This is a genomic window from Methanobrevibacter sp. UBA212, assembly GCF_905233225.1.
Taxonomy (GTDB): domain Archaea; phylum Methanobacteriota; class Methanobacteria; order Methanobacteriales; family Methanobacteriaceae; genus Methanocatella.
Genome location: NZ_CAJODJ010000007.1, coordinates 1 through 52,392, shown reverse-complemented (window position 1 = coordinate 52,392; position 52,392 = coordinate 1). Strand labels below are relative to the sequence as shown.

The window sequence follows — 52,392 nt, the reverse complement described above, 5'->3', positions numbered from 1 at the left end:
AAAATTTTGATTCTCTGTCCAACAGAAGTATAACAATGTTATTAAAATCATTGAAAATTTAAAATTCTGGAAAAAACTACTTAAGTTTCGGTGCATGTCAAAAAAACGAAACCTTTATATATGATATTATACATAAATGTTACTGCACTACAAATTATAGAAATAATTTAACCACATCATTAAAATTGAATTTGAATCCGGACTCTGTACGAACTCTTTAACATTGGAGGCTGATAAAAATGACACCACAGGTAAAAACAACTACTGCATGGAGCGTAGTATTCTTTTAGACCATACGGTTGCTTAATCTATGATATTTCAACCCCCGATTAGGCAACATCTTGAATTGATTTGCATTTCCCAGACTATCTTATCGACTATTTACACCGCTAGATATTCTCGATTTGTAACCTACACAGACCGTCAGGTTCTTAAAATTTAAACTATCATCATTTAGAGGAAATAAAATGGAAATAAAGAGAAATATTAATTTGAACATTAAAAAGACTGTCGAAAACTCCGTATGCGGAAATGAAGAGTTTCATTTCTATGTGGATGAACTAACATCCAATAATTACATGCCGACTTATGCGGGCATGGCCGATGAAAAATACGCATTTGATGAAATGGGCGATGAATTCTTTGAATTTTTAGCTCAAAAAGCCGATGAGGATGGAATCTACATCCGCCTTGTATATGCAACTGCCAGTGAAACGGATGGCGAAGCTGTATTCCAGCTGGAATATGGTGAGGCCAAAGAGGAATACAGGACCGAAGACATTGATGATGTCCTGGTGTTTGAATTTGCAGACTATGGAATCAAAGTGAAGGGAAACGAGGTGACCTTTGGCGCAACAATCGAAGGAGGTTGCGGACATACTCCCTACTTTGCCGAATTCGGATCAAAGAAAGCCAGTGAAGATTTTATTTCACTTGAAAATCCTTTGAACAGAAGGATAATATCGATTATGGAGGGGATGATATATGATTAACAGTTTCATATCAGTTTTACAGCTGGTCCTGATATTGATTTTGGCCTGTGTACTGCTGTACATATTGCTGATTAAGGGGGACAACAACAGGAGTTCCTATTTCATGTTTATAATAGATTTGTGCATGTTGTGGATGGTATTGATTTAAAGAGGTTCTATGCTGATTGATTGGGTTAGATATTCACAAGAGGTCGTTGAATTTTTAAATGTTGAAACGCTGAAGAAGATTGACTATGGAATTTTGGACTTATCCAAAATCAGGAATCATGAGCTCAGGGAAGTTCTTGTCTTCCTTGAAGAGCTTTTAACCATGGAGCTGAAGGTAAATTACCTGGAAAATGACACCGGGCTTTTCAGGGTCCATGTTGTTGGGGGCAAATGTTATTATAAGGAATTCGGATATGTGATTGAAGCTGATTCTGTATGCGAGCTGAAGGAATTGGTTTTGGCAGAAGACAGAATATGGTATGTGTTTGATGAGATTATGGCCTGTAATTATTTGGGGAGCGCTTCTCCTTGAATAATTAACATTTTTCAATGGACAGGGATGTTGAAAATTAAAGATATGGGGGTTAAATATGAAAACATGTCCTAACTGCTCCAAAGGATTAAACGGGAGCTTTAAATACTGCAACGGATGCGGTTCTAATTTGGAAAGTGGAGTTATCGGAGACTTCAAAACAGATTATCTGAATGTATTCAAAATCAATGATGAATTTGTCTACCTTTTCTCAGTGAAAGGAAGGCAGATTGTACTGAAGGCAAATTCAATCGATGATTTAAGGGAATTTGTCAAAATCAAGAGGTTCCCATGGAGGGAGCCGGAAAGAAACCTGTTGGAACATGAGGTGTCACTGACAAAACCGGCAAATGATGATTATGGGATAATAGGCGTCACAACGCTTGAGAGAAATCCCGAATATTCAAATCTTGATAAGCTATTCAAGTAATCACGCTGACTGCTGTTTAAGTGGGTTTTTATTTGTTCATATCATTTCACCTTTTAAATTCACTCCTTAAATTGCTTTTCCCACTTAAACAGTACAAAATTATTTAACTAATTTTAAACAAAAATTATGAACAGTTATGATAAATGAGGTTATGATAAACAGACTGGATGAACTTATTGGAGACTATAACACTCCTTTTTTCAATTACCTGCTTTACTCTTATGACTTGAGCCTGAATGAATGTGAAAGCATAATCGATGAGCTGAAGGAGGACATCAGCTCAAGCAAGGTCGTCTCTGACAATATGGTGTCCACTCTGGATGCATATTTCAAGTCAAAAGTCGCAGATTTGGAAAAGCGGGAAAAGCTTAAATATCTGGATGGCCTCATTAGCGAAGACAATGACTTTTACATTAAATACCTCAAGAGATATGAACTGCCTGCCGATGACATCGCACTGATTCGAGAAAGGGTAGAGTCTAAAATCATCGAGGAAAACATAACAGACTTTGAAATCAAGAGATACCTTGAGTACTACTTTTCAAATTCCCTAAAGCAGATTTCCTACATAAACGATCTGAACGGCATTGTCGGAAACAATTACGATACCCTTCTGATTCAAAACCAGAAGAAGACCTATCCGATTTTAAGGGACAAAGACATTGTAGATATAGTCTTTGCCATTCATGGTGAAATCATAGAAGCCAGGGAATTTAAAAACGGCATCAAGAATGAATTCAAAAGGCAGTGCATGATTAGAAGTGAGGACAAAAAGGCGAAATGCAGGAAAAACCTCAACAGGTTTGTTGTTGACAGCGGAGACTCATTTTCAAAGCTGGTGAAATTCAAGGGCCTTGAAAAAAGGGACGGTGAGATAATAGTTTCGCAAATCATGGATGACATCTCAAAAGGTCTCGTTCAGCCCGAAATGATTGACGGTGTTTTTATAACCAGACGTTTCAACGATTACAATGAGAGACAGTAGCGTTTTTACTTTCCTGAAAAGTAAGTATGAAGATTTATATGACCTGTGCACGGTCATGGAAAAACTGATTGTTCTTGAAAGATATGGCCTAGCCATGGCTGTAGCCAAGATAATCCTTGATCTATTCTGCCGCCAGACAAAAAGGGAGCTTGTCTTCACGATTGATGTTTTCAATGATGATTCACTGTCACTGAGTCGAAACGATTTGGAAAGCGTCCACAAAATACTTTTTGATTATATCTATAGGGACTATTTTGTCGGCCTTGATGAGTTTTTAAGGGTCGACTATGAATTTGATTTCACGTATTTGGGCAGCAATCCAAGAATAACCAATGATGACGTTTACCTTATAGTCGACAATCTCGAGGTTAATTCTGTAGCTCCGGCCCTGGTGGGTCTTGAGGGTGATGATTTGATATCCATGGAGGGCCTGGACGCAGAGGATAAGAAGAGGACCTTGGATATGGTTGAGGAAAATCTCAATCAGTTCATAAGGACTCATATCCTTACCCTTGATTTGTTTGACAGCGAGGGAAATCCCATTTCACGGCCGCTTAACTTTGAGGCAGTCAGAAAAGCCGACAGGTGTGCCGTTCGAGAGATTCCCCCTGATGTAGAGCTTGATGAATTTCAGAGGGATGCGGTGGAATATGTCGGAAAGCCCCTGGTGATCAATGCGGGACCCGGTGCCGGAAAAACAAGGGTGATTATTGAAAGGGTGCTTTATCTGATTGAAAACGGAGCCGAACCCGAATCGATACTTGTTATCACGTTCACCAACAAGGCCGCCGATGAGCTGAGGGAGCGATTCAAAAAGGACACCAAGCTGGAGCTCAACGTCATAAACCAGATGAGGATAAGCACAATCCACAGCTTCTGCAGGTCAATCCTATCGGATTTCTGTGACATTCCATATAATCTGCTTAAGAGGGAATCCGAAAGGAACCTCTTTTTCAACAAGCACAGAGGGGACCTGGGCTTTACGGGTCCGGCATTTCTTCGAAACTACGAATCCGGACAGGTCCTAAAAAAATATGAGGAATATGCATTGTTTGAGGTTGACTCAAAGGCGCTTATAGAATATATCGAATCGAAGTACCGGCCAAGCGAGGAATACCTCGAATATATTGACGAGTATTACCAAACACACTCTCACAACCAGTATCCGACAAAAAAGGAAATCAAGGCAAGGCACTTTTCATGCGATGTCTACAAGGCGCGTTACCTGCAGATTGCCAAATCATACCGGGACTGGATTGAGCTTATGGAGACAGAGCATGTCTGCGACCAGAATTATCTTCTCATCAAGGCACTGGAGATACTTTCAGATAAGGACAACCTGAAGCAGGTCCAGTACCGAAATGTCCTGATTGACGAGTTTCAGGACACCGACGCCATTCAGATGCAGATATTCGAACACTTAAGAAGCATTTCAGACACCTTCACCGTTGTCGGCGATGCGGACCAGAGCATATACTCCTTCAGGGCGGCAAATCCGAAATTCTTCAACGACTATGCCAAAAGCGATGAGTTTGAAAACAGGATACTTGTAAACAATTACCGCTCGACTTCAGACATAGTCGAGTTCAATGAAAGGTTCATAAGCCCGAAACGTTCAAATCCCAAGGATTTAAAGGCGGTCAACGAATCCAAGATGCCGGTCTACATGCTTGAAAACAGGAAGGATGATGAATACCGAGGAATTGCATATATTGTCAAGAACCTGAAAAGCTCCGGAAAGATCGCCAAATACAGTGATGTCTGCATTCTCTTCAGAAGCCACAAGGACAAAAAGGACATCCTCGAGGAATTCGAAAAGGAAAACATCCCATATTACCTTAAGGGAATTGACGATCTGATTTATCAGGACGAGGTGAAGGCTGTGCTTGCCCTTCTTTGGTATATGCTTCCCTTTGACCCGACACGCATTGCATATTACGGGGATGGGGGCCAGTGGATAAACCTCTCGTCATTCACTGATATCTACTATGAATCCTCAAAGGTCTTCAGGCTTTCAGCCAAAACCCAGGACATCCTCAACGACATCGAACGCAGGTTCCATGCAAATGTCGTAAGCGTCAAAAGCAGTTTCAAGCCCCTTGATTCCTCCTCAAGATCATCATCGATAATGGACGTGGTCAGGGACTTTGCAGACGATACCCTGGAGGAGATATTCAGCAGGGTCGGACCGGTTGATTTGAGCACGTTTTCACGAAGCGAGCTTGCAGGAATCGGAATAATTGACGAGCATGACCTTGACTTCTTTTCGGATTTAAACGAGCTGAAATCATCCCTTGGCGAGGTGAGAATGTCCTGCCTTGAAGTCTTCTATGAGCTTATAAGGATAACAGGCTTTGCAGATGAGCTTTTCTCAAGAAGCGACTTTGAAGCCAAGAAGGCGGCCCTCAACCTTGCGCTGATATCCGAAATAATCTCGGATTATGAAAACATCATGGGAAAATACGACCTTATCGGACTTTTCAATTATCTCTACCGTTCGCTCAAGTACTACTCATGTCCGATCAATGAGGAGGAGGACAACTCCCAGAAGGTCCATATCATGACTGTCCACAAGGCAAAGGGCCTTGAATATCCCGTGGTGATAACCGCTTCAATCAAGGACAGAAGCTTTCCTCTGACATTTTCCCCTCAGAGGAAGAATCATGTATTCAACAACTATCCTGTCTATCCGACCCCAAACAGGTTTTTGAAATACAAGATATCTGAAAAGATGGAGCCCTTCGAGTTCGACCGTGAGGAGGAGAGGGTGGTTTATGTTGCAAACACCCGTGCCGAGGAGCTTTTGATACTTTCGACAGTACTTCCAAGGACAGGAAGCAGAACCCCTCAGGTGCTCAGGGATTATGAAGATGGTCTGGTCAAAATCGAGCCTTCCGATGTATTTGACATGAAAAAAGTCACATCCCACATGGTCAGGGACACCAATCTCTTCAACCAGATTGATTTTGAAAACATCCTGGAGGATTACCTGTTCTGCCCGCTGAGGTACAACCTCGAAAGCAACCTCAAGTTTAAGAATCCCAAAAACATCGACAAGTTCATCGACTCAAAGCTCAGGATAATCGTCAACAGGCTGCACAATGAGAATTTCATGACAGAATGGGACAGAAACGCCATTGAAAACCTTGTATCTGAGGTCATCAAATCATACTCATTCGCCTCCGGTGAAAAGAACTTAAAAAAGCTCTTCAATCACTTTGCCGACTACTGGCAGGACTACGGCAGGAACTTTGACGTCATAAGGACATCCCATCCGGTAAGCCTTGAGGTTGGGGGATATGACATAAACGGCGTCATAGACCTGATGGTGAGTGACGGTGACGGCGTGAGCCTGGTTCACTTTATCCGCACACGTGACGAGATGAAGAACTACCATTCATTTTACATGGATCTTCTGGGCTATTATGCGCTGGCGCTTAAGGAAAGGGAAGACGTTGATGTTGAAAACCTGATGCTTTATGTTCTCGATGAGGGAAAGCTCTATGAAAGGGAATTTGTCAAAAGCGAATTCATTTTGGAGTATTTGGCAAGTGTCGTCGACAACATATCCGAGGATAACTACTCCAGGCATTACGTAAGCTGTGGGGAGTGCGAGTTCAACGGTCTCCTGTGCCAGAACAGCAATCTATTTAACTGACTGTTTTTAAAATATATCTTATGAGCTGCAATATTCCCAGTGAACTTGACTGTGAGGCTTCAGGCAACCTCGTAAGGATTTTCATTGATGGACTGTCCACGTATTGGATTGGCCGTGACGATTCGTTTTTTGAAAGAATAGATGAGGATAATCTCAATCAGGAATTGCGCATCAAGCACCTTAAAAAGGAAATGCAAATCAAAAACACTCTGGATGATGGAATTTCCCTTTTCAAGTCACAAAAATACGGTAAAGCCATTGAAAAGCTTGATGAAGTGCTTTTTTATGACCCCGAATACGGCGAGGTATTGCTTTTCAAGTCATATTGTCTGTGTTGCCAGGGCCATTACGTCAAGGCATTGAGGCATTACAAAAGAGCGGTCAGGGCCTGCGAATCCCTTAAGGACATCGAATACCACAAGGCCCTTTTGGCAAAGGCAAATGATGAAAGGTCCAACTTTCCCAAACTCAAACAGAACATCTATGCAGGAGATGAGCATTTTGCAAGGGGCGAGTATCAAATGGCCATTGAAAGCTACAGCAGGGCCCTTCAGGATTCCTCCAGATTCAAGCAGAAGATATTGTCAAAGCTTCTAAACAAGAAGGCAACCGCCTATCTGAAATTGGATGATTTCGCCGAGGCGCTTGAATGCTTTAAAGAGTCTCTTGATGTTGAAATGAGCGATTACGCAATCTTCGGCAGGGGAATTTGTGAATACGAATTGGATTTGGATATTGATTCTGGGTTTCGAGGTTTTCTGGAGATTTCAAAGCGCCAGATGCTGAAGCAGGCTTCGGTTTTAAAGGACCTCGGATATCATGGGGATTCTATGAGAATCCTGAAGTTTCTACGTGAAAATCATTTCAAAAAAGATGAGATCTACAAAAAGATGATGATGCTTATGGATTAGCCTTTCCTGTTATCCTATTTTTTCACTGCATTTCAAGAATATTAAATATACGTTTCATTATTTTAGTAAAAAATCTATTGTATACACTTTTAATCAAGTCTTCCTTTAATTATTTTGGAAGTTCGATCGGGTCGTCATCAGCATGGATTTCAGCAGATATTTCGAATGTGCCGTCACCGGATCTGATTTTAATGCATTCAATGTTTTCCTCAAGGCCTTCAAATTTGGCCATGAATTCTATTAAATCCTCTTTTTTGATGGAATATGAATATTTCCTAATTTCAGGACTTTCATCCTCTTCTGTTTCTTCCTCTTTGAGGTGCTGTGAGAGAAAACTGCTGCATGTGAAAATGTCTGTGAGATAATATTTGTCAGAAATCTGATTTTTTTCTATCAGTTCGCATTCCATCAGTGATTCTATTGCCTCTTTCGGGTTATCGAAATGATTATAGAGTTCTTCAGGGCTAAATTCGCATCCAAAACCGAAAATGTCAATTATTTCATTCAATGTTTTTGCAGTATCATTCATACTTGAATATAGGATTTTTTTGTTTAAAAACATTGGCAATACTGTGGTTGAATACAACAAATTTAAATAGGATTAAAATATATTATTTAAATGAGGAAACATATCTCATGTTTTCTTTTAAAAAACACAATATATGTTATCAGTATTAAACGGATTATTGCCTGGTTTTACATGATGGCTGGGCAATATTAATACTGTTTTTGGATTCTTTTTTTATATTAAGGCGATATTGATGGATGATGAAACATTGAAGATATTTGCTTACGTTAATATTTCCTCTTATAGGGTCAGAAGCGTAAAGGCACTGAAAGGTGAGGTCAAAACTCCAACGGATATTGCAAGGGATGCAGACATCAAGCTTAATCATATCTCCAAGGTTCTCAGTCAGCTCAAGGACTGCGGCGTTGCGGTCTGTCTGAATGAGGAGGCATACCGTGGAAGAAAGTACAAGCTGACCGTCGTTGGAGAGGAAATCGCAGATCATCTTGACAATTTGGGGGATTGAAATGAAATTTTCAGGATTCATGAACGTGTATCTTTTGGATGACATGAGCTGGGAGTACCAGTTCGCCGACAGGTCACTTAAGGCTGGGACACTTGAGGAACTGGAGCTTCTGGTAAATCTGTACGGATTGAAATGGAATATTCTCGATGAGAATCTGGCAAAAGAATCCCTAGAAATCGACAGGAATAATCACACCGGCTTTTTAAATGTCTATTTCAAAGATGATGCATGGTATTACAGGGGTTCGGATTTAAAGGCAACCAGCCTTCAGGTATTGAAGAAGAGGGTTCTGGCCAAGGGTTTGGAATGGAAGGAAACCGATAGTGACCTTGCCTATAAGACATGGAAACTGGACTTGAGACGCTTTGAAAAGTAATTCTTCTTTTTATATTTCCTTGTTTTTCAGTTTTTAGATGCAGTTTGCTTGATTTTAATTTTAAATGGTAATTTTTTTTGATTTTACGATAACAGGTAAAAAATTGTCTGAGTTCGTAAAATTGCTCCCGATTAAAACTTGATATTTTATATACTATGAGGGCCAAGTAATATACATTGATTAGGTCAAGTAATGATGGCTGATTTCTATTTGAAATGTTATTGATTATTTGATTTAACACCATTAATCGAGGTAAAAAAATGATTTCACAAGAAAAAAACGAAACTGTCTCCAATATTTTGAGTGATGCGGCTCAAAAGTCGTATGAGAAGATTAAAGCATTGATATTAAGAATATTCACATTGCTTAAAAGACAAAAAAATCAAAAAAATCTTAAGGAAGAGTTCTATGATTCCTATATAGATTTTGCAAGGAAATTAAAATCGGAAGGTTATGACAACGAATGCTACAATTATATGGCGATTTGTGAAATGTATTATCATTTGATGGATAGGCCTGATGAGTTAATTTCTTATGAAAAATTCTTCAATGATTTGTTCAATGCTTTTGATGATCTGTTATTATCTAGAATTAGCAAATCTGTTGCTTATGATGAAAAATATGATGAATTCCTATTGTATACTACAAAAATGCAAGAGTATTACTATAAGAATTTAGCAGTTCCTAGCAGGTCTTATGATGAGGAATGTTGTAATAAAATTATTTGCAGGTTATCCGGTGATTTTTGATGAAAAATGTTTTCTTAGACACTAATGTTATTATCGCAATAATATTTTTAATTAATTCTCATTATCTAAAAGCAAAAGAAGTATTTGAGTTATATCAGAATTATTACTGGTCAAATGGTGTTGTTAGAGAATTAAATCACCGATTTGGAGAAAAACAGATTAATCTAACTAAATTCTATATGGATTTAAAATTGTTTTTGGAAAATCCGGAAAAGGATTTGTATTCAAATAGAGATTTGTTAAATTTTGTAAAGAATCATTATTCAGAAAAATTGCTTGAAGACGCTAAAAATTCAATTGAACCATTTTGGAATAATTATATAGGTGTGGAATCAATGGTTCCGTTTTTCAATATTAAAACATCAATCGATTTTTGTTTGAATGATTTGAGAATTACCTGCATCGTGAATAAGCAAAAATTAGAAAATAAATTGGTATTGGCACCTCAAAGAAATGAAGATTATCCTCAAATTGATGCCATGCTTGAATCTTTTGGCGTTCATGAGGAGGACAGAAAAATCATATTGGACGGCCATGATTTTGCCTGTTTTTCCACACAGCCTGTTGATTTTGTAACATTCGATGACGATTGCTTCAATGGGGCAAAAAATATTGATTTGCTGTGCTTCAATTCAGTCAAGGGAAAATATGATTTCATGGCATCATGATTATATTTTTTCATTTGCCAACCAGTTATATACAATACGGAACATAATATCAATTAAGGTGATTAGATGAAGAGAAGTAAATTAATTTTTGCAGGTTTGATTCTCATTGTTTCAATCCTGTCTGTCGGAATGGTGATGGGAGTCTCCGATTCAAACAAGACAGACACAAAACTAAAGATAAAGGTCAAATCCCCTGTTCATGAAGGGGATAAGGTCAAAATAACATTGACTGATCTCAACAACACTACTATTGCAAACAAAACAATTAAGATAACCTTAAAGGATGAGGATAACGAAAAATACACCTATTCCATTGTCACTAACAAGAAGGGCGTTGCAAAGCTGAAGCTTGACATGGGTGCAGGCGAATATAAAATCAAATGCAAGTTCAAGGGTGACGATAAGTATAATCCCTGCAACAAAACCAAAAAGATAACCATTGAGGCAGAGGAATCCGACTATGATGAGGGTGCATTCTACAGCGAACAGGCCGGCAGGACAATATACTACGGAGAGATTCAGGAAGGCCCTGACGGCAACTGGTATCAGCATGTCGGTGATAACGAATGGGTCCGTGTATGATATCTTCCTTTTCAATCAAAAGGTTCTGATTTGAAAATTAAACATTTAAATTATTGATATGGCGGTAACGGCAATGTGCTCCATTCCATGTTGTCTGAGTCATGAGCCCTGCCGTCCTTTTTAATTTCTATTTTTACTTGCAGGTGTCTGATTTGAGTTTATACACAATGTAATAACAAAAACTTTATTAACAACATAGTCACATATATAGTATCATGAACGTAGAAGAATTACTTGGAAAATGTGAGATGCTGTCAGTTGACAAGGATTATGACGGCATCCTTAAATTATCACAGAAGGCCCTGAAATTGGATCCGGAAAATGTTGGAGCATTGTCATACAACGCAATGGCACTTTATTATCTTGGAGAATACCGCAGGACTCTGGAATGCCTCAACAGGATATTGGAAATTGAGGGCGAAAACGGCTATTTTGAATACTTCAAGGTAAAGGTGCTCATAAAACTCAACGTCAATGAGGCATACGACTTTTATGATGCCATAGGCAGTTACAGCCCCGACAAGAGTGTTACCCAATCCCTGGCCCATGCGCTGATTGATGCTGAGGAATATGATAAGGCCCTTGAATGCCTGGACATGCTGAATGAAACAAACTGGCTTTTCAGCTGCAGAATCATAGACGGCTACAAAAGGATTGAAAACCGCACCGGCAGAAATCTGAAGGACCGCTACGCCAGCGAGTTTCACATGTCCTGGATTGAAATGATAAAGTCCAGAAGCGACAGGGAAATATGTCCATTGTGCGGAGGGGATGACTTCAACAATCAGTTCAGCTTATGCAACAACTGCTGTGAAGAGATACAGATGAGCTCCCGGGGCACTCTTATCGAATGCGACGACCTTAAAGTGTATTACTACATCTGCGACAAGCTAGCTGTCCTCAAAAGGTTCCTGAAAGAACATGCCTTTTTGAAGAGCCTGCATGAGGAGATGGATTGCCTGGATGATGAGGAGTTCAATGCATTCATCGAACACCTCAAAAGCATTGGTTATATCGTTGAGGCATCCAAGGGATACATCTGGGACGGTGAAATCATGTCATCAACATGCGAAGCCGGAAAGTATGCCGCTCCAAGATGGCTGGCGTTTCCGGGATTCAGCTCCTGGACAATAGGATGGAGAATGGGTGCAGGAGAGGACTACTGCATGAACCAGCCATATCAGGGAGAGCTCTTCGCCAAGCTGTTTCCGGAACCTAAAAACTGGAAGTTCAACCCAAGAAATCCGAAATTTAAAAATCTGCCAAAATTCCCATTTATGGGAGCCGTATGGGATGAGGATGTAAATCCAAAGTACTCAAAGATAACTGATGATGCGATTGAAGTCAACGATTTCATCACTTTGGATGCTGAAGGCGAGTTTCGAAATGACGCACATCATTTCAATTCGATAGGTCATGCGATTCTCTTTTCAAAAATAGTCTCATACAACCGTAACCTTGACCCTTATAAGGTCACATTCGAGGAGCTCAAAAACGATTTCACCATAACCGACGAGCAGCTGGCCGAATGGGAGGTGTTCAAGTATACAGTTTGCCTTAACGCCACATACTACAAGTTCATGCAGGATGATGAGCTAAAGCAAAAGCTGTTGGCCACCGGAGACAAGTGCCTTGTCTATTCTTCAGATGACGAATGGGGAGGCGATGAAAATCTCTTCGGATTTGCACTTATGCAGGTCAGGGACGAAATCCGCAGATTATGCGAGCATGAGGACCTGATAGACTGGAGATACACCGAGTATCTCAAGTGCGCCTATCCCTACCTCAACCACAGAAGGGATCCCAACGACAAGCAGTCCGCCGAGTACAAGGTGATAGAATCAACACTGGTGGGATCATCAAGATATGTCCGTGACGCCAACCTCACTGAAGAGATTGTAGCAAAGTACAGGGCGGGCCAGATTATTACCGAAAAGGCATTTGTCGATGCCTCAAACAGAATCGGCGGCATGGTGACAACACACAGGTACCTGATACTGTCAGGATTCATGGGAGACCTCTCCGTCTTTGAGAAGGACACCAACTGGGGAATACACACAGCCAATCACGGCTCCAGATTCAAGGTTCTGGACGTATTCACCGTTGACGGCAAAACACAGATACTGCTTCTCCACCTTCCGGACGGATTTGAAGAGGTGTTTTCAAACGAGACAGACATCGAAAGGGAATTTGTCGAAAGGGAGCGTGAAAACTTTATAAATGATTTGAAACAAGATATCATTAAGGAGCTGGCCGAGGAGATATGGCTTGAGCGATGCAGCTTTCCGTTGGGAATGGATGAAAAAGGAAATTTTTACTAGGTGATAAAATGAAAGTTAAAGATGGAATAACAGGTTTGGTAGTGGGGGACGCACTGGGCGTTCCCGTCGAGTTTACAAGAAAGGAAGTGCTTGATGAAAATCCGGTAACAGGAATGATGGGTCATGGAACATATGACATGCCCAAGGGAACATGGTCTGATGACTCCTCAATGACCCTGGCAACCATGCAGAGCATAGTCCAGAAGGACGGCATCGACTATGGGGACATAATGAACGAGTTCAGCCTCTTTGTGCATGAGAGCAAGTACTGCCAGTATCATACATTCGATTATGGAAACACAACCATAAATGCAATCCTCAAGTTCGACAGGGGATGCAACGCTCTTGAATGTGGAGGGGCCGGCGAAAGGGACAACGGAAACGGATCATTAATGAGGATCCTGCCGATGGCATTCATTCCAGATATTGACTATGAAGTCATAGAAAACGTATCCGCACTGACACATGCACATGAAAGGTCAAGGATAGCATGCGTTCTCTACATTGAGATAGCAAGGTCAATGCTCAGTGAGGATTTGGAAATTTCCGAGCACATCGAAAGGGCATGTGAAAAAATAAGGAAGCATTATAAGGAATCAGACGAGCTTATTCATTTCAAAAGAATTTTTGAAAACGACCTGGATGAAGTTGAAAGCAGAGGATATGTCATGAAGACACTCGAATGTGTTCTCAACTGTCTTTTAACCACATCATGCTATAAGGATGCGGTTTTAAAGGCGGTAAATTATGGAAGGGATACCGATACCGTTGCAGCAATTTGCGGAGGCCTTGCAGGAATCTATTATGGTTTAGATGACATTCCGTCAGAGTGGATTGATGACATTCCTCAAATCGATGATGTATTCGGCCTCTGTGAGGATTTTGAAAATTTCTGTAAAAAAATAAGTAATTGATTAAAAAAAGAAAGGGAGCAATTCTTCATTTAATGGAGAATCTTCGAATTATTTTGTATCTCCGACAGTGTAGCACTTGGTGTCCTTTTCAAGGGCCTTTTCAATCTGGAACTGAATTATATTGTCGTAGATTTCCTCGCCGATTACAATGTCTGAAAACTCTTCAATCAGCTGGTCGAACTGTCCGCTTCTTCTCAAAAGATCGGCCTTTATTGCCAGATAATTCTTTTTTTCATCATCATCATATTGCAATTCATCAAACTGGTCGAGTGCAAGCTTTCTCATTTTTACAGCATTCTCATCGTTTTTGTCATCACAGTCCCATGCGCAGTGAAGCAGATTGAAAAAGCATGCTGTGCTGTTTTGCTCTTCCTTGGCTATGAGGTAAGCCCTGTAGAATTTTTTTGACAGTTTTCCAATGAATTCGATTCCGTCACAGGTCATGTATGATTCGCTTTTAAGGAATTCTTCGGTTATTTTTGTTTCCCTTCTGAAAGTTGGGGCAACGTATCCGCAGTGGGGACATTCGAGAACCCACATGAACATGGTGGACCTTTGCATCTCTGCAGGTCTGAGGTCAAGGTCAGGATAATCCTGGGTGTTTGTGCTTGACAGCATTGGCTGCGGTGACAGTTTTCCACAAAGTGGACATTCTTGGTCTAAATCTCTTATGATTGTCATAGACTTACAATGTTTGGATTGGTATTTAAAGTTTTTGTATATATTGTATGTGTAATGTGATACAAAATGTTCCAAATCAATATTTTATACACAAAATAATAACAAAGTATATTAACAACTTATTAACAATATATTAAATAAGGTCAAAACCATGACCATTGAAATTAAAAAACCATCATAGGTGATAAAATGTTAAAGGAAAAGCTATTGGATGAAATAGAGTATATATACAATATAGGCGATCATGAAAGACTGATTGGAAAATGCGATGAACTTTTGAAAATAGACGAGGACAATCCTGCTGCACTCAACTACAGGGCGATTGCGCTTTACTACCTCGGAAGGTATGATGAATCCCTAAAGCTTCTTGACTACAACCTGAAGCTCCACCCAACCAACCCTTACGTTTTAAACAACAGGGCATTGGTATTCATTGCCCTTGAAGATTATCAAAAGGCATTGGAGTGCTGTGAGGAAGGCCTCAAATACATGGACTTTGACTGGCTGCAGAAAAACAAGATCGAAGCGCTGATTCATCTTGGAAGACGTGACGAGGCATATGAGTTTTACAAAACCGTGGACATTCCGTTTTATACCTTTGAGGAAGCCCTTGAAAACTGCGGCATAATCCAAAAGGACGGCATTTTCGAAAGGATGGAAGTGCTTTTGGGTGAGAGGAATTTTGAGGAGGTTCTCAAGATCTGTAATGAGCATGAGGAAAGCGAAAGGATTCTTGAATTCAAGCTGGTGTCACTGCACTGCCTTGACAGGTATGATGAGGAATTGGAATGCGTCAACAGGGCAATTGAGAAATATCCCAATAACTACGAGTTCCACTTCCTCAGGGCCAGGATTTCCCGAAACCTTGATGGGGCGATTGAAAGCTATGAAAGGGCATTTGAACTGCTTCAAAGCACTAGCAATTATCGACTTAAGGTAAAAGAATACATCAAATGCCTAAAGATAAAGGCACATGAACTGATTGCCGCATCCGAATATGAAGAGGCAATCGGGACCTGCGAAAAGATCTTGAAATATGAAACAAATTGAGGTGATATGATGGCGCATGTAACAGAATATACCTGCAGTGGCTGCGGGCTTGAACTGGTGAATGACGGAAGGGCATTTGTCTGGAATGAGGAAACCGACATGACTGAGGACTTTCTGATATTGATGAGCACCTGTCAGAAATTCTATGGCGCAGAAATCAGTGGGAATGTAAATGAAACATACTGCAGTGAATGTGAAAGATACGTCAAGGTCTACTCCATCACTGAAGTCCTTGGGTGCATTGACGATGCCTGCGATGTCGTGATGAGGGGAATTGAAAACCACATCAGGGAGCATGGCCGAAAGCTTTCCAAGCTCAAGGACATCAGGAAAAGGTCACAATACTCAATTTCCGAAGAGGATGGCCATTATGTCGTGAGAATCCCTGAGTTTGAAAGCTTCTACTATTCAAATTATCTCTTTCCCGAAATGTCTAAAGAGGAAGTTATTGAGGATGCACTGAATGATTTTCATGAGGAAATCGGAGGGCTTATTGAATCATATGAAAAAAGGCATCAGGGATATCTGGATTCACATTATCTCGTCGTCGACAACACAGGCAGGCCAAAGGATGAATTCGACATTTCAGAAAAGGTAAGATGTCCTGAATGCGGCAGCGAGATTAACAAGCATGTTGACGGTCAGCTGCCATGTCCTAGATGCGGCGGAAGGATTTTCGGCCTGGGCACATTCTATGACTAGTTAAAAATTAATTTGTGACGGAGATTTCAAAAAAGTGTGGTTTTTGGAAGTTATCTATATAATGTTTTTTTAACGAAATCTAGGCTGACATCTGCAAGTTCGGCAATAGCTTCGAGCATGTAACCCTGTTTGTCTAGATTTATCACAATTTTAGCAAGCTTTTCTTCCATAATGTTTTTTGCCAATCTTTCAATTATTTTTCTTTTGAGTTTTTGGATAATGTTCATGATTCCACCTTGGCCAATATTTTTTCAACAAAATCCTGGCTGACATCTGCTGTTTCAGCAATCTCTTCGATTTTAAAACCTTTCTTTCTTAGTTTGATAACAATTGCTTCATTTTTTTCATTAACTTTTCTCTCTGCTACCCTATCTGCATAATCTTCTACTACCTTCATATTTCCACCAACTTTATTGATAATTCTTGTGTTCAACAATTCGTCGTCTACAAACTTGTCACACAACATCAGGATTATTCCTTTAACGAATTGTGCAATGTCGTTATTTAAATTCGCTATGTTTGTTATTATTGTTGCTGAATCATGGATTAAATCAGGAATATTCTTTTCACTGTTCATAAAGCAAAGCAAACTCAACATGAGCAATTCTTTTTCATTCAAGTTTCCGTCATCTTCAATTTTTGTTTTCATAGTATTTATAAATTCCTTTTCGTCATAACTTTTAAGGGAGTGGATGTATATTGGAAATTTTGAGTCAGGATTTACGTGATACCATTTAACTCTGTTTGTTTCAACAGAACTTAAAACATGGGCCTCTATGGGCTTTTTTGATTTAATTTCCACATGGTCAAATAATGATGAATCGAATTTATTCTGTTTGTGATGTAGGAATTCTTATATACATATGATTAATACATTTAACATTACTGGCAAGTTTTCAAAACTGATTTGCCGATAGTTTGGATTGGTTGTGATTGAATGAGAGAATGGCAGGTTGGAGATCCCGTCGGTGACGGCAACGACATTGGAGTTCCCGACACAAGATATCTGGATTATCTTAAAGATAGGGATGGAGAATCCAGTGGAAATCTGGTTGATGAATTCAAAAGTGGCTATAGCAATTCCATGGACTTTTTCAAGCTCCATCATGAGGAGGATGCATTCATGATGCTTGAATCCGCTTTCAGGATATACATGAAAATGGATGACAATCAAAAATCACAGGTTTTATACAATCCCTTCAACAGGGACTGGGCAATTGAGCTGTGCTGCAATACAATCAACAGGCACGACAAGAGGATGCAGGGCGCAATAGATATAATAGTGCAGAACAGATATTCCGCAAGGATGTGCCGTGGTTGCGATTTGGTCTATCCGTATTATCATGAGTGCTGTCCCGAATGCGGAAAGCCGCTGGAGGACATCACCGGCAAAACTCCCGAAGAGATTGGCGAGCAGCTAAGCAGGGAACTGAAAACTGTCATTTTCGATGAGGCAAGACGCCAGAAAATCGTCGTTGAGTCTGTCAAGCTCATGAAATCCAACGGCTGTGAGCTGGTCAGATTCCAGAGGGGAATGGGTCTGGATATCGATTTTGTTTTTGTAAAGGGACACAGGTTTTTCACGACAACATATCTGTGCGCATACAATCCGGAATATGTGGGACCCCTTGCCTTTGAGGAGTTTGAAACAAGACATGATCATAATGACCTTCTCTCTGACGGAAGATTCAGGAAATTGGTAAGGGATACGGAAAGGGAGACAGGTTTCAAGTTCAGGGAATGTTCAGGCGGTTATGGCGCAAAGCTTGATTACACAGGTTACGGATTCACATTTACCGATGAGATAAAAATTACTGTCAGATTTGATATGGGTGACGGCAGGACTGCGGCATATGACCTTGATTTGAAAAATATGAAATTTGAAAAGGAGTATATGATTTTTGAATGAATGTTTAAAAACATTCGATTCAGGCTATTCCCGCAGATTTGTGATGCCCTTCTGGCTGACGATCCTGTCGATTCCGGAGTTTTTGACCATTCTTGAGCATATTGGGCATGGCTCTGCATCGTCTATTTCCACCCATGCTCCGTCGTCGTACTTTTCTCCGGCAAGATAAATTGTTGAGCCGATCATCTCGTTTCTGCTTGCGCTCAGCATTGCATTCTGTTCGGCATGGACTGAAAAGCAGTCATTGTAGTTTCCTGAATTTGACGGCAGGTTCATCCTTTTGCAGTTTCCTCTGTCACAGCAGTTTTCCTCTCCCCTTGGATTTCCGTTGTATCCGGTACTGACTATTTCATCATTGTTTACTATTACCGCTCCGTAGCGTCTTTTCAGGCATGTGCTTCTTTTTGAAACGGCAAGGGCGATTGCAAGATAATACTCATTTTTGCTCATACGGTTTGCACTGTTTTCATCTGTCATGTATTTACTCTCCTTAATTTGAAAAATTATTGCTTGTTATAATATTGATTTTACTATTAATTAAATTGAATGCAAAATTTTCATTTCACTTCTGGTGACGGCAATTTGTCATCAGATTCATGCTTTGCCCGAATCAGCTATTTTTTTAAATGGTGATGTGGAGATGGGTTTAAGGTTTTTCTGCGCTGGCGCATGGCTTTTCCCAGTCATTGCCCTCGACAAGGGTTTCGATTGCATCCACAATGCAGTGTGGATTCCATCCGACCACAGCATCTGACCTTTCCTCCAGTTCCTTAAGGATGTATTCCATGCCGAAAAACCTCACAAGAAGCACCGGAACGTCAAATTCCCCGGATTTTTCAAAGAGCTCCTCAAAAAGCTCCTGATTGCTGTGGTATAGTCCAAAAAGCATCACGATAACGTCAGCTTCTTTAAACACCTCATCTGTCAGGTCGTTGTCCTCCGTATTGTATTCGACATATGAAAAGTCATTTTGGCTGTCGATTCTCTCCTTGTAAAAATCATATTGGCCGTCGGGGTCGTTTCCCTTTGTTATGAGCAATGTATAGATTCTCTCCTCTGCCATGAAATCACTCCTGACCTATCCTCCATAGATGATTTGAACAAGCCTAATCTCATCGCCGTCGTTTATTCTTGTCTCTTCAATGGCCAGTTCGCCGTTTTGCTTTGCCACAACGGTCTGTGCAGATAGTCCCAGCTCTTTAATCAAATCGTTTATTGTATATTCTTCGCCGTTCAGTTGCCTTTCTTCATCAATGTCCTTAAACTTAAGATTGAAACTCATGATATCACTTCATTAGGGGATTTTTTTCATTTTCGGATTTCCCCCAAAAATTAACAATTGTTATATTATTTTGTATAGATATAAGCTTTTCGATGAATTTCAGATTCATGGAAAATTTAAAAAAAGTTGGTTGTTAGGTAAAATAAGTTACATAACATTAAATATTCAATCTATTTGCCGATTATCTCTTCAATCACGTTTGCATCAGGTGCATTAATTTGTACGCCCTGTTGATTGTCTGAGTAAATGAAGATGTAACGTCCGTCAATTTCGCTATATATTCCCTCTTTACCGCTGATGTTTTTCATAACTGAACCATTACTTGGAGTAAGTTCAATTCTGCACGTGGTAAGTAGGTATCGACGGTGATGTTTTTGTCGCCGTTCACCATTACTGCATGATTGCATTCGCAGTCAACACCCATGAATGTGGTGTTGTTTGAATAGGATTGTGCTTCATCGATTTCATATCCGTCAGGCAAGTTAATTTCGGTTGAAAGAGCTGATGCAACACCTATTGTAGCAACTGCCACAGCCAGTATCAAACATGCTAAAATTATTTTTCTATTCATGTTTTTTTCACCTAAGGCATTTTCAATTTTAGGAAATGTTATATATCAATTAAATGAAATATTGTTAGTAAAGTAGGGTATGATATGAATTTCAAGAAAATATTTCTTTTTGTATGCTTGACTGTTTGCCTGTCTGGTGCGGCAATATGTGCAAGCGATGTTGGCGAAACCGATTTCAATCCGGATTTCAATGAATCACATTTTCAGTGCTGTTCATTTGCCATTCAGGAAAAGGATGAAACTGTCTTTGCTTTTAGACAGGATGCCAAACTCGCTGATGACGGAGTGATTATACATAACGATAATTTGAATGATCAGGAAATGATTGTACAGGAGATTGACGCTCCCGATTCTCATTTCATTCATGCAATGATTACCGAAGACGGATGGATTGCAAGTCATGGCGGAGACTCCTCAAATGACACTGAAACCAGGGATATGGAGGATATTGCCTGTGAAATGCTTTCCAGCAAAAATATTTCATCAGATTCCCTAAAAAAGATTCAGAAAATCTTTAACAGATACGGTTACGGTCATTTTTTCATCAAGGCTCCTGACGGAAGTTACGGCGTGGTTTACAATGAAACCGTCTTGACCGGTAACTTAAGCATAGGCGAATTTTTAGTTGTTCCCAATGAGTATTACGGATTTAGCCAGGGAAACTATACCGATTATTCAAAAGACCCTGTTGATGCTGTCGTTAAGATCTGTTCTTATGAGAAGTCAGGTACAAATAGGCGTAACATTTATTCCTATGATTATAAGCTGCAGGATACTGATAACGGGAAAATGTATGGTGTAAATATTTATGTGACTAATGACAATGGCCATAATGTCGGTTTGAACACTTCAGAACTGGTTAACTATGTCTATTTTAATAATGATTTCCATCCTCCATCAGAGATTCCCGAAAACCCGGACAAGCTACATGTTGGAGATTACATTTTTGAAAATCAATCCATGTTTTCTATCATTAGTGATAAAATCTTTAAAAATGGCTGATTTTCTAAAATCGTTGAAAATAAGAAAAAATAGGGGGGAGATTGAATCTCCCGAATGAATTATGAATGAGAAAGTTTAAAATGCAATTGCATTTACGTTGTTGTCCTTGTTGAAGTCGTTTAATGCTGAAAGCAATTTGGCTGAGTCCATATTGCTTGAATCTTTTGCCCAGGCAACAACTATGAATTCTTCACCGCCGGATTTGACTACTTCTGAAACCCCATGGGTTGAATGGTCCATGTCTGTGAAGTTTGCGATGTGGTCTGATCCGACATCAAGCTTCAAGTCGTCATCAGGATGAATGTATTCTCTTCCGTCATGATGGATGACGTTATCTAAAATGTCATCGTTTTCTTTATTGTCGTATACGTCGTCATCCACGTTTTTGTAAATTGAAATTCCACAGTCTTTGTTGTCGTTTGCATATACGGAGTAATATTCTCCTTTATATAAGCTTTTGTATGTGTCGCCCATTTTAAAATCGTTTACGCTGGCTGCACATGCTCCTCCAATGAGAAGTGATGTTACGATCAATGCGAAAATTATTTTTTTTATATCCATATTATCACCTTTATTATTTGTCTCTTCAAAGTTCTATTAATGTATATGAAAAAAGCCAAATATAAAGGTTTTCGCATGCAAGTGGTTACTTGCATTCTTTTTTTGAAAAATAAAAGAGGAAAAATCATTTATTTGTAAAAATAAATGTTTTGAAGTTAATATTTGGAAGTTGGTCCTATTAATCAAGTTTTTCTATTATCATTCTATTGTTTATTTCTTTTTGGTCTTCTTCGCAAATTGACATTTGACTTTATTTCATTCAATTTTTCTTGTTTTTGTGATTGAACAAATTGCACTCAAGCCTTTATCAGAAATCTCATAATGCTTTTTTGATGAATATTTTTTCAATTTACATAAAATTTTATAAATTATGTTTAGTCTTTATAGTTGAACATTAGAAATGTCACTAATGATTTCAAGATTTTATAGTTAACTGACCAAAAGATTTATATATGTGTAAAAATATATAATAAACTATGTCCAAGAGACATCCACCAAATGTTTTTGGGACAGATTTTTTTTAAAACAAACTAAAAGGAGCCATTACCATGAAAATGATTAAACTCGAAAAACAAGACGAACCTAGATTTGACGAATTTTCCAGAATGCTCTGTGAGCTGGAGGAATTTTTAGATGAGGAAGCTGACTTCACAGACAAGGACTGGAGTGAAAACCTCAAGACAATCCTTGACTTCCAGGACGATGACGGAAGCTTCAAGCTTTTCTGCTCTTTCAACATTCCAAGCGATGCAAGGGTTGCCTTCTGCTACATTCCGACATACCTCGCAACAGCTGCCCTAATGAAGGCATACCTGAGCGACCCGGAATCCTTCACAGAAAAGGAAACCTTGGCCCTTTCAGATGGCCTTAAGATGTCCACTGCAAGAAACCTTCGCGGACACGGATATGAAGGCCTCAAGGGCCAGATTGAAGCGCTGAACATATTCATAAAGGCAGGGCTCAAAGAGTTCATGGACCTGCACCACGGCCTTTGCCCTGAATTCAGCGAAATGATTGACAAGATCGTTTCAGCATTCGCAGATATGGAAGCCCAGGGCAAGTTCACAGGATCCTGGGGCGAAAGCTATGAGGATGAAATCAGGGCGATAAACCAGTACTTCCGCCAAAGGAAAGTCTTTGTCTACGGAACCCTCATGAAGGGCGAGACAAACCATGACTTCCTCCAAAACGCCACATTCCTCGACAAGACGGTCATTGAAGAATATGACATGTATAATGTCGGATGGTATCCTGCAATCATCGACGGTGAGGGACTGGCCATAGGCGAGGTGTACAGCGTTCCCGTCGAGGACATGACATCAATCGACTCACTTGAAGGCGAAGGAAGCCTCTATGAGAAAAGATGCGTAAGGATAACCGTAAACGGAGTGCCGGATTTTGCATTCGTATACGTCTATCTCGGGGACTGCTCAGACCTTGTGAAAATCCCTTCCTGGAGAGAACACGTATGGTATGTGTCCTACGGAAGCAACATGCTTGAGGAAAGATTCATGAGATACATCAAGGGAGGATCATACGAAGGAAGCGCCTACCGTGAGCCATGCAAGGACATGTCACCTCCCGCAGCGGTGAAAACCCTTGAAATACCATTCGACATGTACTTCGGAAACCTCAGCTCCTGGGGAGGAGGCGTCTCATTTCTCGACACCACCGAAAAGGGAAAATCCCTTGGAGTGGCATACCTCATAACTCGTGAGCAGTTCGAGCATGTCTCATGTGAGGAGAACGGATGCAGATGCCCTGGAGAGGGGGAATGGTATGAGGACATCATTGACCTTGAGCCGATTGACGGCATTGAGGTCAAGACAATCACCAACAATGACCTTCGCCCGTACAACGAGCCGTCCCAGAGATATCTGGATACCCTGTTTGAAGGGATAAAGGAAAACTGGCCTCAAATGTCAGACAATGACATCTGGAGTTATCTCGCAAACTGCATGAGATAATTCTATATTTTTTTTTTAAGGGGTTTGTCAATAAATCCTTAATTTGATTATTTTACTTATTTTTTCTATTTGACTGTTAATTTGCCTTTTATTTTTGTTTTATTCATTTAAGAACCCTTATTTTTAATATTTTCGAGAATTTTTATTTTGGCATTTTTTTGATTTTTTTATTCTGGAAAAGATCTTATAAATCTTCCTAACTTTAGAGTAATTTTTTCTATTAAAATCCTTTAAATTTAAAACAACTTATGTATATTATTTTAATTACTTTTATTTAGTTTAATATTACTTAAAATTTAATATAAATAATTATAAATACTTTAAATTATATATTATTATATAAGAATTATTTATTAAATTTTTTAGATAAGATTTATGTGTTTAATTTAATTTTCATTGGATTTCCATTGATTTTTTATTGATTTTTCATTGAGATTTAAAACCTCTAAATAATTCTTTAAACTGAATAATACTTTGATTTTTCATGCCAGTTATGGAATTGAAAGAGTATAAGGACTGCAGTATTTTAAATAAACTTAAACAGGAAGAGGATTGTCCTAAAATGTTGTTAACAATCACTAATTTTGCATTCAGCAAAATGGTTCAAAATTTAATGCACCAATTGGATTCAGAATTTGAATCTAAACGTGGACGTCATGCATATCCTCGAACACTAATTTTAATAGTAGTATTATACTGTTTTAGCATAGATATTGCCAATTATACTAAAATGGAAGAAGAATGTAAGAAAAACAAATTTCTTCTAATCGTTACTTGTGGATTAAAGCCATCACGCAATTCATTCGCCAATTTTTTAAACAAAAGTGATGCAAAAGTAATAAAAAAAGTTTTCATAGCCACATTGGTCTTATTAAATGATTTGCACTTCTTAGATTTTGTTAAATTATTTGTTGATGGAACTGACGCAATCGTCAGAGCATCCCGAAATAACAAAATCACACCAAAAGAAGTAGAAAGACTAAAACTAATGAACAAATGGAATTTATTGCATAATAATACACCAAAATCCATTAATCACACAATAGAAGGATTAGAAGAGAAATTGGAATTTTATAAAAATGATGAAGAAATGTGTAAAACAATTAATTCAATCTTAAAAAGGATTAATCTCTACAATACCAACATATTCAACAAATTAGACATATATTCTACTATTTTAAATGAAAGGAACATTGGAAGTGTTTCTGTTTCATTTCCTGAGGCTTGTTGGATGAAAACAAAAAAGGGAATTTATGATTTCGCTTTCAATTTGCAAGAAATCATGACAGAAAACCACATAATATTGACTGGAATGTTGTTAACTCAATCAAATGATTGGAAAACAATAAAAGAAGTATTAAAAAATATTTATGAAACAATTGACCTTTTTATCGAAATGCAAAGAGAATTTGGAGAAAGAAGAAATTACAGTGAAATACAAAAAAGAATTCGCGAACACATTTTAATCGCAGATTCTGGTTATTTCTCCACAGAAAACCTCTATCATTTATTTATTAATAAAATAAATGCATTAGTAATGCCAAAAAAATTATCTGAAGACCATAATAATAGTTTAAGGCGTGAAAATGGATATAAAGAAAAAAGAAAAAAGTCAACAAAAAAAGATTTCATAAGAGTTAAAAATGGTTATATCTGTCCTTTTGGTCGTTTTATGAGATTAGTAGAGGTAAAAAAGGTTAAACGTTGGAAACCTCACAAGGAAGATACTTTTCCAGACATTTGCAAGACAAAAAAGTACATTTTTAAAACCTATTCATGCAAAGGATGTCCAAATACCGAAAACTGCAAACATCAACGATTAGTAATCCATATTTCAGACCTTATTTACGAAATGACGGAAAAATTCTTGAATAAAAGATATAAAATTCATTATAAAGCTCGTTTTTCAAGGAGTGAAGGCATTAACGGTTTTTTGAAAGGTGATAATGGAGTTTTGAAATTAATCGGCACTACTGAAAATGCAGTAAACAACGAAATCCAACTAAGAAACACCATTTACAACCTTACAAGATTAATTAATCTAAAAGACACAGCATATTGAGCGAAGAATGTAAGAAAAAGCTCAATAATCCATCATAAAGATAGATTGTACGCCGTATCTAAAACAACAAGTTTTTCATAAAACTACAGAAAATTACAAAAAACCTGATGTTCAAATTAATTTTTACTATTCAAATTAAATAAAAATTACGATTTCACATTCAAAAGACCACCAAAAACCTGCACGAAAAACAACCATTTACCGGCTTAAAATCAAAAATAAAGACTATTTCACCATGAAAATAAGAAAAATAAGAAAAACTATCAATAATCTAAATTATTGACAAAGTCCTTAAAAACGAGTGAAATTCAGTTAAAATGTTAAAATATTAAGAGTTTTCAATAATTTAATGATATTTTTTTTAATTTGGAGAGGGTTCCATGAATCTTATATATAAGAAAGGATAAAATATTATATATTGTGTAGACAATGTGTATAATTTAGAGGTGAAAAAATGAATGGGAAAATTTTAATGATACTAATATGTACCATGGCTCTCCTCATCGGAATCGGAGCTGCATGTGCGGAACAATTCGATTCTGCAGATGATGCAGTGGCCTTGGATCAGGATGAAGTTGCAGTTGCGCCGGAAGGTGATGCTGTGGCTCAAGAAAATGAGGCCGTTGAGATTGAATGCGATGGGGATGTGGCCGATGAAGCCCCTGCAGTTGATGATGAAATCGTTGCAGATAAAGATGCATCCGATGTTTTAAGTGCTGCAGACGACGCCAAGGTTGTTTCAGGTGTGGACTGTCATGCCTTGGGCATTGGGACTGGAAGCAATGTGATTAAATCATTCACTGTTAAAGATGTAAAGCAGACAAAATCACTTTATAAATATGTTGGATACGGTGTTAAATCACATTCCAAATGGAAAATCATCACAACAAAAGCAAAAAAGCACTGGATTACAAAAAAATCCGGCAAATTTAAAGTTAAAACCAAAATTTATGATATGACTGCAGGGTTTAGGGCCCCATATAAATGTATCGATATATTCTTGTATAAAAACGGCAAAATGGTCCAAAACACAAAATATAAGGTAAAATATAAAATCAATGGTAAATGGACCGGCTGGAAAAAATATGGAATAATTGAGACTTCCCATCATAGACATTATGTTTATGACAGTGCAAAGGTTCAAAAAATCAAAGTCAAATGTAAAAGAAACGTGAAATCGTTCTTACCATATTATTAGAAACATAGTAAAATTTAAAAAAATAAGGATTAAATCCTTATTTTAACTTTTTTTTATAGTCAAACGCTAAATCCGCCAAATGATGTTCTTTCTATTTTTTTTGCTTCAACAGTATAGTTGCCAACGGTCTTTTTGACCATGGTATCGAATAATCCATTTGATGGCGTGGATGAAAACGTTTAAAAATAGATAAGTTCTCACTTGAGATATGATAAAAAAAGAAAAAAAGATAAGTGAAAGTTAATTCACTTATTTGACTGTAATTTTAACCTTTTGGCTTGATGGCTGGTAGTAGCTGCTGCCCTTGTATTTGACCAGCGCATTGAAGGTTCCCTTCTTGTTCAGTTTTGTGATTTTGAAGGTTGCCTTACCCTTGGAGTTTGTTTTTGCCTTGTAGGTTTTTCCTTTGACTTTAAGGATAACTTTCTTGTCTTTGAGAACTTTATTCCTTTTGTTTTTAAGGGTCATTGTGTATTTCTTGGTTTTTAAGGACAGCTTGAATGTTTTCTTCTTGGCAGTGACCTTTGTTATCTCCTTGTAGATGTTCACTCTGACTGTTTTTGAAGTCGGATTGTAGTGGACATTTGAGAATTGCATGACAAGGCTTTTTGCACCGGATTTTGCGGCTTTCAATATTTTTGTGGTCATCTTAACAGCAACTTTGCCGTCCTGTGAGGTTGTGTATTCTCCGAGGAATTCGCTGTTGAGATATACCAGGACCTTTTCGTTTGCAATCGCTGTGCCTGTTGAATCCTTGAGCACGAAATTGTATGCGTAGTTATAGTTTATGACGTATTTTGCGTCCTTGGCTTCAATCAGGGCATTTCTCTTTATGACATTGAATATGAACTTGCTTGAAGGCTGGTTGTAGTTGTTGCCTCCGTAGAAGTCAACGATTCCGGTGTATGTTCCAAGTTCGAAAATGCCGACGTTGAAGGTTGCTGTTCCGTTTTTGACCGGTGAGGAATAATCCGCTCCGTTCAGGGACATGAATACTGTACCTTCATTGATCAGGTCTTTTCCGCTTATGACGTTCACATTTATGATTATGGTATCCCCATAAGCATAGTTCAGTGAGTCGACCATAAGTGTAACGAGCTTTTGGGCCACGTTCAGTGCGATTGTTTCGCTTGGCTTGATGTAGTTCGGTCCGCCGTCAAATGCAAGGTCCACGTCATAGGTTCCAACATCAAGGCCTGCAATGTAGATTGTTGCAATTCCGTTTTGCACAGGCGCCTTGATGGTCCTGCCGTTAATGGTTGCGGTTATGTCTCCTACAGTCATGTTTTCGCTGCCGCTTGTTACATGGACGATTATTTTTGCTGTTTCACTGTATGTGATGTTTGCGTATTCAGGTCTGATTGTGACAATCTTTTTGGCCACTTCAAATTCAACCTGCCTTTCGGCGCTGTTGTAGTTTGAGCCTCCGTCGAAGGTGACTGTGCTTTCATAGAATCCTGCATCAAGGTCAGGAACGTATATTGTTCCGATTCCGTTTACAACTTTTGCTGTGTAGTATTTGCCGTTGATTGGGATTGAAACTGTTCCGACATTCAGGGCACCTCTTGCGCTTGTCACGTTTGCGGTTATTTCAACGACATCTCCGTAGATGTTTCCTGCAATGCTCACGTCAATGATTACTGTATCGGCTCTGGCCACATTGAAGAGGACGGACTGTGATGTGCTGTTGAAGTTGTCTGTGCCGCTGTATGTAAGCTCGCCTGTGTAGAGGTTTGCGTCAAGGTCTGGGATTTCAACAACTGCAATTCCGTTTTCAACATATGCGCGGTAGGATTTTGCGCCCAGGGTGACTTCAACATATCCTGTTTCGACAGGCTTGCCTTTGGATGTGAGGTTTGCGGTGAATGTCATTATGTCGCCGTAGGTGATGTTCACCACATAGTCGACTGTAAGCTCAGGTGTTGCCTTTTTGACGTTAATCTCATAGTCTTTGCTTGTAGCGTTGTAGTTTGCATCTGCTGTGAATGTCATGGTTGCAGGATATGTTCCGGCATTGAGGTATGGAATATTAATGAATGCAATTCCGCCTTTTACCTGTGAGGAATATCTGATGCCTTCCACTATGGTTGAGACTGTTCCTTCGTTGACTTGCCTGTCTCCGGTGACTAGAACTGTCAGTACTGCAGTGCTTCCGTATGTGATGTTCATTGTGAGAATGTCCAGTGAAACGTTTATCTGGCTTACGTTGAGTATCACGTTTTCAGATCCTGTGTTGTAGTTTTTGCCGCCGTTGAACATTGTTCCCACATTGTATGTTCCGGCTTTAAGGCCGCTGAGCTTAAGTGTTGCGCTGCCGTCTACAACAGGGATGTACCTGATGTCTTCGTCGATTGATATGTAGATTCCGCCTTCGTTTATGATGTATCCGTCGGAAAGCAGATTGACGGTTATTTCGGCAGTGTCTGTGTAGGTTATGTTTTCATAGATGACTTCAAGGTCTACTTTCCTTGTATCGATTGGGAATTCGATTTCGATTGGGGATGCGTAGTATGTGTCTCCTCCGTCATATGAAATCTCTGCGAAGTAGTCTCCCACGTCAAGGCCTTCGATTTTGACATTTGCAACGCCGTATGAAACGTCTGCCTCGTAGTCACGGCCGTTGATGGTGACTGTCACTGTTCCGTCATAGATCTTTTCAATGTCGCTTGTCACGTTGACTGTCATGAGGAGGGTGTCTGCGTAGGTTGTTCCTGTGATGTTGACAACTTCAAGGGTGACGTAGCACGGATCGATTTCGAATTCAACAAACTGTGTAGGGTTGTTGTAGTTTGCCCCTCCGTCATATGTCACGTTTCCTGAGTATTCTCCAGGCTTGAGGTTAGGGATTGAAATGGTTGCGATTCCATTGTTCACAAGTCCTGTGTATGGATTGCCGTTGATTGTGATTTTCACTCCGCCTTCATTGACGACGATGTTGTCGCCGGTTACGAGAACTGTGATTTCTGTGTTTTCAGCATATCCGGTACCTGTAATGGAGATTATTTCAAGCTCAAGGATTTTCTGGCTGACGTCGAGTTCGATGTCTAAAGGCTGGCTGTTGTAGTTGTCTCCTCCCTCGAAGCTGATTTCAATCGGATAGGTTGCCAGTTTTAGGTCTGGGAAGCTGAATGCTGCCATGCCGTAAACCACATCACGGTAGTAGGTTGCGCCGTTTAATGTAAGGGCTATTCTGCCTTCATTTATTGCGTAGTCTCCGCTGATTAGGCCGACGAGTATTTCTGCTGTGTCGCCGTATGTTATGTTTTCATAGAATGCTACAATCTCGACATCCCTTGGGCTGACTGTGAATGCATAGTCAATTGAAGGTCTGGAGTACATGTCCCCTCCGTCATATTCTATTGTTGCGTTGTAGTCTCCCTCGTTGAGGCCTTCAATTTCGACATTTGCAACGCCATATACGACTGCCGCTGAATATTCCTTGCCGTTCACTGTGACCTTTATCCTGCCTTCATATATCCTTTCGGATTTTCCTTCTGCGTTGACTGTGAGTACAATTGTGTCTGCATAGGTTGTTCCTGTGATGCCTTCAACCTCAATTGCAACTTCTTCAGGTGCGATTTCAAATTCCACCAGCTTTTCAGGGCTGTTGTAGTTGTCTCCGCCGTTGTAAATCACGTTTTCCGCATACATTCCAGGTCTGAGGTTAGGAATTGATATGGTTGCAGTTCCGTTGTTTACATTTGCGGTGTATGGCACGCCGTCGATTGTGACTGTCACTGTACCCTGGCTGACGGTGATGTTTTCTCCGGTGACGTTGACTGAGATTTGTGTGACGTTACCGAAGTCTGTGCCTGTAATGTTTGTTATTTCAAGTTCAAGAGTCTTTTTGATTACGCTGAATGCGACCATTTCCTCAGGTGTGGTGTGGGCATCGTCTCCTACATATGTGACGTAGGTTGTGTAGTCTCCCACATCGAGCCTGTTGATTTCAAGGATACCTTTACCGTTGAATACTGATCCGATATATTTCACTTCATCAACGACTGCAAAGAGTGTTCCGCTGATAGGCTGGCCTTCGCATGTTGCATCGAGTGTGATGATTACGGTGTCTCCGTAGACGATTTCGGTTGTTACGTTTGTGATTTCAAGCTTAACAGGCTTATATGGGGTAAGGTCTTCAGGAATCACGTTTTCGGTTGTGAGTTCAGCGTTTCCCATAAGAGCAACGTTGTTGGTGCGGTCATCGGCTTCATTTTCACTGAATTCGGAATTGCTTACTTTCAGGTTTCCATATGCGCATATTCCTGCACCGGTGTTTGCCTGGTTTTCTGTAAATGTTGTCTGGTTGACTTCCAGTGCGACCTTTGTGAGAATTGCTCCGCCCTGGTTTCTGGCGTAGTTGGCTGTGAAGTTGGAGTCTTTAATCTTTCCGGTGTAGGTGGAGTTAATGAATATTGCTGCGCCGTCTTCTGCGTTATTGTCATTGAATTCGCAGCCGGAAATGTCTCCTTTCATATCATTTGCATAGATTGCTCCACCTTCGTTTGCGCCGTTTTCAGTGAAATCACAGTCTGTGACTTCTGCATCGTTCAATATGTGAGCTGCTCCTCCCTGAACTGCAGTGTTGCCTGTGAAACTGCTGCCGTCCAGAGTCAACTTGCCCGCACTGGTTGTAAATGCGCCTCCCATGATGCCGGCGGTGTTTTTGAAGAAGCTTGAGTTTATGATTTTTCCGTTTTCTTTAAGGGACAGTGCGCCTCCTTCTCTTGTTGCATGGTTTTCAGTGAATGTAGAATTTTCCACGCTTCCCTTATTGAGCAGAACTGCTCCTCCTTCATATTCAGCGGTATTGTTTTCGAATTCACAGCCATAGACATTTACATCGCTGAGTCCACTGATTGCACCTCCGTCATTTGCCTTGTTTCCTTTGAATCTGGAGTTTTTAACGGTTACGGATGACTTTGCATGTATTGCACCTCCGTCGCCGCTGACTGCACGGTTTGCGGTGAATGTGCATCCTTCAATTGCTACAGGGCCATTGGCGAATAGTGCACCGTAGGTGGTTCCCACAATGTTTTCGAATACGCAGTCTGTAACATTACCTCCGTCAGTGAACCATGCTCCCGGCATGCCTCCGACTGAAGAACAGTTAATCATGCTGCAGTTATCCAATGTGCCTGCCTTTAAGAATGTGACTGACCCGTTATTTGCCGCACCATTTTTGAATATGATGTTTTTAAGGGTCACGTTCTCGGCAGTGATTTCAAAGAATTTCGCTGAGCCCTTCGCATCAAGGGTACGACCCTGACCGTCGAGCACATAATTGTCTTTATCGATTGTTATCTTGTCAAAGCCATCATCCTCAATGGGATCGTAGGCATAATCTTTTGTTAACGTATAATTCTGGGGATTGTTTTCGATTTCCCCCTTAAGTTCCGTTAAGTTTCCCTCATCCGGGACATTCAGAACTTCGTCTGTTGAATCTGCCGCTGTGATTTCTGTCTGATTGTCTGCAGCACTTGCAAATGAAATGCTTGCCACTATAAACAGAATCATCACGGCGAAAATGATTTTTGACTTCATAATTTCCTCCTAATTAATTGTCTGTAATGAAAAACAAATCGTCATTTAAAAAATCATGAAAACATTTGTTCATATGTACATATATTATTTAGATAAAATAAACCTTGTTATTGCTTTTCGGTGAATCAGGTTTTGTGTGAAAAATGTTCATGATGATTTTGAAAAAAAAGAAGTGGGATGGTTAAGGTGCATTAAACACTCCCATTGCCACAAGGGCTATTCCAAGAAGCCATGCGGCTATTGCAACGACAATTATTAGTTTTCCATGCCTGTTGAAGAACGGATTATCCCTTTGTGTGAAAAAGATTATCGCACCTGCGATTATTCCGAGTATTGGAGATATGAGCGCGATGATGTATCCTATAACTGCAATGATTATCTCTTTTGTTTCTGCCATGCTGTCACCTCCCTTGCTTTGAATTCATTGCTTTGGCAGTGAATCAACTATTTTTGTGTCTGTCTGTTTTTATAGTTTTCAGCGATTTTGATGATTAATTGAAAATAGGGATGTAAAATAAATTTTATATGTAGCCGTGACAAAACTAATGGTATGAGACTAAAGTATATTTCAGCATTTTCAGTGATTGTTTTGATTCTGTTCCTGCCGGTGATATCCGCCGGTGAAAACGTGACGGATGAAATCGCTGCAGGTGATGCTTCAGCCATTAGTGAGAATGCCGTTAGAGAAAGCACATTTGAAGACATTCAGGATGCTGTGAATGATGCTAAGGAAAATGATGTAGTTGAACTCAACGGAACCTATATGGGGTCCGGCAAGCGGATTGAGGTGAACAAGACTCTGACCTTTGACGGGGGAAGTGAAGGGGCAACCCTTGATGCCAGGCATCTGTCTGGAATGTTTTTAACATTCCTTCCAAAATACTCGATAACACTTAAAAACATCAACTTCATTAATGCAGCCGACAGGGTCTTCGATTGTAACAGCTTCACGGATTTGGGCAGCCTAACGGTAGACAACTGCAATTTCACCGATAATCGTGGAGGGTCTGCAATCGCCTGTCATGACTGTAGGGTAACAAACTCCAACTTCAGGAACAACACCTGTCCAATATATTCGGTCGGACACTGCTCTCTGGCCAACTGCAGCTTCGAAAACAATTCAGGCAGATATGGCGGAGCGGTCTTAACAGCAGGAGGAGTCATTGAAAACTGCAGCTTCACTCAAAATTCAGTTGATGAGGGGGGTGTGATAAATTTGAATTGCCATAACGAACTGGCCATTAAAAATTGCATTTTTAAGCGAAATGCTGCCAAATTCGGAGGAATCATTTCATCCAATGAAAATTGGCCATTTGATGAAGATGCGGGAACCATAAGGATAAGCGGTTCCAATTTCACGGATTCAAAGGCATACTATACGATCAACTGCTTTTTGACAAGCCTGTATCTTGACAATGTATACATAAATGCCTCAGGCAATGGAGGAATCTATCAGGACCTCGGCGAGTTTGAAAGCATAAACAGTGTTTGCGGTCCTGTCAAAAGAATCCCCGTACATGAAGGGATCTTTAGTGTTGAAAAATCAGAGTATTACAATTATGGAATAGGAGGTGATTTTTCAGTATTCATGGAAGACATGACTGCAATGGGCAAACCCAGCTTCATTTCTGTTAAGATAAAGGTCTTTACAGGAAAGAAATCAAAGGAATATGTCAAATACCTCTATTATGATGGTATGGATATAGCATTGCTTGTAATCACCAATCAGTTCGGTGTTGGAAAGCATAAGGTTGAGATAACCTCCATGAACAAGTATTACATTGCCGAGAAGTTCATCACCTACATCACAATCAAAAAGGCAAAGACAATCGTCAAGGCTCCTGCCGTCAAGGCAAAATATAAGAAGTCCAAAAAATTCAAAATCACCGTCAGGGACGTGAACCGCTATCCTATTGAAAAACTCAAAGTCAAAATAAAGGTCTACACAGGCAAGAAGTCCAAAATCTATAAGGTCAAAACCAACAGGAAGGGAGTGGCCAGCATAAACACCAAAAAGCTCAAGAGGGGAAAGCATAAGGTCGCAATCTCATCCGGAAATGCCAACTATGCAATTTCCAAGAAATCCAAAATAATTATCAGATAGGGACCTTTTCCCTATTTTTTTTATATTTTTCTTATAAATGGATTTAATCGATAAAATCAATTATGAAGTAAAATTAACAAAAATAAAAAAATCAGAAAAATTTCTTAACTTGATAGTACGGTGTTTTTCGATTCACAAATGGCCGTGGCGTTACCCTATCCGACCAGTCCGTCAATCATTTCAAAAAGCTCATGATGCTTTTGGAGGAGCTCTTCAAATTCCTCATCGCTTTTTGATGTCATTTCCATCTTCAGACGCTTTTCCTCTCTTGAAATCTTCACAAGATTGTTGTCTTCGGCATCGATGATTAGCGTTCTGATCTGATTGTACTTCTCCTCGGTGAGGTTGTGCATCCTGTGGAAGTTAAGCATGTCCATTGCATGAAACATTCCCCGCTCCGGTATGTCAAGACATGAGGAGAGCCTCACTGCGGTGGACATGTAGTATGGGGCCTCGATTTTGTCCCGGCGAAGCACAATCGAGATTTTTGATATCACATGGTCGTCGCTTGAGTTCTCGTTCATGAATCTTACAAGGCCGAACTGCCTTATGTTTGCGTTTTCGTTTAGGAAAGTCATGTTAACTATATTTATTTTTGGCATTGGATAAATTTTATCAAATCATCAATGCCAGATTGGGTGGTAAAGTCAGCATATTATCATAATACCGAAATTCTTAATCATTATAATCATATTTAGATTAATCAGTAAAATTTTATATATAATAGGTTAATATATAAATAATATATTATAAGTGGGGAATAAAATTGAATAAAACAATATTAAAAATCTTAATCGGCACTTTAATCCTGCTGATCGGAATTGGTGCTGTCAGTGCAATAGAAGACAATTCGACCGATGAATTCATGTCTTTTGAGCAAAATGATGAAATTTCAGTGATAGAAGACAATAACGAAATAATCTCCATTGGCGAAAATGATAGCGAACCTTTAAGCTCACAGGACAGTGATGGGATTATTTCAGTTTGTGAAAATGACACTGAGCCTTTAAGCTCACAGGACAGTGATGGGATTATTTCAGTTTGTGAAAATGAGAGTGGAGTTTTAAGCTCACAGGACAGTGATGGGATAATTTCTGTTAGTGAAGATAATGGTGAACTTTTAAACTTAAAAGACATCGATGCTGTAATTTCTGTTAGCGGGGATAATACTTTATTAAATGATTCGCCTTTCGCACAAGATCCTCAAATGACTCAAAGTCAAACAGAATATAAGACATTTTATTTAGGCAAACTCGTAATTCCTAAAAAATATAAAAAATTTTATATTAAGGACTATAAGCCATCAAAGAAAAATAAAAAAGCCTGGAAAAATTATAAAAAATTTAAAAAATTACTTAATAAACGAGGTAAAAAATTAAGTAAACATGTGGCTAAAATCGCTAATAGTATAAAAATGAATCACTGGAATCCATTAGGTGAAGACAGCCTTTCATATAAAATTAAGTACCGCGGAAGCAACATATATACTTATTTTTATATCTATACATATAGAACTTATAACTACAATCCTTTATTAAACAAGGGATGGTGGGATTGAATAAAATTAATAAGTTTTTGTAGATTATATTGATGAAATACAAACAATTTCTCCTAATCTACATTTACTTTATAAAATAGGGATTAACTCCTTTCTATTTCTTTTTTTTTAAAATACTGCATCATACTCCACATGATCAGTTAATGTAGTCTGATTTCTTCTCACTCATCAAAATAAGTGAAAATAATCATTTCTAATTATTCAGCACTTTTTACAGGAAATCGTCGTCAATCAGATCATCGTCTGAGAAATCATCGAAGAGATCATCATCGTCAAGGTCATCGTAGAAATCTATGTCTCCGTCGCCGTCATCATCGAAAGCTATTTCATCGATTTCACCGTCCTCATCGCTGTCGGCGACATAGGAGTCTGCATTGTCATCTCCGTCGGTGTCTGTCGCTGCGAAGTCCGCATATCCATCCTCATCAGTGTCATATGCAACTGCATCAGGATTTCCATCACTGTCACTGTCTGCCGCTGCAAAGTCTGCATATCCGTCTTCATCGCTGTCATAAATGCCGAAATCTGTGTTTAAATCTCCGTCAGTGTCAACTTCCATGGAATCATAATAGCCGTTGCTGTCGCTGTCAAAAGCGAATGCATCGGGATTGCCGTCACCTATTGTGTCTGTAGCCGCAAAATCTGCATATCCGTCTTCATCGCTGTCTGCTTCAACATAATCAAGTTCCATGTCTGCATCGGTGTCCACGCCGACGGTGTCTATGATTTCATCTCCGCTTGTGTCTGAAGCGACGGCATCGTCCAGGCCGTCACCGTCCATGTCGCTTGTGACGGTGTCATAGGTTCCGTCTCCGCTCTCGTCAGTTACGGTGGTCTCTTCGTAGCTGTCGCCGTCAAGGTCCATTTTCTTTTCATCAGCCATAATATCACACTTCCCTCATGAGCATCTCATATCTCTCTTCCAGGTTATAGGGATCCACATCAACAAGTGTTGAAACCTTCGGATGTCCCTCCTTGTCATAGGAGATTTTGAAGTATTCCCTGGGCTTTTTGGCCGGGATTCCCTTTGCCTGTTTTCCCTTAAGCTTTCTGACCCGGGCATCATGTGCGTCCTTATCAAAGGTCAAATCGTCATCGGAAAGTATTGCTCCGACATTTGCAGCCATCAGAACGGGAATTCCAACGCCTGTCGCCATTCCGGCAACGGTGAGTCCGTACAGTCCCAGTCTCTTGATTCTCTTGTTTCTCTTTTGGATTCTTTTGTACTCAACCTTTTCATCAATGCTTAAGGATTCAAAATGTTCCCTTTCAGCTCTCTTGTTTTCCCTTTCGATATCTGCCTGCTCGTCGATTTTGTCGAACACTCCCTGAAGCTCCTCAATTTCTTGTATGTATCCGGATTCCAGTGCCTTGTCCTTGATGTTTTTCACGTTGTTGAAAAAACCCATTCAAAACACCAGCTTATAGTTTTGTACCGCATGACTGGCAGAAAAGGTCTCCCTCATTGGCTTTGGTGCCGCATTTAGGGCATTTCCTTTTCTCATCATCCTTTTTATTGCCTGCGGTCTTTTGGGATACTGTGCCGTAATATGTGTTTCCAGCAGGATTTTGTTTCTGTGCGGCCTGGGTCCTTTTCAGATTTTTGATTTCAGCCTCAAGTTCTGACTGTTTTTTGGTCAGCTTCTCATTTTTCTCCTGTTCCTCTTCCAGATCATCGGTGAGCTGCTTTATGACCTCGCCATAATCCTTATGCAGGTCCTGCTGGATTTTGAGCTGTTCCTCAAGTTCCTTTTTAAGCTTTTCCACAACGTTCTTCTGCTGGGTGACAGTCTTGTTCATGTCCCTTGTCAGGTCCCTGTGCTTTTGAATGTCCTCCTCAAGATGTCTGTTCTGCTTGAAGAGATATTCGTTCAGAGCATCCTGCTGGCTGAATCTTGCATCCAGCTGGGAGAGAAGGTCGTCCTGCTTTTCAATGATTTTTTCAAGTCTTTCGACATAGTCCTCTTCGCTTGTCATAATATTCACCTATCTTTTTATAATATAACTAACAGTTTATTAACGATAGTATAAAAAATATGTAGTTAATGTAAAAATGGCACTTCCAAGCTTTTTTTTGATTTTTTTGAGTCAGATAGAATTGGATGATTGCTCATCTGTATCCTCTTAAGAACCATAGAGGTCTGTTTTGAAAAATTTATTTATCTGAGAATGAAGTGAAAAATGTCCAAGAATAATTAATCTGCCAATAATTATATTCTTATAAAAATAAAAAGTACCTATAAATTCAAAGAGAATAAATTGGATATGAAAAATTAAAACATCTATAATTGGAAAGAAAAGATATTCATTGATGAAATTCCTTAATTTATCATTTCACTGGAAATCTGAATTATACTTCTGGTAAAAGTTTGGGGGAGTATGATTTTTAATTTGATTTTCTCTTTTGTTTCTACCCATTTTGACCACATTTGATAACAACTTATATTACAAATTTTTGACATACATTGATTTATTAAGGTGATAAGACATGTTTAATAAGAGAGTTTATTTGGCTTTGACAATGATGATAGGATTGATACTCATAGTCTCTGCAGCTGCTGCGGCTGAAACTACCAAATTCAAGACTGATTTCATGGAAGGCAGTTTTGTGGGCGATGTTGACTTGGAGTATAATGAAAAAGGCATGATGTCTTCATATGTGGATGACAAAAACGGCATTACATATAACATATCTACGGTTGACGATACGGACTCCTTGATGAAAATCTATAAATCCCAGGGTGTAAGTAATCCAACGAAAGTCACATTGAATGGAAATGACTGGAAGATCTATTTCGCAGATGCTGTGCCTGATACATCAAACAAAAAAAGTGATTTGATGAACATTATCATCTGCCAGTCACAGGGCAAAAAGCAGGGATATCTGATTTATGTAATCATAGATTCCGATTCCAATAATGTAGGTCCGGGGATAGACACAAACAGTGAAACGTATCTCAAGTTCGTAGAGCCATTGCTTAAAAGCATAACATTAAAAAAAACCAATAATATTCCAAAAATCAATGAGGAGTTCGGATTGAGCGAGGAAGAATTCCAAAATCAGTTGGATCAGCTTGATTGAAGTGGTCTTTACAGAAACATTGCCTGTGAAAACGTGTGCCTCAAAGGATGTTCAAAAACTCCCTGACACTTATAATCATGAAAATCTATTGGAGGCTCCGGATTTCGTTGGTTGGAAGTTTATTTTTAGAATTCATGAGGTGTGTCTGAAGGATATGAAAACTGGTATTTGATTGTGGATGTTGAGTTCATTTTGGGGTTGTAATTCTGCCAAGTGCGTTTATATTAATAAGGTATAAAAAATTGTTATTAAATCGATATTTATAAATAAAAATTATTAACATATTATTAATAAAAGTAATAACTCGTGTTTAATTTAATTTGTAAATTAAACATGATTTTGAAATAATGTTTTAGAATTTAATTTATTCTAAGGGTGATTTTATGGGAAAAATTTATTGTACGGAATGCGGTAAAGAACTAGAAGATACCGTTAAATTCTGTTCAAGTTGCGGTACACCAATTAATAAAAAAGATATACCTCCCAAATCTAATGAGGATGAAAATAAAAATGAAACTTCAAATGAGGGTATTAATGTAAAAGAAATATCTAAAAAAACAAATAATAATAAGCTTTCCACTTCTACAAAAATTTTCATAGGGGTGGCGGGCATTTGCATAATAGCTGTTCTTATAGTAGTTGGTTATGTTGGATATTCAATTGTGACTGCCCCCGCCGATGTTGTTAGTGAAGATGCTCCAAAAAACCTTTCTCCATCTTTCACTGATACAATTTATGGTATTAATTTTAAAATTCCTGAAGGTTATGAAGCATTCGGTGGAACAGATAATCAAAATAAAGGTACTATGACATCATACGATAGGTCATATGTGGGGCCGGATGGAAATATAATTGAAATATCTGTTTCAACGACCAAAGGCAATTTTTATTGGGATTTAAGTCAGAATCGTGACTATAATGATGTTGATAAAACAATAAAGGGGCATAAGGGAGTACTCAAATCTTCTGGCGCTTTTTCATATGTTGATGGTGATAAATTAGTTGTAATAACCGGAGCAGATAAACAACAATTAAAAAGTATAATTATGGAATAATTTGAAGGAGAATAAATATGGGGTTTTCAGTTTGCATTAGGAGCAGCAGTTGGAATGGCAAATGCAGCAGGGCAACGACAAAGAAGAGCAATGCAATTAAACGAACGTGGCATTATGTTGGCTCAATCATTCCGTTATGAAGCAGCATTGGAATGTTTTTTACAAGCAGAACAATTGGCTCCTGATGATCCAGCAATAAAACAAAATATTCGATTATGTTACGATGCATTAAATATGATTGATAGTTATGGAGGATATTGAAACTTTATAATTTAAAAAAATGTAATTAAATTTAAGAGGGATTTAGGTGATTTTATGGGAAAAATTTATTGTACAGAATGTGGAACTGAATTAGATGATTCAGTTAAGTTTTGTTCAAGCTGCGGTACCTCGTTATCTAATGTTGATAGTGAATCTAATTTTAAAAGCAATGAATTAATTAATACAAATAATTTTAATCCTAATGATATAATTAATAAAATCAAAATACTACCAATAATAGTTGGATGTATTTTGACATTTGTATTTTATTTTTTAGGATATGGTGGTGCATTTGGTACATCTATGAGTATAGACATGTTATTCCCAAACGGTGTTGCATACAGTATTCTTTTTGGTTCGTTTATTGCAGGATTATTATATAAAGATTCAGTCTTATATGCATTAATTCAAGGTCTTATAATATCTCTTATTATGGAATTCTTTTTTCTTTTTACAACCAATATTGCAGTTGGGCATGGTGAATTTTATTTATTATGCATTATTGCAGGACTATTCGGTTCATTCATTGGTTGTTTAATAAGAACTAAAATAAAACAAATAATTTAATGGAGGAAAAATTTCAATATATTAATTTTTAATATTGTTGTGCATTATTAAGTGGAAGTAATTATAATAATAAAGGACATGTAAATTATACTTAAATGATTCAAAGAATGGCCTAATTGTGGTTCTGAACTAAAATAAAGATGTGGTTAGTGCTTTTCAATTGGTGGTATTGATAAATTGATAGATTTCAGCAATCATATGCACTTGAAATTAGAGTGGATTAACGGGTGATAAACCAATCATAAACATTCTTTATGGTTATTTTATCTCTAATTCATTTTTTATTTCTTCTAACCTCGAAAGCAAATTGTAATATGTGTCATCAGCTATGCAATCTTCGTACCATCCTCCGCCGGCATGGCGTTCAGCCCTTTGAATAAATGTAAAAACAGTTATTATTTCCAAAAAATCCAATTTTTCCTCGGATAAATCCTTAACGTATTTTTTCCCATATTTTTCTTTCATTTCTGCCATACTATCTGCATAATCAACATCAAACATTTCATACATGAATAACAACTTTGTAAAATCACCAGGATCAAATTCCGGATAATGTTCCCGATTGGATACATATTCATCAAGCATCGGTTTATACTGCAGATAAAAATCGATGATATCGAGCATTTCCTCTTTTGTAAAATCGGTTCTTCGTGTTTTTGGAAGTTTCCAATCAGGATTATCGTTAACTTTTCTCATATTGTATACTATTGATTTGTAAACAAATAATATTAACCGTATTCTATGGCTTTTTAAATCGCAGTTAATATGAGGTATGGTCAATTTTATAAGATGCATCTTAAAAATTACTTCATAAAATCTTAATTTGATTTTAATGGAATCTAATGATGAATCATCAAAATTAAGAAAATTGAGTTGTTTAAGCCCCACTTGTTTGTGAAATTGTTATTGTCTATTATTAGTGAGTTATTCATGGCGACATTTAATGGGCAAATCTTTATATTCATGATGGGGATGCTAATGCACATAACAAATCAACATAATATACATAACTTATATTATTGGCGAATGATATAATAGTGTATATCTTTAAAATATTGCGGAGGAAAAACAATGAGATATGGAAGTTACTTTTTAATACTGGGCTTTTTCCTAATGTTTATTGTATGTATTTCTGCAGTTTCAGCAGAAAACAACATTACAGATGTTTTAGGGGATGAAAGCTCATCTGATGAAAAGCTGTGTCAAAAGAATAGTGATGTCGAGCTCTCACAGGATATTGTTCTTGTGACAACAAACAATGAGTATGATAAGGTGGTGGACCACAGGCCTGAAATGGATGAGTACAACAGAATCTACACTCCTTTTGAAGTCAACCCCGGTGAAACATTTGTCAAGGACATCGGTCTGACCCATATTGAAATCAAGAACCTGGATAATGAAAGAAGCTACCATGAAATAACCTACACCTATAAAAACGGCCAGAAAGTGATAGATGATGAATGGAGCTGCGGTTTGAATTTGGGGGCAAAAAATGTCAATCGTGATGGTCTAATTGTCTGCCATGTGCTGCTTCATGGAAATGAGATAATAAAAGAAAGGCAACCTGTCTACAAGACAGTTAAGGTAAACAAGAAAGTATTCAGTCATTATAAGAAAATCAAAAAGGCAACATATAAGTTCAAGGAGTCAACGGGCAAGAGATATAGTATTGTCAAGAGCATAAAGCACCGCATCAAGATATGGGATACAGAGTGCTGCTCAAGGATGGTCTGGAAGATTGTCGATAAGGTAAACTATAACGGTTATGCCTATAAGATCAAGATAGTCAAGAAATACAAGAACAAGATGCGTTACAGTCCTCAGTACAATGATTGGCTTTATCCCGTTAAGCTGAAAGTCACATTATACAAGAAAAAACCTGTTTATAAGACCGTTAAAGTCAAAAAGAAGCAATGTACAGGATATAATGTCTTAAATGTTATGCATATGTATTGAAGGTGGCACATCCTCCATAGGGAGTTAGGAAAATGGAAAACAAAAATATAATTATATTCTAGTTGCAATAATTATCATTCTTCTACCAGCTATTGTAATAATGTTTTTAAATCCAATTAGAGAAATCAAGTAAATCAAAGACAATAGGTATCTAACGGAATCAAATAATCTTGACAAATATGGAACACGAGACGGTGCCTATTATATCAGTTGCACCTTCTGGAGATGTGTTTGAACTGAAGGATTGGGAGATGTATATGAAGTTGGAATTTTGTGTGGGAATTGTTATATACTTATGATTGACATAACTCAATATATAGTTTGGATTTAAAGGTGATGCTATGGAAAACAGAAATATTATTATAATATTGCTTGTAGTAATTGTTGTTTGTGCAGCGGCAATTGGATTTGCACTATTTAATCCAACCCATGCAAAAGAACCGACAAAAATTAAAATTACAAGCGATAAGGAACAGTATAAAAAGGACGCTAAACTGTCTATTGAACTGAAAGATTTAAACAAGACTCCAATATCAAAGGAGATAGTGAATGTCACAATCACTGACAAGAATGGCAAAGTGGTTGTAGACGATGTGCTAAAGACTGATTCAAAAGGTAAGGCAAAACTTGATTTGAATTTAAAGAAAGGTAAATATAAAGTTAATGTCACTTATGGAGGAAATGAAAATTATACGGGAAACAACACAACACAGAACTTAAAAATCAAAGAAAAAGCGGCCAAAGCCAAAGTTGAAAGCAGTTCATCTGATGAAAGCTATACATATTCACGCCAGGCAGGAAGATATATTAGAGATTCAGGTGATTGGAGCCAATCAGCGAATGGCGATCAAATCTATTCATATAAAGGAGATGATGGCGTCATATATGAAAAATACTATGATGCCAATGGAAATCCGGTAAGTTCTGAAGAGCATTACAGATAATTTCGGATAATCTGTTAAAAATTACTCAAAACTGGATTTAATAAAAAAAATAATGGAGCTTAATGCTCCATCAAAACTTTTTTTTTTAATTTCTCAAACTTCTTATTATGACCATAAACGTCACATTGCAGTTGCCGGTACGATAATCCAGTCAAGCCAATGGAAAACATGGCTTGATGCGATGCTTGAGTTCCGCAATATGATAATTCCTAAATTTTTCATGGGTCCCGACAATGCTTCTGTCAAGTGCTGTTGGCGGTGCCTTTTCACAAATTGTCAAATCATGGTGTTCAGTATATATTGGATTGTTTCATCCGGCTGGGGAAAAATTGTCTTAACATTATTTGATTTTGAGGCCAAATATTCTGCAAGTTTTTGTATAATGATATGGTTTACATTCACGTAAATTCCATCTAATGCTATGGAAGTGTCATGGTGTTTGCACATAACATAAACTTTTTAAAGATTTCAAAATATAGATAGGTTTAAATATTTTAATCAAGTTAGTATAATGTGATTAAAAATGGAGATGTTACTATCGATGATGAAACCTTAAAAACTTATGCATACGTAAACATCAGTTCTTACAGAGTAAAAACAGTAAAGGCACTGGAAGATGATGTAAAGACACCAACAAGTATAGCAGCTGATGCTGGAATTAGGCCGAACCATATATCGAAAGTATTAAAAGAACTTAAGCAAACTGGCGTTGCAGAATGCATAAATGAAGAAGCACGTAAAGGTCGATTGTACAGATTAACTGAACTGGGGAAACAATAGTTAAGAATTTAAAATAATTGTTGTGAGTATAATATGGATAAAAAAATGATATTTGGGCAATATTAACTATCATTGTTCTAATGTGCATTATTGTTTTAATGATGTCAAATAGTAATTTCGAAAAAGTGTCTACATCAAAACGATGAAAAATCATGTCTAAAAAGGAATTGATAATTTTTTAATTTAGGAGTGATTATATATGCCGACATGCCCCAACTGCGGTTCAATAGTGATGGAGGGAGACTCGTACTGCTCACATTGCGGAGCCCACTTCAAATGGAATCATGCCGATGAGGTCGAAGATGCTTCGCAGGAGACCTATGCTTCACAGTCTCTCTATGATGTGGCAGAACAGCACTATGATGATTTTGTGCCGGGCAGTCATGATGAGCCGGATGATTTTCTTGACTATGGAGAAGTGTCTGAAACCTATTTCAAAGCCGGTGAAGAGACCCTGGAATATATCGCAGACCATGTGTGTGCAACATCGCCCCAAAAGCTGCAGCTGAAAGCCAAAATCAGGCAATACATGAAAGCCAGGGACTTCAACGGATTCTATATCCGAAAGGAATTGGGCTTTGAAGTCTTCTATTTCCATTTCATACAGGAAAATGAATACATCAAAAGCACCCATGTGATGATTTTCATCAAGGACCCGAACTATTACAGCCCGTACCATGCATTCCATGACTTCTACAGCAGGCACAACCATGACAAGTTGCTTTTAAATCCCCGCTTCAAAAGGCTCATCGAAGACGTTGGCCATGAGTTTCACGGATGCCAGGGAGGATATGAAACCCATCTTGAAAACTCGTTTTCTGACATTGTGCTGACCGGCGAGATAAGGGTGAAGGTCTATTTTAATGTGGGCAAAAACAGAAGGGAATATCGGCTTGATTTGGATGAAATGAAGCTGTCTTCGGATTATGATGAATATGATCCTGATGAATATTTTTAAGGATAACGGAATTTTTAGTAGGCAGATTCATTCTCCGCTCATATGCCGCAGTATGGGCACCATGCCAAATAGTTGGTACTGTTCAGGCAGTCTATGATGTCCTTTGTCAGCTCGTCGAAAGTCTTGGAGAATGTCGGGTTGTAGAGCATAAGCCTCTTGTAATATCTGCTGGCGCTGCCCATCTCCCTTTCCCATACGCATTCCCTGATCAGTGTAACATGGTTTTCGGTGTTGTTGGGATCAAGTGCAATCGCCCTTTCTAGGGATTTCCTGAAGCCTTCAAAGTCAAACGGGTAAAGCGTCCATGCCTTCATGACCCACAGCTCAACCGATTCGCTGTTCAGTTCGAGACCCTTTTCAATGTATTCCAGGGATTTCATCCCGTTGTCCAGATATTGATATGCCTCTGCCAGCGTGAGGTATGCGGTGACGTTAGTTTCGTTGACTTTAAGGAGGTCTTCGGCATATGTTATGGCAATTCCCGCTTCGAAGTTTCCTATATATGCCCTGCAAATCCTTTCAAGAACCCTTTCGTCACCGGGATTTTCATCCAACAGCCTTTTCAGGATATGGATTGCCCTTTTATAGTCGCTGTCAAGATAAATGTCTGAAAATTCCAAAATGATTTCGGGGTCCCTGCTTGATTTGTAGGATTTGAATGCACATGAAAGCGCTTTTGCATGCTTGTTCAGCTTCAGGTATGATTTTGCCATCAAGGAGTATGCCTCCGCAGTCTTTAGGGATTCAAGCGTTTTGATGGCCTCATCATATTGTTCGAGGCGAAAAAGAACCAGTCCCTTTTTGCATCTGAGCTTTCTGCTTTCAAGCTCATTGATGTATGCGAGGGATTTTTCGTATTCCCGGAGGCTGTAGTGGTAGTCGACCATTCGCAATTTCACCGACTCGTTTTCAGGGCGGATTTCAAGAAGCCTTTCGCCTGTGAGGACTGCATTTCTCCAGTCTCTCGTATTTTCATATGAAATCATCAGGTATGAAAGGACGGTTTCGTTCTCATCTCTTTTTAAAAACTCGTTGAAGTGCCTGATGGCGTTGAGAAAATCCTCCTTTCTGTAGAAGTCAAGTCCGATATAGGCATCCGATTTCGGATGATTGGATAGGTTCAGATACTTTATTGACTCGTCGTATTCATCGTTTAAAAACAGTGCCTTTCCAAGCTCGAAATGGGCTTCGTCCGTCGGCTCGACTTCAATGTAGTCTTTTAAAAACTTGATTGCGTCTGAATATGGATTTTCGCTGAATTTTTTGAATCCGTTTAATATTTTGGTGATTTCGGTTGTCATAATGATTAGATGGTTCTAATGGTATATTAAGTTTGCCATGAAAAATATCATTGATTGGCCTTGAGAAAGCTCATGAGAAAAACCTGATTATCCTTTTCAAAGTAATGGGGGTAAAGTGAATGAGTGGGTAGCATATTTTATTTTAATCTATTTTTTTTTAGTAAAATATTGGTCTATCTTTCATCTTCCATGCAGGGTCTTGCATCCGGTGTAATCCAGGTTTCAATAACTTTAAACTCATTTTTTTTTAAATATTTCGATTTCAGCACTTTCAGTCAAATCATTGAAATAGCGACCGTTTCGTTCGCCCTCATAATCTCTATATTTAAATGATGCATATAATACTTCATTTTCCTTAAGAACTTTTTTCAAGTTTCCTAAAACTGAATCCAACTCATCGCTTGGCACATGAAGAAGTGAAGCGGATGCCCATATTCCGTCAAATTCTTTGTCAAAATCATTTTCCTGAAACTGCATATGATTGATGTCAATGCCGCTGAACTCGCTTGCAAGTCTGCACATTTCAATTAATCCGTCAATTGCCGTACATCATATCCCGAGTCATTAAAGGGTTTCGCAACATGACTTGATCTTGGGGGATTTGTTTTCTTGAATCAAGAAATATCGATTCTTCATGACTCATTGCAGAAGCAATATTTTTCCTGAAAAGTATAATAAATTCATGAAATCCTTCTGAAGTTCAGCTCATCATCAATGTCAAAAAGCATGTCATTTTCCCCATCGCTAAAGCTGGCGGTCAGGTCATTTTCAAAGCGGGGATATGTGATGTTGCTGTAGATATCCTTAAGATAAAAGCCCTCTTTTTCCATCTCATCGACCTTGCGCTGGAACTTCTCCTCGTTGTAGAGCTTGGTATAGATGTAGTGAAACTCCCTCTCCTCTGGATCGAACTGTCCGGGAGAGTATTCTATGTAGCATCTGTTGAAAATCAGCACGTCCCTGTACTTGTCCTCTCTAAAAAAGATGTAAACCTGGGGATATGTTGCCGTGTGAATCATGATAAATTTGCACTTGTACATCTTCTCCTCGTCATGGATGGACTGCCTTATCTCGTCAAGCAGGTAATCGGTCATGAATATGTATTTGCTGAAGAGATCGAACCTCTTGTCGGTTGTCATGTCTGTTTCCATCATTATGTTGAAAATTTCATGCAGTTTTGACTTTTTATCTTCTTCAGGGGGCTCGTAGTCCTCTTCCTCTTCGTTAAAATACCATCTCAGTGTCGCCCCGCAATGGGTGCAGTATGGGTCTCCCCTCATAACTATGCTTCCGCAGTTCGGGCATGTTTGCATTGTCTCACCACTTTCCTGAATAAGGTTTTGTTTTAGGAGATATTAAAATTTGATGATGGATTTCAGTGATTTTTCATGAAAAGGTCAGCATTCATTTAAATAGTATCTTTTATATATTATCAAATATCCATTGGTTTAAAACCGATCGGGTTGGGAGACCATTCAAATGAAAATTAAAAAGATAATTCTGGTGGCCTGTTTATTGCTGGCTATTTTAGCAATGGGAAGTGTTAATGCATCAGATGAATCGGCCGATTTATCTGCTGCCTGTGATGTGGGTGATGAGTCATTAAATGACTCAGTAGCTCAGGATGATGATAATGTTTTGGGTTCCGGCATCGAATCCGGCGAGGATGAGGTGATGGAGCAGACAAACGGAGAGGCAATAGGTGCTGATGATGGGACATTCAAGTCACTGCAGGATAAGATAAACGATGCTGAGGAGGGCTCAACAATAACCCTTGAAAATGGCTACAGCTATAATGACGGCTTTGACGTCAACGGAATTGTTATTTCAAAGGCGCTGACAATTGACGGCAGAGGATTCACCATCGATGCTAAAAATAAGGCAAAGGCATTCAAGATCAGCGATGCATCCAATGTGACAATCAAGAATCTAAGGATAGTGAATGGGATGATGTCCGGGCACACAGAAAAAACAGGATATTCGGGCCGGATTACTGCATATGTGATGTCCTCAGGGGCTGCAATTGATATTGACAACAGTATGGTGACAGTCGTGGGCTGCACATTCGCCAATAATCTGATTGAAGGTGAGGGCGGAGCGATATGTGCCCAAAACAGTATCTTGAAAGTCATCAATTCAGAATTCTATGGCAATCAGGCCATCAACGACAGTTATGGCGGTGGGGCAATATATGTCGAGAAATGCACACTGAATGTCGAAAATTCCAACTTCAACAATAATTATGCCATAGGCAACGAGGACAGCCGAGGCGGAGCGATAAGCGTAAATGAGAAATCAACCGTTTTAATCAGGGGATGCAATTTCAACAATAATTTTGCAGTATCCGAAGGAGGGGCAATATGCACCTTTAATTTCCACGACGAAAAAATCACAATGACAATAGCCGACTCAAGATTCAACAATAATCTGGCCCTAGAGTGGGGAGGCGGAATCTACATCTGCAAAACTATACTGAACATGACAGGCTCCTCATTCACAAACAATGCTGCCTATGCGATTCATGCCCAACAGGAAAGCAATGCAGTGGTCAGGTCAACCACCTTCAAGGACAATGAGGTTCACGTATATGAAAGCACAGTGGACACTGCAGGCTGTAAATTCCTCTATTCCACAGAATTGAGCACCAACAAGGTGTCAGCCACATATAATTCCGATGTTGATTTGGTAATCACTTTAAAGGACAGCTTCGACAGGGCGGTTAAAGGCGTCAGGTTATCCACTAATATTAAGGGATTCGAATCATTGACAACCGATTCCAATGGCCAGGCAAGGATACCTATAGGCAAACTGGATCCAAAGGAATATACTGTAAAAATCACTTTCAGTGGTGATTCCAAATATCTGGAATCCTCTAAAACAGTCAAGTTCACCGTCAATAAGGCAACTCCAAAACTGACTGCAAAGGCAAAGGCCTTCAAGAAATCTGTGAAAACCAAAAAATACAGTGTGGTGCTTAAAACAAATCAAAACAAGGCGATGAAAAACGTTAAGGTCACCCTCAAAATCAACAGGAAAACTTTCACTGCCAAAACTAACAGCAATGGAAAGGCAACCTTTAAAATCACCAAACTGACCAAGAAAGGCACATTCACATCAACGGTGACCTATAAGGGTGACAAATATTACAATAAGGTAGCAAAAAAGGTTAAAATCAAGGTCAAGTAGATATCAAATGATATCTGCCTATTTTTTTTTAAATCGATTTTCGGATTTGCATCAATTCCCAATTTTTTACACTCATTTGTTCTGTTGGACTCGGTTGCAGATATGTCCTGCATATTTCGTTAGGCAAGTTTGAAAATGATGAAATTGTGCCGCTTGATGTGGATGAGCAGGTCACGGAACTTGTAACCGGATTGGAAGTTAACGGATTTGAGGGGTTCTATGTCATTAAAGTGAAGAGCCATTATAAATCTTGCAGATATGGGAGCTTCTGATTATGATATTTGCAGGAGATGGAAATGTGTCTATGAGATTTTCTAAGAGTGGTGTGAGCACAATGACATTATGTACTCGGAGGCATTTGCTGTGACCAATTTCCTTTTTTAATAAAACTATAAGGCCATCTCATTTTAAAAATAAAAAAGAAGAGAAATTATACTAATTTCTCTTTTAAATTTAAATTAGTTATTATATAGGCATTTTCATTTAATCTACTTGCCAATTTTATAATCAAAGCTAAATTCTTTATCAATTGATTTTTTAAAATCACCTACGGGATTTTAAAAGTCTTTTATTCATGATTTCACTTTGTTACAAATTTATTGTGTGGAGTATCAGGTATCAAATCATTATCTGAAATGACATTTCCATCAAGGGTTATTAATTGATCTCCCCAGTTTATATCGCATTGGTCTGAATAGATTTCTGATATGCTTGAGAATTTTTGCACACCGTTAACATTCAAATCAACGGTTATGTTTCCTTTACCGGATATATCGGTTATGTAGGAATAAACAAAGAAAACCTGTGTGTCATTTTTTATTTCGTATTCTGCTGTTCCATTTTTAATCATTACATCATGTTCTGCACCAGTGTTGTCTCCATAAAATCCAAGCAATCCATAATAATCTCCAAATTCGGAGAGATTCCATGTTCCATTTGCATTTTGTTTGATATTTCTAAATTCAAATACTTCCATTTTACCGGAAATCGCATTATTGTCTGATGTTACTTTAATCACTGTTTTTCCCATTGAGCTAGAATCCATGCCTAAATTAAGGGAATTTGATCCTCCATTAGGGTTGGAAATTATCATTATTCCTACGGCAAGAATTACAATTATTATGACTAAAACACCAATGATAATCAGATGTTTGTTTTCCATTAAATCACCCTTATTTAATTAGTTCTTCATTAATTTTGAATGAATCAACGAACACTTTTGCTTCATCTAGAGTTTGGAAAGTTGCTTTGAAATATTTATAATTTGAATTTAAACCATTTTCCTTAATTGTAAGATTGTTTAAATCAATGTAGACATCATACTCATCTATATCATCCCATTTAAAGATATATGTTTTATATCCTTGAGAAGTAGGTTTGCTGTCAATTTCTTCAAATAGGGCATTGTTTTGATTGCTTTCTACTTCATCACTTCCGCCATAGTCTGATAATCCATTGATATAACAGGTGGTATCTCCTTTAGGATAGTCATATGAAACGCCTTCCCAAAATGAAATGCTTTCAGCACCGGTTTTGGTTGTTAAATCATCGCTGATTTGAAATGTAGCTTTGTTTCCATAATTGAATTCATGGGTTTTAATATTGCTGTCACTGCTATCTAAAAGGCCTGCTGATACAGCAGTGGCAGATGCAATGACAATAGCAAATACTGCAAAAATTATTAAAATTCTTTTTCTATTCATGCTATTCATCCTCCTTGAATGATGGTAATATGTTTGTTATGTAATCTATTTATATATTGTGTTTAAATAGGAGTATTTTGTTGATAATTTGTATTTTGTCAAAAGGTTTCATTATCTGATTTTTTTTAGTTTTATGGGAGTATTGATGCAGTGGCTGATTTATTAATTAATTGGCTTTGTAGAAATCCTCTTTTTTATTGAATCTGAGTTGATCGATAGATGTTGTAAATTGTATTTTTGAGTTTTGTTTCTTTATTTGATAATTGTA

General features: G+C 38.5%; 56 protein-coding genes. 32 read left to right on the top strand and 24 right to left on the bottom strand.

The genetic code is table 11. The features are described 5' to 3' along the window. The first annotated feature begins 467 nt into the window (after nucleotides 1-467). From QZ138_RS02675 to QZ138_RS02645, 7 genes are all read left to right on the top strand, one after another. A complete protein-coding gene (locus QZ138_RS02675; protein WP_292885915.1) occupies nucleotides 468-992 on the top strand; it encodes a hypothetical protein in 525 nt (174 codons plus the stop codon). Next, nucleotides 985-1,140 (top strand): hypothetical protein, encoded by a 156-nt coding sequence (locus QZ138_RS02670; protein WP_292601864.1) that lies wholly within the window; start codon nucleotides 985-987, stop codon nucleotides 1,138-1,140. The genes QZ138_RS02675 and QZ138_RS02670 overlap by 8 nt, the downstream gene beginning before the upstream one ends. A 9-nt stretch (nucleotides 1,141-1,149) precedes the next feature. After that, nucleotides 1,150-1,512: a hypothetical protein gene (locus QZ138_RS02665; RefSeq protein WP_292885913.1), complete on the top strand. Its 363-nt coding sequence runs from the start codon at nucleotides 1,150-1,152 to the stop codon at nucleotides 1,510-1,512. Nucleotides 1,513-1,570: 58 nt separating this feature from the next. Beyond that, nucleotides 1,571-1,942 carry a hypothetical protein gene (locus QZ138_RS02660; RefSeq protein ID WP_292885911.1) on the top strand — a complete coding sequence of 124 codons (372 nt, stop codon included), beginning with the start codon at nucleotides 1,571-1,573 and terminating at the stop codon, nucleotides 1,940-1,942. Nucleotides 1,943-2,093: 151 nt separating this feature from the next. Then, nucleotides 2,094-2,927 carry a hypothetical protein gene (locus tag QZ138_RS02655; RefSeq protein WP_292885909.1) on the top strand — a complete coding sequence of 278 codons (834 nt, stop codon included), beginning with the start codon at nucleotides 2,094-2,096 and terminating at the stop codon, nucleotides 2,925-2,927. After that, the gene (locus QZ138_RS02650; protein ID WP_292885908.1) at nucleotides 2,914-6,585 is read left to right on the top strand and encodes an ATP-dependent DNA helicase; all 3,672 of its coding nucleotides are present in this window, start codon (nucleotides 2,914-2,916) and stop codon (nucleotides 6,583-6,585) included. The genes QZ138_RS02655 and QZ138_RS02650 overlap by 14 nt, the downstream gene beginning before the upstream one ends. A gap of 20 nt (nucleotides 6,586-6,605) precedes the next feature. Then, on the top strand, nucleotides 6,606-7,496 hold the full coding sequence (locus tag QZ138_RS02645; protein ID WP_292885907.1) for a tetratricopeptide repeat protein: 891 nt from the start codon (nucleotides 6,606-6,608) through the stop codon (nucleotides 7,494-7,496). A gap of 109 nt (nucleotides 7,497-7,605) precedes the next feature. Here the strand turns inward: QZ138_RS02645 and QZ138_RS02640 are convergent, their stop codons facing one another. Continuing rightward, nucleotides 7,606-8,025, bottom strand: coding sequence for a hypothetical protein (locus tag QZ138_RS02640; protein ID WP_292885906.1), 420 nt, complete (start codon nucleotides 8,023-8,025; stop codon nucleotides 7,606-7,608). Nucleotides 8,026-8,257: 232 nt separating this feature from the next. On the opposite strand from QZ138_RS02640, the gene QZ138_RS02635 reads away from it, so the two are divergent. From QZ138_RS02635 to QZ138_RS02605, 7 genes are all read left to right on the top strand, one after another. Continuing rightward, the gene (locus QZ138_RS02635) at nucleotides 8,258-8,530 is read left to right on the top strand and encodes a transcriptional regulator (RefSeq protein ID WP_292885904.1); all 273 of its coding nucleotides are present in this window, start codon (nucleotides 8,258-8,260) and stop codon (nucleotides 8,528-8,530) included. A 1-nt stretch (nucleotide 8,531) separates the two neighbouring features. After that, nucleotides 8,532-8,906 (top strand): hypothetical protein, encoded by a 375-nt coding sequence (locus QZ138_RS02630; RefSeq protein WP_292885902.1) that lies wholly within the window; start codon nucleotides 8,532-8,534, stop codon nucleotides 8,904-8,906. Between the two features lie 260 nt (nucleotides 8,907-9,166). Then, nucleotides 9,167-9,655, top strand: coding sequence for a hypothetical protein (locus tag QZ138_RS02625; protein WP_292885900.1), 489 nt, complete (start codon nucleotides 9,167-9,169; stop codon nucleotides 9,653-9,655). Continuing rightward, nucleotides 9,655-10,323, top strand: coding sequence for a hypothetical protein (locus QZ138_RS02620; RefSeq protein ID WP_292885898.1), 669 nt, complete (start codon nucleotides 9,655-9,657; stop codon nucleotides 10,321-10,323). The genes QZ138_RS02625 and QZ138_RS02620 overlap by 1 nt, the downstream gene beginning before the upstream one ends. 66 nt (nucleotides 10,324-10,389) lie before the next feature. Beyond that, nucleotides 10,390-10,905 carry a hypothetical protein gene (locus tag QZ138_RS02615; RefSeq protein ID WP_292885895.1) on the top strand — a complete coding sequence of 172 codons (516 nt, stop codon included), beginning with the start codon at nucleotides 10,390-10,392 and terminating at the stop codon, nucleotides 10,903-10,905. Nucleotides 10,906-11,120: 215 nt separating this feature from the next. Next, nucleotides 11,121-13,226, top strand: coding sequence for an NADAR domain-containing protein (locus QZ138_RS02610; protein ID WP_292885892.1), 2,106 nt, complete (start codon nucleotides 11,121-11,123; stop codon nucleotides 13,224-13,226). An 8-nt stretch (nucleotides 13,227-13,234) separates the two neighbouring features. Beyond that, nucleotides 13,235-14,140, top strand: coding sequence for an ADP-ribosylglycohydrolase family protein (locus tag QZ138_RS02605; RefSeq protein WP_292885889.1), 906 nt, complete (start codon nucleotides 13,235-13,237; stop codon nucleotides 14,138-14,140). Nucleotides 14,141-14,188: 48 nt separating this feature from the next. On the opposite strand, the gene QZ138_RS02600 is transcribed toward QZ138_RS02605, so the two are convergent. Beyond that, on the bottom strand, nucleotides 14,189-14,821 hold the full coding sequence (locus QZ138_RS02600; RefSeq protein WP_292885883.1) for a hypothetical protein: 633 nt from the start codon (nucleotides 14,819-14,821) through the stop codon (nucleotides 14,189-14,191). A 189-nt stretch (nucleotides 14,822-15,010) separates the two neighbouring features. Between QZ138_RS02600 and QZ138_RS02595 the strand changes: the two genes are divergently transcribed. Both QZ138_RS02595 and QZ138_RS02590 read left to right on the top strand, forming a co-directional pair. After that, entirely contained in the window at nucleotides 15,011-15,871 is an 861-nt protein-coding gene (locus QZ138_RS02595; protein ID WP_292885880.1) for a lipopolysaccharide assembly protein LapB, read from the top strand. Between the two features lie 9 nt (nucleotides 15,872-15,880). Next, nucleotides 15,881-16,573, top strand: coding sequence for a hypothetical protein (locus QZ138_RS02590; protein ID WP_292885877.1), 693 nt, complete (start codon nucleotides 15,881-15,883; stop codon nucleotides 16,571-16,573). Between the two features lie 50 nt (nucleotides 16,574-16,623). Here the strand turns inward: QZ138_RS02590 and QZ138_RS02585 are convergent, their stop codons facing one another. Further along, on the bottom strand, nucleotides 16,624-16,800 hold the full coding sequence (locus QZ138_RS02585; protein ID WP_292885874.1) for a hypothetical protein: 177 nt from the start codon (nucleotides 16,798-16,800) through the stop codon (nucleotides 16,624-16,626). After that, a complete protein-coding gene (locus QZ138_RS02580; RefSeq protein WP_292885871.1) occupies nucleotides 16,797-17,375 on the bottom strand; it encodes a hypothetical protein in 579 nt (192 codons plus the stop codon). Before QZ138_RS02580 ends, QZ138_RS02585 begins: the two co-directional genes overlap by 4 nt. Before the next feature lie 135 nt (nucleotides 17,376-17,510). On the opposite strand from QZ138_RS02580, the gene QZ138_RS02575 reads away from it, so the two are divergent. Further along, nucleotides 17,511-18,482, top strand: coding sequence for a hypothetical protein (locus QZ138_RS02575; RefSeq protein WP_292885868.1), 972 nt, complete (start codon nucleotides 17,511-17,513; stop codon nucleotides 18,480-18,482). 24 nt (nucleotides 18,483-18,506) lie between these two features. On the opposite strand, the gene QZ138_RS02570 is transcribed toward QZ138_RS02575, so the two are convergent. The 5 genes from QZ138_RS02570 to QZ138_RS02550 all read right to left on the bottom strand — a co-directional run bounded on the left by QZ138_RS02570 (nucleotide 18,507) and on the right by QZ138_RS02550 (nucleotide 20,335). Further along, entirely contained in the window at nucleotides 18,507-18,959 is a 453-nt protein-coding gene (locus QZ138_RS02570) for a dCMP deaminase family protein (RefSeq protein ID WP_292604215.1), read from the bottom strand. Nucleotides 18,960-19,128: 169 nt separating this feature from the next. Continuing rightward, complete coding sequence (locus QZ138_RS02565) at nucleotides 19,129-19,545, bottom strand: nuclease (protein WP_292885866.1); 417 nt, start codon at nucleotides 19,543-19,545, stop codon at nucleotides 19,129-19,131. A gap of 15 nt (nucleotides 19,546-19,560) precedes the next feature. After that, on the bottom strand, nucleotides 19,561-19,764 hold the full coding sequence (locus tag QZ138_RS02560) for a MoaD/ThiS family protein (RefSeq protein WP_292885864.1): 204 nt from the start codon (nucleotides 19,762-19,764) through the stop codon (nucleotides 19,561-19,563). Nucleotides 19,765-19,934: 170 nt separating this feature from the next. Then, complete coding sequence (locus tag QZ138_RS02555; RefSeq protein WP_292885862.1) at nucleotides 19,935-20,072, bottom strand: hypothetical protein; 138 nt, start codon at nucleotides 20,070-20,072, stop codon at nucleotides 19,935-19,937. Beyond that, nucleotides 20,069-20,335 (bottom strand): hypothetical protein, encoded by a 267-nt coding sequence (locus QZ138_RS02550; protein WP_292885860.1) that lies wholly within the window; start codon nucleotides 20,333-20,335, stop codon nucleotides 20,069-20,071. The genes QZ138_RS02555 and QZ138_RS02550 overlap by 4 nt, the downstream gene beginning before the upstream one ends. Before the next feature lie 84 nt (nucleotides 20,336-20,419). Between QZ138_RS02550 and QZ138_RS02545 the strand changes: the two genes are divergently transcribed. Further along, nucleotides 20,420-21,337: a hypothetical protein gene (locus QZ138_RS02545; RefSeq protein WP_292885858.1), complete on the top strand. Its 918-nt coding sequence runs from the start codon at nucleotides 20,420-20,422 to the stop codon at nucleotides 21,335-21,337. A 75-nt stretch (nucleotides 21,338-21,412) separates the two neighbouring features. Here QZ138_RS02545 and QZ138_RS02540 read toward each other — a convergent pair whose 3' ends face one another. Further along, entirely contained in the window at nucleotides 21,413-21,898 is a 486-nt protein-coding gene (locus QZ138_RS02540) for a hypothetical protein (protein WP_292885856.1), read from the bottom strand. A gap of 548 nt (nucleotides 21,899-22,446) precedes the next feature. Here QZ138_RS02540 and QZ138_RS02535 point away from each other — a divergent pair. The 3 genes from QZ138_RS02535 (at nucleotide 22,447) to QZ138_RS02525 (ending at nucleotide 27,125) form a co-directional block, all read left to right on the top strand. Beyond that, nucleotides 22,447-23,865: a gamma-glutamylcyclotransferase gene (locus tag QZ138_RS02535; protein ID WP_292885854.1), complete on the top strand. Its 1,419-nt coding sequence runs from the start codon at nucleotides 22,447-22,449 to the stop codon at nucleotides 23,863-23,865. Between the two features lie 484 nt (nucleotides 23,866-24,349). Beyond that, nucleotides 24,350-25,927, top strand: coding sequence for a transposase (locus tag QZ138_RS02530; RefSeq protein ID WP_292885851.1), 1,578 nt, complete (start codon nucleotides 24,350-24,352; stop codon nucleotides 25,925-25,927). A gap of 454 nt (nucleotides 25,928-26,381) precedes the next feature. Beyond that, the gene (locus QZ138_RS02525; RefSeq protein ID WP_292885849.1) at nucleotides 26,382-27,125 is read left to right on the top strand and encodes a hypothetical protein; all 744 of its coding nucleotides are present in this window, start codon (nucleotides 26,382-26,384) and stop codon (nucleotides 27,123-27,125) included. 249 nt (nucleotides 27,126-27,374) lie between these two features. Here QZ138_RS02525 and QZ138_RS02520 read toward each other — a convergent pair whose 3' ends face one another. Both QZ138_RS02520 and QZ138_RS02515 read right to left on the bottom strand, forming a co-directional pair. Beyond that, the gene (locus tag QZ138_RS02520) at nucleotides 27,375-32,669 is read right to left on the bottom strand and encodes an Ig-like domain repeat protein (RefSeq protein ID WP_292885847.1); all 5,295 of its coding nucleotides are present in this window, start codon (nucleotides 32,667-32,669) and stop codon (nucleotides 27,375-27,377) included. Nucleotides 32,670-32,850: 181 nt separating this feature from the next. Next, the gene (locus QZ138_RS02515) at nucleotides 32,851-33,066 is read right to left on the bottom strand and encodes a DUF4870 domain-containing protein (RefSeq protein ID WP_292885845.1); all 216 of its coding nucleotides are present in this window, start codon (nucleotides 33,064-33,066) and stop codon (nucleotides 32,851-32,853) included. A gap of 153 nt (nucleotides 33,067-33,219) precedes the next feature. On the opposite strand from QZ138_RS02515, the gene QZ138_RS02510 reads away from it, so the two are divergent. Then, nucleotides 33,220-34,773 (top strand): right-handed parallel beta-helix repeat-containing protein, encoded by a 1,554-nt coding sequence (locus tag QZ138_RS02510; RefSeq protein WP_292885843.1) that lies wholly within the window; start codon nucleotides 33,220-33,222, stop codon nucleotides 34,771-34,773. A gap of 155 nt (nucleotides 34,774-34,928) precedes the next feature. On the opposite strand, the gene QZ138_RS02505 is transcribed toward QZ138_RS02510, so the two are convergent. Continuing rightward, nucleotides 34,929-35,162 carry a hypothetical protein gene (locus QZ138_RS02505; protein ID WP_292885841.1) on the bottom strand — a complete coding sequence of 78 codons (234 nt, stop codon included), beginning with the start codon at nucleotides 35,160-35,162 and terminating at the stop codon, nucleotides 34,929-34,931. 377 nt (nucleotides 35,163-35,539) lie between these two features. Here QZ138_RS02505 and QZ138_RS02500 point away from each other — a divergent pair, with 377 nt between their 5' ends. Next, nucleotides 35,540-36,331 (top strand): hypothetical protein, encoded by a 792-nt coding sequence (locus tag QZ138_RS02500; RefSeq protein WP_292885839.1) that lies wholly within the window; start codon nucleotides 35,540-35,542, stop codon nucleotides 36,329-36,331. A gap of 211 nt (nucleotides 36,332-36,542) precedes the next feature. Here QZ138_RS02500 and QZ138_RS02495 read toward each other — a convergent pair whose 3' ends face one another. Genes QZ138_RS02495 through QZ138_RS02485 form a run of 3 tightly spaced genes read right to left on the bottom strand, consistent with a single transcriptional unit; the run spans nucleotide 36,543 to nucleotide 38,308 of the window. After that, nucleotides 36,543-37,214 carry a hypothetical protein gene (locus tag QZ138_RS02495; RefSeq protein ID WP_292885837.1) on the bottom strand — a complete coding sequence of 224 codons (672 nt, stop codon included), beginning with the start codon at nucleotides 37,212-37,214 and terminating at the stop codon, nucleotides 36,543-36,545. A 4-nt stretch (nucleotides 37,215-37,218) separates the two neighbouring features. Then, entirely contained in the window at nucleotides 37,219-37,740 is a 522-nt protein-coding gene (locus tag QZ138_RS02490; RefSeq protein ID WP_292885835.1) for a hypothetical protein, read from the bottom strand. 13 nt (nucleotides 37,741-37,753) lie between these two features. Beyond that, entirely contained in the window at nucleotides 37,754-38,308 is a 555-nt protein-coding gene (locus QZ138_RS02485; RefSeq protein WP_292885834.1) for a zinc-ribbon domain-containing protein, read from the bottom strand. 511 nt (nucleotides 38,309-38,819) lie between these two features. On the opposite strand from QZ138_RS02485, the gene QZ138_RS02480 reads away from it, so the two are divergent. From QZ138_RS02480 to QZ138_RS02465, 4 genes are all read left to right on the top strand, one after another. After that, on the top strand, nucleotides 38,820-39,413 hold the full coding sequence (locus QZ138_RS02480; protein WP_292885833.1) for a hypothetical protein: 594 nt from the start codon (nucleotides 38,820-38,822) through the stop codon (nucleotides 39,411-39,413). 383 nt (nucleotides 39,414-39,796) lie between these two features. Further along, the gene (locus tag QZ138_RS02475) at nucleotides 39,797-40,468 is read left to right on the top strand and encodes a zinc ribbon domain-containing protein (RefSeq protein ID WP_292885832.1); all 672 of its coding nucleotides are present in this window, start codon (nucleotides 39,797-39,799) and stop codon (nucleotides 40,466-40,468) included. Nucleotides 40,469-40,522: 54 nt separating this feature from the next. Continuing rightward, nucleotides 40,523-40,729 carry a hypothetical protein gene (locus QZ138_RS02470; RefSeq protein ID WP_292885831.1) on the top strand — a complete coding sequence of 69 codons (207 nt, stop codon included), beginning with the start codon at nucleotides 40,523-40,525 and terminating at the stop codon, nucleotides 40,727-40,729. 54 nt (nucleotides 40,730-40,783) lie between these two features. Next, nucleotides 40,784-41,296 carry a zinc-ribbon domain-containing protein gene (locus QZ138_RS02465; protein ID WP_292885830.1) on the top strand — a complete coding sequence of 171 codons (513 nt, stop codon included), beginning with the start codon at nucleotides 40,784-40,786 and terminating at the stop codon, nucleotides 41,294-41,296. A 258-nt stretch (nucleotides 41,297-41,554) separates the two neighbouring features. Here QZ138_RS02465 and QZ138_RS02460 read toward each other — a convergent pair whose 3' ends face one another. Next, nucleotides 41,555-41,992 (bottom strand): hypothetical protein, encoded by a 438-nt coding sequence (locus QZ138_RS02460; protein WP_292885829.1) that lies wholly within the window; start codon nucleotides 41,990-41,992, stop codon nucleotides 41,555-41,557. Nucleotides 41,993-42,367: 375 nt separating this feature from the next. On the opposite strand from QZ138_RS02460, the gene QZ138_RS02455 reads away from it, so the two are divergent. Both QZ138_RS02455 and QZ138_RS02450 read left to right on the top strand, forming a co-directional pair. Then, nucleotides 42,368-43,252, top strand: coding sequence for a hypothetical protein (locus QZ138_RS02455; RefSeq protein ID WP_292885828.1), 885 nt, complete (start codon nucleotides 42,368-42,370; stop codon nucleotides 43,250-43,252). Between the two features lie 341 nt (nucleotides 43,253-43,593). Beyond that, nucleotides 43,594-44,196 carry an Ig-like domain-containing protein gene (locus QZ138_RS02450; RefSeq protein ID WP_292885827.1) on the top strand — a complete coding sequence of 201 codons (603 nt, stop codon included), beginning with the start codon at nucleotides 43,594-43,596 and terminating at the stop codon, nucleotides 44,194-44,196. Nucleotides 44,197-44,347: 151 nt separating this feature from the next. Here the strand turns inward: QZ138_RS02450 and QZ138_RS02445 are convergent, their stop codons facing one another. Next, complete coding sequence (locus tag QZ138_RS02445) at nucleotides 44,348-44,476, bottom strand: hypothetical protein (RefSeq protein WP_292885826.1); 129 nt, start codon at nucleotides 44,474-44,476, stop codon at nucleotides 44,348-44,350. Further along, complete coding sequence (locus tag QZ138_RS02440; protein ID WP_292885825.1) at nucleotides 44,473-44,643, bottom strand: hypothetical protein; 171 nt, start codon at nucleotides 44,641-44,643, stop codon at nucleotides 44,473-44,475. Before QZ138_RS02440 ends, QZ138_RS02445 begins: the two co-directional genes overlap by 4 nt. A gap of 66 nt (nucleotides 44,644-44,709) precedes the next feature. On the opposite strand from QZ138_RS02440, the gene QZ138_RS02435 reads away from it, so the two are divergent. Both QZ138_RS02435 and QZ138_RS02430 read left to right on the top strand, forming a co-directional pair. Then, nucleotides 44,710-44,976 carry a transcriptional regulator gene (locus QZ138_RS02435; protein WP_292885824.1) on the top strand — a complete coding sequence of 89 codons (267 nt, stop codon included), beginning with the start codon at nucleotides 44,710-44,712 and terminating at the stop codon, nucleotides 44,974-44,976. Nucleotides 44,977-45,175: 199 nt separating this feature from the next. After that, complete coding sequence (locus QZ138_RS02430; protein WP_292885823.1) at nucleotides 45,176-45,934, top strand: zinc ribbon domain-containing protein; 759 nt, start codon at nucleotides 45,176-45,178, stop codon at nucleotides 45,932-45,934. A gap of 38 nt (nucleotides 45,935-45,972) precedes the next feature. On the opposite strand, the gene QZ138_RS02425 is transcribed toward QZ138_RS02430, so the two are convergent. The 3 genes from QZ138_RS02425 to QZ138_RS02415 form a co-directional block, all read right to left on the bottom strand. Next, nucleotides 45,973-47,235: a lipopolysaccharide assembly protein LapB gene (locus tag QZ138_RS02425; RefSeq protein ID WP_292885822.1), complete on the bottom strand. Its 1,263-nt coding sequence runs from the start codon at nucleotides 47,233-47,235 to the stop codon at nucleotides 45,973-45,975. A 237-nt stretch (nucleotides 47,236-47,472) separates the two neighbouring features. After that, nucleotides 47,473-47,757: a class I SAM-dependent methyltransferase gene (locus tag QZ138_RS02420; RefSeq protein ID WP_292885819.1), complete on the bottom strand. Its 285-nt coding sequence runs from the start codon at nucleotides 47,755-47,757 to the stop codon at nucleotides 47,473-47,475. A 158-nt stretch (nucleotides 47,758-47,915) separates the two neighbouring features. After that, nucleotides 47,916-48,548, bottom strand: a complete 633-nt coding sequence (locus tag QZ138_RS02415; RefSeq protein WP_292885816.1) for a zinc ribbon domain-containing protein — start codon at nucleotides 48,546-48,548, stop codon at nucleotides 47,916-47,918. 166 nt (nucleotides 48,549-48,714) lie between these two features. On the opposite strand from QZ138_RS02415, the gene QZ138_RS02410 reads away from it, so the two are divergent. Next, complete coding sequence (locus tag QZ138_RS02410) at nucleotides 48,715-50,421, top strand: Ig-like domain repeat protein (protein ID WP_292885813.1); 1,707 nt, start codon at nucleotides 48,715-48,717, stop codon at nucleotides 50,419-50,421. A gap of 580 nt (nucleotides 50,422-51,001) precedes the next feature. Here the strand turns inward: QZ138_RS02410 and QZ138_RS02405 are convergent. Together QZ138_RS02405 and QZ138_RS02400 are read right to left on the bottom strand one after the other, a co-directional pair. After that, nucleotides 51,002-51,583, bottom strand: a complete 582-nt coding sequence (locus QZ138_RS02405; RefSeq protein WP_292885810.1) for a hypothetical protein — start codon at nucleotides 51,581-51,583, stop codon at nucleotides 51,002-51,004. Nucleotides 51,584-51,593: 10 nt separating this feature from the next. Then, nucleotides 51,594-52,124, bottom strand: a complete 531-nt coding sequence (locus QZ138_RS02400) for a hypothetical protein (protein ID WP_292885807.1) — start codon at nucleotides 52,122-52,124, stop codon at nucleotides 51,594-51,596. Nucleotides 52,125-52,392: the final 268 nt, after the last annotated feature.

Excerpts from the sequence above, each read along its gene's own strand:
- QZ138_RS02675 (WP_292885915.1), top strand. The coding sequence starts at position 468 with ATGGAAATAAAGAGAAATATTAATTTGAACATTAAAAAGACTGTCGAA.
- QZ138_RS02670 (WP_292601864.1), top strand. The coding sequence starts at position 985 with ATGATTAACAGTTTCATATCAGTTTTACAGCTGGTCCTGATATTGATT.
- QZ138_RS02665 (WP_292885913.1), top strand. The coding sequence starts at position 1,150 with ATGCTGATTGATTGGGTTAGATATTCACAAGAGGTCGTTGAATTTTTA.
- QZ138_RS02660 (WP_292885911.1), top strand. The coding sequence starts at position 1,571 with ATGAAAACATGTCCTAACTGCTCCAAAGGATTAAACGGGAGCTTTAAA.
- QZ138_RS02655 (WP_292885909.1), top strand. The coding sequence starts at position 2,094 with ATGATAAACAGACTGGATGAACTTATTGGAGACTATAACACTCCTTTT.
- QZ138_RS02650 (WP_292885908.1), top strand. The coding sequence starts at position 2,914 with ATGAGAGACAGTAGCGTTTTTACTTTCCTGAAAAGTAAGTATGAAGAT.
- QZ138_RS02645 (WP_292885907.1), top strand. The coding sequence starts at position 6,606 with ATGAGCTGCAATATTCCCAGTGAACTTGACTGTGAGGCTTCAGGCAAC.
- QZ138_RS02640 (WP_292885906.1), bottom strand. The coding sequence starts at position 8,025 with ATGAATGATACTGCAAAAACATTGAATGAAATAATTGACATTTTCGGT.
- QZ138_RS02635 (WP_292885904.1), top strand. The coding sequence starts at position 8,258 with ATGGATGATGAAACATTGAAGATATTTGCTTACGTTAATATTTCCTCT.
- QZ138_RS02630 (WP_292885902.1), top strand. The coding sequence starts at position 8,532 with ATGAAATTTTCAGGATTCATGAACGTGTATCTTTTGGATGACATGAGC.
- QZ138_RS02625 (WP_292885900.1), top strand. The coding sequence starts at position 9,167 with ATGATTTCACAAGAAAAAAACGAAACTGTCTCCAATATTTTGAGTGAT.
- QZ138_RS02620 (WP_292885898.1), top strand. The coding sequence starts at position 9,655 with ATGAAAAATGTTTTCTTAGACACTAATGTTATTATCGCAATAATATTT.
- QZ138_RS02615 (WP_292885895.1), top strand. The coding sequence starts at position 10,390 with ATGAAGAGAAGTAAATTAATTTTTGCAGGTTTGATTCTCATTGTTTCA.
- QZ138_RS02610 (WP_292885892.1), top strand. The coding sequence starts at position 11,121 with ATGAACGTAGAAGAATTACTTGGAAAATGTGAGATGCTGTCAGTTGAC.
- QZ138_RS02605 (WP_292885889.1), top strand. The coding sequence starts at position 13,235 with ATGAAAGTTAAAGATGGAATAACAGGTTTGGTAGTGGGGGACGCACTG.
- QZ138_RS02600 (WP_292885883.1), bottom strand. The coding sequence starts at position 14,821 with ATGACAATCATAAGAGATTTAGACCAAGAATGTCCACTTTGTGGAAAA.
- QZ138_RS02595 (WP_292885880.1), top strand. The coding sequence starts at position 15,011 with ATGTTAAAGGAAAAGCTATTGGATGAAATAGAGTATATATACAATATA.
- QZ138_RS02590 (WP_292885877.1), top strand. The coding sequence starts at position 15,881 with ATGGCGCATGTAACAGAATATACCTGCAGTGGCTGCGGGCTTGAACTG.
- QZ138_RS02585 (WP_292885874.1), bottom strand. The coding sequence starts at position 16,800 with ATGAACATTATCCAAAAACTCAAAAGAAAAATAATTGAAAGATTGGCA.
- QZ138_RS02575 (WP_292885868.1), top strand. The coding sequence starts at position 17,511 with ATGAGAGAATGGCAGGTTGGAGATCCCGTCGGTGACGGCAACGACATT.
- QZ138_RS02570 (WP_292604215.1), bottom strand. The coding sequence starts at position 18,959 with ATGACAGATGAAAACAGTGCAAACCGTATGAGCAAAAATGAGTATTAT.
- QZ138_RS02565 (WP_292885866.1), bottom strand. The coding sequence starts at position 19,545 with ATGGCAGAGGAGAGAATCTATACATTGCTCATAACAAAGGGAAACGAC.
- QZ138_RS02560 (WP_292885864.1), bottom strand. The coding sequence starts at position 19,764 with ATGAGTTTCAATCTTAAGTTTAAGGACATTGATGAAGAAAGGCAACTG.
- QZ138_RS02555 (WP_292885862.1), bottom strand. The coding sequence starts at position 20,072 with ATGAAAAACATCAGCGGTAAAGAGGGAATATATAGCGAAATTGACGGA.
- QZ138_RS02550 (WP_292885860.1), bottom strand. The coding sequence starts at position 20,335 with ATGAATAGAAAAATAATTTTAGCATGTTTGATACTGGCTGTGGCAGTT.
- QZ138_RS02545 (WP_292885858.1), top strand. The coding sequence starts at position 20,420 with ATGAATTTCAAGAAAATATTTCTTTTTGTATGCTTGACTGTTTGCCTG.
- QZ138_RS02540 (WP_292885856.1), bottom strand. The coding sequence starts at position 21,898 with ATGGATATAAAAAAAATAATTTTCGCATTGATCGTAACATCACTTCTC.
- QZ138_RS02535 (WP_292885854.1), top strand. The coding sequence starts at position 22,447 with ATGAAAATGATTAAACTCGAAAAACAAGACGAACCTAGATTTGACGAA.
- QZ138_RS02530 (WP_292885851.1), top strand. The coding sequence starts at position 24,350 with ATGCCAGTTATGGAATTGAAAGAGTATAAGGACTGCAGTATTTTAAAT.
- QZ138_RS02525 (WP_292885849.1), top strand. The coding sequence starts at position 26,382 with ATGAATGGGAAAATTTTAATGATACTAATATGTACCATGGCTCTCCTC.
- QZ138_RS02520 (WP_292885847.1), bottom strand. The coding sequence starts at position 32,669 with ATGAAGTCAAAAATCATTTTCGCCGTGATGATTCTGTTTATAGTGGCA.
- QZ138_RS02515 (WP_292885845.1), bottom strand. The coding sequence starts at position 33,066 with ATGGCAGAAACAAAAGAGATAATCATTGCAGTTATAGGATACATCATC.
- QZ138_RS02510 (WP_292885843.1), top strand. The coding sequence starts at position 33,220 with ATGAGACTAAAGTATATTTCAGCATTTTCAGTGATTGTTTTGATTCTG.
- QZ138_RS02505 (WP_292885841.1), bottom strand. The coding sequence starts at position 35,162 with ATGTTTCATGCAATGGACATGCTTAACTTCCACAGGATGCACAACCTC.
- QZ138_RS02495 (WP_292885837.1), bottom strand. The coding sequence starts at position 37,214 with ATGGCTGATGAAAAGAAAATGGACCTTGACGGCGACAGCTACGAAGAG.
- QZ138_RS02490 (WP_292885835.1), bottom strand. The coding sequence starts at position 37,740 with ATGGGTTTTTTCAACAACGTGAAAAACATCAAGGACAAGGCACTGGAA.
- QZ138_RS02485 (WP_292885834.1), bottom strand. The coding sequence starts at position 38,308 with ATGACAAGCGAAGAGGACTATGTCGAAAGACTTGAAAAAATCATTGAA.
- QZ138_RS02480 (WP_292885833.1), top strand. The coding sequence starts at position 38,820 with ATGTTTAATAAGAGAGTTTATTTGGCTTTGACAATGATGATAGGATTG.
- QZ138_RS02475 (WP_292885832.1), top strand. The coding sequence starts at position 39,797 with ATGGGAAAAATTTATTGTACGGAATGCGGTAAAGAACTAGAAGATACC.
- QZ138_RS02470 (WP_292885831.1), top strand. The coding sequence starts at position 40,523 with ATGGCAAATGCAGCAGGGCAACGACAAAGAAGAGCAATGCAATTAAAC.
- QZ138_RS02465 (WP_292885830.1), top strand. The coding sequence starts at position 40,784 with ATGGGAAAAATTTATTGTACAGAATGTGGAACTGAATTAGATGATTCA.
- QZ138_RS02460 (WP_292885829.1), bottom strand. The coding sequence starts at position 41,992 with ATGAGAAAAGTTAACGATAATCCTGATTGGAAACTTCCAAAAACACGA.
- QZ138_RS02455 (WP_292885828.1), top strand. The coding sequence starts at position 42,368 with ATGAGATATGGAAGTTACTTTTTAATACTGGGCTTTTTCCTAATGTTT.
- QZ138_RS02450 (WP_292885827.1), top strand. The coding sequence starts at position 43,594 with ATGGAAAACAGAAATATTATTATAATATTGCTTGTAGTAATTGTTGTT.
- QZ138_RS02440 (WP_292885825.1), bottom strand. The coding sequence starts at position 44,643 with ATGTGCAAACACCATGACACTTCCATAGCATTAGATGGAATTTACGTG.
- QZ138_RS02430 (WP_292885823.1), top strand. The coding sequence starts at position 45,176 with ATGCCGACATGCCCCAACTGCGGTTCAATAGTGATGGAGGGAGACTCG.
- QZ138_RS02425 (WP_292885822.1), bottom strand. The coding sequence starts at position 47,235 with ATGACAACCGAAATCACCAAAATATTAAACGGATTCAAAAAATTCAGC.
- QZ138_RS02420 (WP_292885819.1), bottom strand. The coding sequence starts at position 47,757 with ATGTGCAGACTTGCAAGCGAGTTCAGCGGCATTGACATCAATCATATG.
- QZ138_RS02415 (WP_292885816.1), bottom strand. The coding sequence starts at position 48,548 with ATGCAAACATGCCCGAACTGCGGAAGCATAGTTATGAGGGGAGACCCA.
- QZ138_RS02410 (WP_292885813.1), top strand. The coding sequence starts at position 48,715 with ATGAAAATTAAAAAGATAATTCTGGTGGCCTGTTTATTGCTGGCTATT.
- QZ138_RS02405 (WP_292885810.1), bottom strand. The coding sequence starts at position 51,583 with ATGGAAAACAAACATCTGATTATCATTGGTGTTTTAGTCATAATAATT.
- QZ138_RS02400 (WP_292885807.1), bottom strand. The coding sequence starts at position 52,124 with ATGAATAGAAAAAGAATTTTAATAATTTTTGCAGTATTTGCTATTGTC.